The following is a 55,860-nucleotide window of genomic DNA, read 5'->3' as shown; positions in this document are numbered from 1 at the left end:
ATCACCGCACGACTGGCCCAGATCCGCGAGTCGGGTGTCACGGTCGCGGGCGCGCTCACGCCGTCGGGCACGGTCCAGCACTACAAGACGGTGCTCGCGGCCGGCGTCGACCTCTTCGTGATCCGTGGCACCACCGTCTCCGCAGAGCACGTCTCCAAGAACCAGGAGCCCCTGAACCTCAAGAAGTTCATCTATGAGCTCGATGTTCCGGTGATCGTGGGCGGCGCCGCCGGCTACACCCCCGCACTGCACCTCATGCGCACGGGCGCCGCGGGCGTGCTGGTCGGCTTCGGGGGCGGCGCGACGACGACCACCCGCCGCGCGCTCGGAATCCACTCTCCGCTCGCCTCGGCCATCAGCGACGTCGCCGCGGCCCGGCGCGACTACATGGACGAGTCGGGCGGCCGGTACGTGCACGTGATTGCCGACGGCGGCATGGGCACCTCGGGCGACATCGTCAAGGCGATCGCGATGGGCGCCGACGCCGTCATGCTCGGCTCGGCCCTGGCCCGCGCCGAGGAGGCTCCCGGCCACGGATGGCACTGGGGTGCGGAGGCCCACCATTCCGAGACGCCGCGCGGCGAGCGCGTCAACGTCGGGACCGTGGGCCCGATGGAGGAGGTCCTCTTCGGCCCCGGCCACCACGCCGACGGCACGAGCAACCTCCTGGGGATGCTCCGGCGCGCCATGGCCACCTCCGGCTACTCCGACCTGAAGGAATTCCAGCGCGTCGACGTGGTCGTCTCTCCCTACCAGCGCTGACCCGGCCGCGCCCGGCGCGGCTTGCCCGGCCCGCCTAGACTCTCGTGTAGGCGTGATTCTTCGTCAGGGCTTCATCGAGGCAGAGGGGCATCGGACCATGACAGCAAAGCTCAGCCCGGACTACCGCGAGGCCTCACTCGCGAGGCTCAGGGAGAGCACCCAGCCTGGCCGCGAACTCGACGTCCTGATCGTGGGCGGCGGGGTCGTGGGCGCCGGGTCCGCGCTCGACGCGGTGACCCGGGGGCTCGAGGTGGGGATCGTCGAGACCCGCGACTGGGCGTCGGGAACGTCGTCCCGCTCGTCCAAGCTGATCCATGGCGGCCTGCGCTACCTTGAGATGCTGGACTTCGGACTGGTCCAGGAGGCGCTCCAGGAGCGCGGACTCCTGCTCCAGAGGATCGCACCGCATCTCGTGCACCCGGTCCCTTTCCTGTACCCCCTCACGCGGCGGTTCTGGGAACGGCCGTACGTGGGCGCCGGCATGGTCCTGTACGACACGCTCGGCCTCACGAACGGCCACGGAACGGGTCTGCCGATCCACAAGCACCTGTTCCGGCGCGGCACACTCCGGGCAGCACCGAGCCTGCGCGAGGACGCCATGATCGGCTCGATCCGGTACTACGACGGGCAGGTCGACGACGCCCGCATGGTTGCAATGCTCGTCCGCACCGCGGCGCAGTACGGGGCGCACGCTGCGAACCGTGTTGCGGTGGTCGACTTCCTCCGCGAGGGCGAGCGCGTCGTGGGCGCGCGCGTGAAGAACCAGGAGGATGGCTCCGAATTCAACGTGCGCGCGAAGCAGGTTATCAACGCGACCGGCGTGTGGACCGACGAGACCCAGGGCATGGTCACGGACCGGGGCCAGCTCAAGGTCCGCGCGTCCAAGGGCGTCCACCTCGTCGTTCCTCGGGACCGGTTCCAGTCCACGGTCGGGCTCATCCTCCGCACGGAGAAGTCCGTCCTCTTCGTCATCCCGTGGGGCCGGCACTGGATCATCGGCACCACGGACACCGACTGGAGGCTCGAGAAGGCACACCCCGCGGCCTCGGGCACCGACATCGACTACATCCTCGGGCACGTCAACAAGATCCTCAAACGGCCGCTCACCCGTGAGGATGTCGAGGGCGTCTATGCGGGACTTCGGCCGCTCCTGGCCGGCGAGAGCGAATCCACGACCAAGCTCAGCCGGGAACACGTCGTCGCGCATCCCGTCCCGGGGCTCGTCCTGATCGCCGGCGGCAAGTTCACGACCTACCGCGTCATGGCGAAGGACGCAGTCGATGAGGCCACCCGCACCTTGGACGAGAAGGTCCCTGCCTCGTGCACGGACCGGATCCCGCTCGTGGGGGCAGACGGCTACCGGGCGGTCTGGAACCGCCGGCACCGCCTCGCGGAGCAGGCCGGTGTCCACGTGGCCCGGGTAGAGCACCTCCTGCACCGGTTCGGCTCGCTCACCGGCGAGGTGCTCGATCTGGTCAGTGAGCGTCCCGAACTCGGCGAGCCGCTCCCGGGAGCGGACGACTACCTGCAGGCCGAGGCGGTCTACGCGACGACCCACGAGGGTGCCCGGCACATCGAGGACGTGCTGACGCGGCGTACCCGCATCTCGATCGAGGCATGGGACCGTGGCGTGTCCGCCGCGCCGGTCGTCGCGGACCTCATGGCCCCGCTGCTGGGCTGGAGCCAAACCCAGCGCGACACCGAGGTGGCGCACTACCTCGCCCGCGTCGAGGCCGAGCGGCTGAGCCAGCAGCAGCCGGACGACGAGTCGGCCGAGGCCGCGCGCATGGGAGCCGACGACATTGTCCCGGTAAAGTAGCCTGCATGCCTCTGCCCGGATCGTTTGACCGCTACGACGCCCAGCTGGCGACCCCGGGCCTCGTCATCCTCGAGATGGTGGCCATCGACCGGGCCGACGCGACTCGGCAGCTCGCTGGACGAATGTATGCCGAGGGACGGATCGACGACCTCGATGCCTTCCTCGCCGACGTCGCAGCACGCGAGCACCAGCTCGCCACCGGTCTCCCGGGGGGAATCGGGCTCCCGCATGCGCGCAGCGAGCATGTGGCCAAGCCGTCGATCGCCGTGGGGGTCACGAAGTACGGCCACGCGCTCGATTTCGGCGCCATGGACGGGCCCGCCTATGTGATCTTGCTCATCGCGACGCCTGCCTCGTCGTTCTCCGAGCATCTCGAGGTCCTCGCCACGATGGCGCGTTCGCTCTCCAAGCAGGGCTTCCGGGACTCCCTGCGGCGGGCCAACGATCCCGACATCATCGCCGAACTCATCAACTCGTCGCTCGTCTTCGCCGACCCGTAGTCCCCGCGCGCCGGGCCTGCCGGCAGGGCGCCATTTACGTTTTCTACAGGTTGTCGGAGTACCGTTAACAGGTGCTCCGAACTGCCCTCAAGCCCCAGTGGATCGCGGCGCTCATCGGAGCGCTCGTCGTGTCATGGGTCTTTGTTGCCTTGAGCCAGTGGCAGTTCTCGCGCTCGGTCTCCGAGGCGCCGCCCGTCACCCGGACGATCGAACAGGTCAAGCCGCTCGGCGACGTCCTGCGCCCCGGTGAGGTCTTCACCGCTCCCGCAGCGGATCAGATGGTCACGGTCTCGGGCCGCTATGACGCGTCGAGGCAGGTCCTGGTCAGAGACCGCCTCCAGGACGGCCGCACGGGCTGGTGGGTCGTCACTGCCTTCACGGTCGACGGCGCGCCCGCCGTGGGCGGCGAGCGCGGCACCGTGATCCCCGTGGCCCGCGGATGGATCGCCTCGCCCGGACAGGCCAGCGCCCCGCCGTCCGGCGCCCTCACGCTCACGGGCCGGCTCTTGCCGTCCGAGGCACCCAAGGCAGAGCACGACCTCGCCCCTGGCCAGATCGCCTCCGTCTCGGTGGCGCAGCTCATCAACGTGTGGGACGTTCCCAGCTATGCGGGATTCGTCAGCGTCACCGCGCAGGCCTCGCCCGCTGGAACGCCGGTCCCCGCAGCCGCTGGCCTTGAGCCGCTCTCGATTGCGGCCCAGCCGCTCGAGCAGCCGGTCAACTGGCTCAACATCTTCTACGCGGTCGAGTGGGTCGTCTTCGCCGGCTTCTCCATCTTCCTGTGGTGGCGGCTCGTGCGCGACGACTACGAGCGGACCCAGGACGAGCTGGCCGACGCCGCGGCCCGCGAACAGACCACCCCGGATGCCAGCAAGGCATCGTCCGAAACCGGAGGAACACCGTGATCGATCCCAAGCCCGCAGCGGGCCGCACCACGGGTCAGCGCCGCTTCGGCGGCACTGTTGCCCAGATTCGCTCGGCCCTGAAGTTCTACCGCGTCGCGGCCTACGTCACGGGCACCATGCTCCTCCTGCTCTGCGCGGAGATGATCGCCCGCTACGCGTTCGGGCAGTTCCTCTACGCGGGCGGGTCGGACGCGTTCACCGGCAAGCCCTTCGGGTTCGGCTTCGCCGATGCTGAGCCGGCCGGCGTGGTAGGCGGCGCCAACGTATCGATCACGATCCTCATCGTGCACGGGTGGATGTACGTGATCTATCTGATCTCGAACTTCCGCGTCTGGTCGCTCATGCGCTGGCCGTTCACGAGGTTCATCCTCATGGCGCTCGGCGGAGTCGTGCCGTTCCTGAGCTTCTTCGTGGAGCGGCGCATGCACGCCGAGGCCGAGCGCGAGCTCGAGTCCCATCCCGAGGCCGGCCAGCGCTACTGAGACGGCCGCCACTGCCCGCGGGCCGGCGCGGGCCGGTCCGGTACCCTTGAGGGCGTGACTACAGCTTCCCAATCCTCGGCAGAACCGGCCCAGGCGCCCAACGCCCAGACGGTGCAAAGGCCGGTGCTGGTGGTGGACTACGGGGCCCAGTACGCGCAGCTCATTGCCCGCCGCGTGCGCGAGGCCAAGGTGTATTCGGAGATCGTCCCGCATACCCTGACCACTGAGCAGATCCTGGCCAAGAACCCCGCCGCCATCATCCTCTCCGGCGGACCTTCGAGCGTCTACGCCGAGGGTGCGCCAAGCGTCGGCCCGGACCTGTTCGAGGCGGGCGTTCCCGTCTTCGGCATCTGCTATGGCTTCCAGGCGATGGCCAACGCGCTCGGGGGGAGCGTGGCCCGCACGGGCCTGCGCGAGTATGGCGCAACGGTGGCCACCGCGGTTGGCGAGCCGCACTCCCTGCTCGCAGGCATCCCGGCCACCCAGAACACCTGGATGAGCCATGGCGATTCCGTCCAGGCGGCTCCGGAGGGCTTCGAGGTCCTCGCGACCACTGCGGGCGCACCGGTCGCGGCGTTCGTGAACGAGGCCAAGGCCCTCGGCGGGGTGCAGTGGCATCCCGAAGTCAAGCACTCGGACTTCGGCCAGAAGGTCCTCGAGAACTTCCTGTTCACTGTGGCCGGCCTCGAGCCGAACTGGACCACGGGCAACATCCTCGAGGAGCAGGTAGACCGGATCCGCGCCCAGATCGGGGACGCCCGGGTGATCTGCGGCCTCTCGGGAGGCGTCGACTCCGCCGTGGCTGCTGCCCTCGTGCAGCGCGCCGTCGGGGACCAGCTCACGTGCGTTTTCGTTGACCACGGCCTGCTCCGCGAGGGAGAGGCCGAGCAGGTCGAACGGGACTTCGTCGCCGCGACCGGGGTCAACCTGTACGTTGCGAACGAGCAGGAGCGTTTCCTCAGTGCGCTCGCCGGCGTCACCGACCCGGAGCAGAAGCGCAAGATCATCGGCCGCGAGTTCATCCGCGCGTTCGAGGAGGCCGAGCGGGCCATCGTCGAGCAGGCGCACGCCGCCGGCGAACAGATCAAGTTCCTCGTCCAGGGGACGCTGTATCCGGACGTCGTCGAGTCCGGCGGCGGCGAGGGCGCGGCGAACATCAAGAGCCACCACAACGTCGGCGGCCTCCCGGAGGATCTCCGCTTCGAGCTCGTCGAGCCCCTCCGCGCACTGTTCAAGGACGAGGTCCGTGCAGTCGGGCGTCAGCTCGGCCTCCCCGAGGAGATCGTCGCGCGTCAGCCGTTCCCGGGTCCAGGCCTGGGTATCCGCATCGTCGGCGAGGTGACGGCCGAGCGGCTCGACCTCCTCCGCAAGGCCGACGCCATCGGCCGAGCCGAACTGACTGCCGCGGGTCTCGACAACGACGTGTGGCAGATGCCGGTGGTGCTCCTCGCAGACGTCCGCAGCGTCGGCGTCCAGGGTGACGGCCGTACCTACGGGCACCCGATCGTGCTCCGTCCGGTGTCGAGCGAGGATGCGATGACCGCGGACTGGTCGCGCCTGCCGTTCGATCTGCTGGCCAGGATCTCCAATCGCATCACCAACGAGGTCGACGGCGTCAACCGCGTTGTCCTCGACGTCACGAGCAAGCCGCCGGGAACGATCGAGTGGGAGTAGCCCTCGAGGCTGCTCCGCGAGGCGAAGGCCGGCGTCCCTCTGGGACGCCGGCCTTCGCCGATTTGGCGGCCTGCAGCGTTGCACTCCACGGTCAACCCCGGAGGACGCGCTAACCTCGAAGGTATGCCGAGATGGTCCACAGGCAAACGAGCCAGCGCCCTTGCCGCTGCTGAGGAGATCCCAGACGTGCCCGAGACACCGTCCCCCGAGGAGGAAGCCCGTCTCGACGCGTGGCTCTCTGCCCTGCCCGGAGTCACCGGTCCCGACACAATGCTCGCCTATTTCCCGGGCCCGGACGGAAGCATCGACCTGACCCGGGCCCATGCCTCGGGCCTCGCCCAGCTCCTCGCGGGCCGGAGGACACGCCTCTCTACGCTCCTGCGGGACCGGCAGGATTACACGCGGGCCGCGCGGGCGGCCAGGAATCTCCGGTCCAAATCGCATGAGCTCGCCAACGAGCGCGGAGTCGACGCTGGCCATCTCGCCGCCGGGCTCGCCACCTGGACCTCGGCGGTGGGCGGGAAGCCACGCCGCATCAGTGCGCCCGTGCTCCTGACCGCCATCGCGCTCACCGTACGGCCCGAGCAGGACGACTTCGAGCTCAAGCTCACGGAACAGGCCAAGGTCAATCCCGCTCTCGTGCGGCACCTCCGTACCGTCCACCGCATCGACGTCGATGCACCCGCCATCGAGCGCCTGGCATACAGCACCGCGCGCCTCGATCCGCAGCCGGTGCTCGAGCGCATCCGCATGCTCGTCGCCCCGATCGCGGGAGCGGAGGTGGAGTCCAGGCTCCTCGTCTCGACCTTCGCCGACCTCGAGGAGAGTCTCGAGGATCCTTCGATCACCGCGGTCCATCCCATCCTTGCCGCACTCGCCTCCACGTCCGGATCGGTGCACGTGGCCCCTGAGCCCCTCGATGAGTCCCGTTTCCCGGAGCTCGACGCGCGGGACCCCGAGGACGAATTCCTGGTCCTCGACGCGGACGCGGACCAGCAGCTCGTCATCGACGCCGTCCGTGCCGGCGACTCGCTCGTGGTTGAGGCACCGCCCGGAACCGGGCAGACGCAGACCGCCGTCAATGCACTTGCGACCCTCGTGGACTCGGGCCGTTCCGTGCTCGTCATCGCCGAGCGAAGGGCGAGCCTCGCAGAGCTGCACCGGGAATGCGACGCGCTCGGCCTCGGCTCGCTCGTCCTGCAGCTCGGCGCGACGCTGAGCCCGGGCCAGCTCCGCCAGCAGGTGGTGCGCGCGATCGTCCGCAACGAGAAGTCCCACGAACCACACCTCGCCGGGATGTACCGAGTCCTTCGGGAGCGACGCCACCAGCTCATCGACCATGTCGAGTCCCTGCACAACGTACGCGAGCGCTGGGGTTGCTCGCCCTACGAGGCAATGCAGTCCCTCGCCGCTCTCACGTCGCTCCATCCTGCGCCGGCAACGACCGTCCGGCTCAAGCGGAGCGTCCTGGACAGCATCAGGGATCGGGCCGAACTGAGCGAGCGCCTCCGGCGGACGGCCGAACTCGGTAGCTTCAGCCGTGCGGCCTCGGAGAGCCCTTGGCACGGTGCCCGGCTCGTCACGCGCCGCGAGACCGACGATGCCCGCGAGCTCGCTGCCCGACTGGCAACCGAGGTCCCGGCGCTCGAGGAACGCATGAGGGCAGTGGCGGAGCACGCCGCGATCCGGCTCGAGCGAACCGTGGCCGGCTGGGGCCGCCAGCTCGAGCTTCTCGTCGCCGTGCGCGAGAGTCTGGACAACTTCACCCCGGACATCTTCGACCGGCCCGTCACCGATCTCATCGCGGCGACGGCCCCTGCCGCGTGGCGCCGGGAACGGGGGATCGAGGTCACGGCGATCCAGCGCTCGCGGCTCCGGCGGGTGGCCAAGGAGTACGTCCGCCCGGGCGTTCACCTTGCCGACCTGCACAGCGCGCTCGCCCTCGTCCAGTCCCAGCGCGAGGCGTGGGCTACGTGCGCCGTGTCCCAGCGCCACCCGTCCGTCCCCTCCGGGCTCGCGGAGCTCAGGGAAGCCTATCTCTCGGTCGAGCGGGGCCTCAGGCGGCTCGGCACGACCCTTGCACCCACGGCGTTCGGCGGCAGGCTTCTCGATTCCGACGTCAACGAGCTGACGTCCCGTCTCGATGCGCTCGCCGAGGACTCTCCGACCCTCCGGTCGCTGCCCGAGCGGACCCTCCTCGAGGACGAGCTCAGTGAGCGCGGACTCGGAGACCTGCTCAGCGACCTCACCGAGCGCGAGGCGCCTGCCGCGGTGGTGGCGTCCGAGCTTGAGCTGGCGTGGTGGCAGTCGGTGCTTGAGGCGATGATCAGCGGCGATGACTACCTCGCGATGTCCGATGGCGAGCAGCTGCGGCAGGCGGAGTCGGAGTTCGTGCGCGCCGACCGCGCCCATATCGCCAGTGGCGCCGTGCGCCTCCGGTGGCGCCTGGCGCGGGAATGGTCCGAGGCCATCGAGCGCCACGCGCGCGAGGCCGAGTCCCTCCGCGCGCTGCTCAAGGACGGCCGCATCAGCCTGAGCGCGCTTGAACGGCAGTGCCCGCGGCTCATCCGCCCGCTCGTCCCCGTGTGGACCTGCAGCCCGTACGCGCTTACGGCGGCCCTTCCGCACGATCGGAGGTTCGACGCCGTCCTCATCCTCGACGCCGATTCCATGCCTCTGCGCGCGGCCCTCCCCGCCATCGCCAGGGCCGACCAGATCATCGCCTTCGGCGATCCCCAGGTCGCCAACCCCAGACCGTTCTCCGTCTGCGTCGAGTCCCAGCCCGGCCAGTCGCCCGTGGCCGAGGTCGACAGCGCGCTCGTGTCGCTCTCGCGGGTCCTGCCGTCGGTGCGCCTGCGCACCATGTACCGCTCGGTGGACGAGGACCTCGATCTCCAGCTGAGCCGGCGGTTCTACGCAGGCAGCCTGCGGGGACTGCCCGACGGCGCGAGCGTCACCGGGCTCGACCGGCCATTCCTGCTCGAGTACCTCGCCGACGGCACGGGGCTTCCCAGCGGGGAGGACGGCGGTGTGGAGTCCGTGGCGGCGGAGGTCAACCGGGTAGTAGACCTCGTCTTCGACCACGCGCAGCACCGTCCCGAGGTCTCGCTCGCCGTGGTCACCGCGAGTGCACACCATGCAGCGCGGGTCGGCGAGGCCATCCGTCTCCAGATGGCCAACCATCCCGAGGTGGCGAGCTTCTTCAGCGGGGGCGAGGAGCCCTTCCGGGTGGTCCACATCGACCGCGCGGGTGGACTTGTCCGCGATCACGTCATCTTCTCGCTCGGCTTCGGCAGGACCCCGCATGGAAGGGCGATGCACAACTTCGGCCCGCTGAGCGAACCAGGTGGCCGGCGGCGTTTCGCGCTTGCGATGAGCCGTGCAAGGCAGAGCCTGCATGTTCTGAGCTGCTTTCAGCCCTCCGAGCTCGACGTCACACGCCTGAGCGAGGGCGCCTCGGACTTCTACGAGCTGCTCGACAGGGAGCTTTCGGGCAACAGCCATCTCGGTAGTCCGGCCACACGTGCGGCCGCGAGCGCCGAGGCGCTCGGCGCGGATCCGCTGGTCACGGACCTCGGGGAGCGGCTGGCGTCCCGGGGCGCACGGGTCTGGCATCACTACGACGGCGCGGTCGACATGGCCGCGGCCATCGACCCACTGCTCACGATCGGCCGGGACGACCACGAGCCGACCGCTCCCATTGCCGTCGAGTCCGATGGAACGGAGCGCTATCGGCGCCTGAGCGTGCGTGAGCGCACCCGTCAGCGCGCTGAGCGGCTCGAGCGCCGCGGCTGGAAGCACTTCACCCTGTGGACGATCGAGGTATTCACCGACCCGAGCAGCTGTGCCGAGATGATCGCGACTGAACTGGGGCTCGAGACCCACGCCGAGGACGGCGGCCCGGCCGGCTTCCTCACGGGTGCGCCGGCGTTCTGGCCGGTTGACGAGGGAAACCGGCCGGCCGACGACGCGGGCGCACGGCCCAGGAGCGACGCTGGCCCGCGGTCCGGGTCGGGTGAAGAGGACGCGCCAAGGAGCGAAGACGAAGCGATGAGGTCCACGTCGGATCATGCTGAGAACGCGCGCGACGGGCAAGGCCCTGCGCCAACCGCAAGCGTGCCAAGCGGAAGCGCCGCAGGGGGTGCTCAAGGTGGGGGTGCGGGACGCCCTGATGGCCCCGGGGCCCCCGCCCGAGCCGATTCCGCGGAGGCAGCCGCTGGCCAGAGTGCGGATGGTCCGGATGGAGCATCGGGGGTGACCTCCGAGGAAGGCGACGGCGAGATGCGTCGCCTGCGCGGCCCGCGTCGTGCCACAGTGCCCGGGACCGGACCCACCGCTGCCGACGAACCCGAGGCTCCGCAGGTGCACGGGGCTGCCGAGCCGACCAAGGAAGGCGGGCGCGGGGACGAACGCGACCGCTGGCTCAAGGAGCAGAGGCCCCCGCACTGGGGCTGACCGTATCCTCATCGGGGCCCCGCCTCCACGAGCATGAAGAAGACTTTGCCCCGCGTGGAGGCTCCGGCTATCCGGATGGCCTGCTCCGGGGATGCACCGACGACGAGCAGGCCCTCCGAGTCCTGCGCGGAGCCCAGCCAGGCTCCAGCTTGGCCGGAGCCTCCGGATTTCCCGGTCCAGAGCACAGGAACCCGTGAGGCAAGGGTTGTGCTCGCGCTGGCCGTGTTGGCAGCGCTGCCGGTTTCGGCACTCAGGACGAGATCCACGAGTTGGCCGGGGCTGAGCAGCTGGAGGGAAGCCGGATCTGCCATCCGCACGGGTACGGCGCTGGTGCCGGGACCGGTGCCGGCGAGGAGGCCGGGTCCGACGACGGCGGCGTCCGTGAGCACCTCTCCGCTGCGCAGCGGCCCGGCGAGCCTCTGCCCGACGATCTTCGACACCTCGGCCTCGGCACGCTGTGGAACGGCCTCGGCAGGGAGCCGCGCGATGCGGAGGTCTCCGGAGGAGACGGTTGTGCCGCCGGCAAGGTCGCGGGCGGCCACCGCAACGGGCACCAGAGCGGCCGACGGCGGCGTGAGCTGATAGACGGCCGCCCCCGCGCCGAGGCACAGGAGGGCGGCAGCGAGAGTGCGGCGACGGCGGTCGATGAAGCGGCGTAACGGGCTTCGCCGGGCGGGTTCCCACCCGCGGGGGGCCTGAGGGCGGCGTAACGGAGGCGACGCGGAGCGGCTCATGTCCGCCAAGCTAGGCCTCAGGCAAGCGCCTGACCGCGCCCGGTGGCGCTATGTGGACGACACGCCCAAGCGTGTATCTGTGGAGGAGGACTGGCTCGGCGAAGGTCGAGAATGCGGCCCGGAGCAGAACGTGGTGGCTGGTGTCAGCTCGAGACAGGCGCGGGAGCCGCTGCAGGAACCTTTGAGCCCGAGTCCTTGGAGCTTGAGTCCTTCGGGGCTGTCTCCTTGGCACCCGTCGACGCGGGAACGGTGCTGCCGCCGCTGCGGGAGTCGGTCCGGTAGAACCCACTGCCCTTGAAGACCACGCCGACGCTGTTGAACTTCTTGCGAAGCGTCCCGCCGCACTCAGGGCAGACCGTCAGGGACGCATCACTGAACGACTGCACGGCATCGAATGCGTGGTGGCAGTCCTTGCAGGCATAGGCATACGTGGGCACAGAAACTCCTCGCTGGACAGGGCAGGCTGCTCTCTGCCCGGTACCACGCCCAGCGTGGCGGCCTTCCCGCGGCGGCACCGTTGGCACCGTGCCGCGCTGGCAGTCACAACCCCCGACTGCTAATTCTAACAGGCGGACCCCAAGGACTATTCCGGCCGCTACTCGGGCGACCGGTGCGGAGCCGACACCATTGACCCCGACGACACCTTGCCGGGCCCTTACCGCGGGATTTCACCACTCCGGACATCGTCCGTCACGCTGCCTAGAGGCCGCAGCCCTCCCGGCGTGACGGCGGCACCCACGCGGCGATCCAGACGGTCGGCCGGGACCGCGCCGGCGGTGAGCACCTCGCCGTCGTACACCACAGCGGCAGTGGGGAGCCGGGCGCCCAAGGCGTCCACCCGGGCGAGGAAGCGGTCGTAGTAGCCGCCGCCCTGCCCGAGTCGGCGCCCGTCGGTATCGAGCGCCGTTGCGGGCAGCAGGACGGCGGCGACGCCTGGCCGCCCGTCGCATCCCCTGAGCGCGTCCTCGGAGGAGATGAGCGGGCCTACGGGTTCCTGGACGGGCGCATAGCGGCTGCGCGCGAAGTCGATCCCGGGGTGCCATTCGACCCATCCGAGCTGGCGTTCCGGCAGGCAGATCGGTAGAAGAACGCGGTACCCCGCGCCGTGGAGCGCTTCGATGAGGGCAAGCGTGGGCGGCTCCGAGCCGACGCCGAGATACGCCGTCACGAGCGCGCTCTGGGGGACATTGGCGTGTATCCACGCGAGCCCGTGGTCCGCGATGCCAGCGGCGGCCGAGGCTATGTCCGAGGCGGCGAGGGATCGGCGTGACTCCCATAGCTGGGCACGCAGCGCGGACTTGAGCTCGGCGAGGTCCATGCCGTCGACTCTAGTGCCGGGTGCGTCGCGGCGGGATAGCTCTCGTATAGAGTGAGCCTCGTGTCTACCTCTGCTGTCAGGAAAGCCGTCATTCCCGTTGCCGGTCTCGGCACCCGGTTCCTCCCGGTGACCAAGGCCATGCCTAAGGAAATGCTGCCCGTCGTCGACAAGCCCGCGATCCAGTATGTGGTCGAAGAGGCCGTGTCGGTGGGCATCGATGACATCCTGATGATCACCGGTCGCAACAAGCGGGCGCTCGAGGACCACTTCGACCGGGTGCCGTCGCTCGAGGCGACCCTTGAGGCCAAGGGCGACAGCAAGAAGCTCGCCGCCATCCAGGAATCGAACAACCTCGGCGACATCCACTACGTCCGCCAGGGCGACCCGAAGGGACTCGGCCACGCAGTCCTCTGCGCGGAGCGGCATGTCGGGAACGAACCTTTTGCCGTGCTCCTGGGCGACGACCTCATCGATGAGCGGGACGAACTCCTCAGTGACATGATCCGTGTACAGCAGGCCACCGGCGGTTCCGTCGTGGCGCTCATGGAGGTGCCCCGAGAGCAGATCTCGGCCTACGGCTGCGCGGATGTGACCGAGGTCGCCGGGGAGAGCTACGTCCAGGTCCACGGGCTCGTCGAGAAGCCTGAGCCTGCGGACGCCCCGAGCAACCTTGCGATCATCGGCCGCTATGTGCTCCACCCGGCGGTGTTCGAGGTGCTGCACCACACTGAGGCTGGCCGCGGCGGTGAGATCCAGCTCACCGATGCGCTCCAGACCCTCGCCCGGCGTGAGGGCGAGGGAGGCGGCGTGTACGGCGTCGTCTTCCGCGGGCGCCGCTACGACACGGGCGACAAGCTCTCGTACCTCAAGGCCGTCGTCACACTCGCCGTGCAGCGTGACGAGTTCGGCGCCGATCTGCGTTCGTGGTTGGCGGACTTCGTGGCCAACGGGGCGGAAGCCCCCTCCTCGCACGCCTGAGCCGAGGATGTGGGCATCGGGTCTTTGGCCCGTGACTCTGCGCTCCGGGGACCTCGCGCTGCGACCCCTGCGCATGCCGGACCGGGCGGAGTGGATGGCGGTGCGGGCCCGCAACCGCGATTGGCTCGAACCGTGGGAGGCCTCGAATCCGCAGCCCGGAGGGGCATTGCCGACGTTTCGCGACATGGTCCGCTCCCTCACGCGCCAGGCCCGGGAGGGCTCGGCCCTGCCCTTCGTGGTGACCCTCGACGACCCCCACCAGCGGTCGTCGCCCATCGTCGGCCAGCTCACGGTGTCCTCGATCGTGTGGGGCTCGGCGCTCATGGCAACGCTCGGATACTGGGTGGACCGGGAGCATGCAGGGCGGGGGATCGCCCCCACAGCCGTGGCGCTGACGACCGACCATTGCTTCCGTGAGATGGGTCTCCATCGCATGGAGATCAACATCCGACCGGAGAACGCGCCGAGCCTGCGGGTCGTCGAGAAGCTCGGTTTCCGCTACGAGGGACTCCGCCCGCGCTACCTGCACATCAACGGTGCCTGGGCGGATCACGAGTCCTTCGCGCTGACGGCCGAGGAAGTCCCTGCGGAAGGGCTGCTCGGCCGGTGGCTCGCCACGCGCTGACAGCTGCAGAGTCGATACGCACGACGCCGCGCGGTGCTTGGCATGGCGTTCGTCACCCGACTCGGCGGTTCTCGCGACACACCGACGCTAATCCGGGTCCCGTCCCGGGGATCCTCCTACGGTTTCAGGTATGGATGTTGCCCTCAGCAGTTCAACGGTGCTCGGCGCTGCCGTGCTCGTGTGGCTGCTGTGGGTTGCGCCGTACCTCATGCGCCGGCGTCGTTCGGCGCGTGCAGCGGGGGAGGCCTCCCTGCTGATGGACTCTGCCGACGTCGACCCGATTGATGACGGCGCGAGCGCCCCCGCGGGCCACTCGGCAGCGACCGGAGGCGGGAGCCCGGGCCGTCCCTCCGCCGAGGCAGGGCCGAAGTCTCAGGCAGCCAGCGCGGCGTCGTCCGATCAGTCCGATCCGAAGGTGCCGTCCGCGCCGATGCCGCCGCGGCTCCGGATCCGTTGGGGGCGTCTCGGTGTTGCCCTCGGAGGGCTCGCCGCGCTGCTCGCCACTGCCGTGACGCTCGCCCTCATGCTTCTCGGCGTTCCCGGCTGGATTCCCGCGGTGTGCGCGGCCGCAGCGGTGGGTTCAGTGGCGATCCTGCGGACGCTCGCGTTGCGCGACAGGAAGCGGCGTGTCGACGACGCCTTCCGCGAGGCCATGACGGCCAATGCCGTGGACCCGAGCCCTCCACCGTCACCGCGGGTTCCGGCGGAAGTCTTCGACGCCGGGCGCGAGCCAGAACCTGCCCCGCGGGCCATGAGCCGCGAGGAACTGCGCGCGATCGCGCTCGAGGTTGCCAAGGCATCCCAGGCCACTGCCGACGAGGCGGCCAAGGCCAGCGGCGAGGGCGAAGCCGCGTGGGATCCGGTCGAGGTGCCCAAGCCTTCGTACCTCGAGGCGGCAAAGGCCGAACGCCCAGAGCCAGCCCCGCTCGAGGTCCCGGCCGATCCGCAGCCCCAAGGACACCCAACCCTCAAGCCAAGGGCCGAGGGTCCGGAGCCTGGGACGGTTCCCGGGGTCCCCGCTCTTGCACCCCGCCCCGCGGGCCGTGCGGGTGCCCTCGGCAACCTCGACGAAGTGCTCCAGCGCCGCCGCGCCTAGTTCCCGCCGGATGCGCCGGAATGAGCTTCAAGACGCTTCGGCACGCCCGCACTGTGGCTTCTCTCCTCCGCACGAGAAGGCCGTTCGCACCGGTCCGAGGGGCTGCTGGGGGCGGTCTCCGATTTTGATTTTGGGCAGCGCCCCAGTAACGTTGTTCCCGCACCGAGGGGTCTTAGCTCAGTTGGTAGAGCGCTTCGTTCGCATCGAAGAGGTCAGGGGTTCGAATCCCCTAGGCTCCACGTCTGCCCTTGTCAGGGCAAAAGAAAACAGGGTTCCAGTCTTTGACTGGGACCCTGTTTTCGTTGGGCGCCGGTGACGGCTGCCCAGCCCTCCTCGGCCTAGGGCGTCGGCCCCGCGCCCGGCGGGGGCGGGGGTGGTGCGGTCGGCGGCTGCTGAGGGGGATAAGGCGGCTGCTGGTATGGAGGATACGGTGGCTGCTGGTATGGCGGATACCCCTGCTGCTGATAAGGGGCCGCGGGCTTGCCCGGATACCGATCGAAGCGCTGCCCCATCGGATTCTCGCGCTGGGCAAGCATCACGATCAGGGCAATCCAGCCGAGCACGGGGATGAGGGCGAGCAGCAGGAGCCACGCGCTGGCGTTCACGTCGTGGAGGCGGCGGGCCGCAACCGCCAGCGAGGGCACCACGCTGACGAGGAACCAGAGCCCACCGAGCACACTCGATCCCGTGGTCTGCCCGTTGACCACGGTCGGGCTGATGGCGTTCAGCACGGCGGACACTATGGCGGACGCGAGTGCCCACCACCAGTATTCGCTGCGGCTCGCGCGCCCGGTGAATACTGCGTACTTCTTCCAAACTCGTGTGAACGCCTCGACCGGCGGCGCGCCGTAGTACGGGAGCTCGAGCGGGTGGACCGGACTGCCGGCCGCATAGGGAGGCTGTTGGCTGGTCATCGAACCGTTCCTTTCGGCGGGGCCGTGCCCACGTTTCCCATGCTAGGAGCAGCGAATCCCCTGTGTCAGGGTCTGAAGGCCCATTGGCTCAGCCCAGAAGCCCGAGTACCCGCACGGCGTCCCTCTCGGCCTCGAGCTCTGCCACTGAAGCTTCGATGCGACGCCGCGAGAAGTCGGGTACGTCGAGGCCCTGCATGATCTCCCAGCGGCCGTCCACTGCCTGTACCGGGAACGAGCTCACGAGACCCTCGGGAACGCCGTAGGAACCGTCTGAGACCACGCCGGCGGACGTCCACCGGCCCGGCGTGCCGTGGACCCAGTCCCGCACGTGGTCGATGGCGGCGCTCGCGGCCGAGGCCGCGGAAGATGCTCCGCGGACGTCGATGATCTCTGCGCCACGCTTGGCCACCCGCGGGATGAACTCGGACTCGAGCCACGCCTCGTCCACGAGGGAGGACACCGGCTGCCCGCCCGCCGTCGCGTTGGTGACGTCCGGGTACTGGCTCGCGGAGTGGTTGCCCCAGATCGTCACGCCCTCGACGTCCGCGGTTCGGCAGCCCAGCTTCGCCGCGAGCTGGGCAACGGCCCGGTTGTGGTCGAGGCGCGTCATGGCAGTGAACCGGTCGCGCGGAACGTCGGGCGCATTCGACGCCGCGATGAGTGCGTTGGTGTTCGCCGGATTGCCGACGACGAGGACGCGCACGCCGTCCGCCGCATGGTCGTTGATGGCCCGCCCCTGGGGCCCGAAGATGCCGGCGTTGGCCTCGAGCAGGTCGCCGCGCTCCATGCCGGCGCTCCGCGGCCTCGCGCCGACGAGGAGAGCCACGTCCGCGCCGTCGAACGCGCTGGTCGCGCGGTCCGTCACGTCCACGGAGTCCAGGAGGGCGAAGGCGCAGTCCGCGAGCTCAAGCGCGGTCCCCTCTGCCGCGCGCACGGCCGCGGCGATCTCGAGCAGCCGGAGCCGGACCCGGGTGTCCGGTCCGAGCATGGCTCCGCTCGCGATGCGGAACAGGAGCGCGTAGCCGATCTGGCCGGCTGCTCCCGTGACGGTCACTGTCATTGACGACTGGGCGGTCATGGCGCCAGCCTAGCCGTCCTCGCCGAGCCGCGGCAGCCCGCCGTCGTGCGCCTTGGCCCGACGGCGCGGACAGTCTTTCGAGCCTGCCCCGAACCGGCTCCGCTCCGGCACGCGCTGGCTCCCGTCAGAGCCACTGCTTCCGTTTGAAGATGAGCCAGAGGATGAAGCCCGCGACGACCATGAGGGCGAGCCCGTAGGGGTACCCGTAGTCCCAGTCGAGCTCGGGCATGTTGTGGAAGTTCATGCCGTAGATCCCCGCAACAAGGCTCGGGGCGAAGAAGATCGCGGCCCACGAGGAGATCCGCTTGACCTGCTCGTTCTGGGCGAGACTGGTCTCGTTGTGCCGATTGGCGGTCAGGGTGCCGTCCAGGACGAGGGCATTCTGGAGGATGTCCCGGAAGGCATCGGCGCGCGAGACGGTCTGCTCGAGGTGGTCGTGGACGTCCCGGAGGCTGCGCTGGAGTTCGATGTCGACCCGATGCTTCAGGAACCCGCCCTCGATGCTCTCGATCATCCGCTTGAGAGGGTGGACCGCGCGCTGGAACTGCAGGACCTCGCGGGTGAGCTCGTAGATGCGCCGCGACACCGATGGGTCGTTGGCGAAGAGCTGGTCCTCGATCTCGTCGATGTCGTTCTCAAGGCCCCCGACGACGGGCTCGTAGTCGTCCACAACGCGGTCCAGGAGCGCGTACAGCACCGACTCGGGACCGCGCGCCAGCAACTCGGGATCCGCTTCGAGCCGCTTCCGGACGAGGCCCACGCCTGCTGTCTCGGCGTGGCGGATGGTCACCACGTAGTTCGCACCAGTGAAGATGTGGAGCTCGCCGAACTCCACTGTCTCCGACTCGTCGATGTAGCGGGCGGGGCGGAGCACCGTGAACATCATGTCGTCGTAGCGCTCCATCTTGGGGCGCTGGTGGGCCTTGATGGCGTCCTCGACGGCGAGGTCATGCAGGCCGAACTCGTGGGCCACCTCGGCCATCTCCTCGGTCGACGGGCGGTAGAGCCCGATCCACGCCATGCTCCCGCCCGTGGCATCGAGGGTCTCAAAGGTCTGCTCGAGGGACTCCGGGGCGGCGACGCGGCGGCCGTCGAGATATACGGCGTTGTCGATGATCACCGCCCCATTATCGGTGCGTCGGGGCCGACGGCGGTGCTGCCGCCACCTCCGCGGCGCGGCGTAGGAGTGCATCGGCGCGATACGCGACGTGCGCATGCAGGGCGAGGACCGTCTCGGAGCGGATGACCCCCTTGATGCGCAGCACCTGGCGCAGGGCAGCCTGGAGCTCGTGGGTGTCTGCCGCGACAAGGCGGCACCAGATGTCTCCGCGGCCCGAGATCTCATAGGCCTCGAGCACCGTGGGGATGCGGCGCAGCCCGGCCACGACGGCGTCGAGGTCCCGGTGCACCACCTCGAGGGTGATGAACGCGACGACGTCGTAGCCCAGCGCCTCGAGGTCCACATCCCGACCGCTCCCGCGCAGCACCTCGGCGCGTTCGAGGCGCTTCAGCCGGCTCTGCACCGTATTGCGGGCGACGCCGACGCGGGCCGCGAGTTCGGCGATCTGCGCGCGCGGGTCCTCGACGAGGGCACACAGGAGTCTCAGGTCCGTGGCGTCCAGCGTGGTGCTCATTGATCACTCCTAGGTCAGTTCTCAGGGCATCTCTGATCACCATGATCAATCAGCAGGGGTAGAGATGACTACTGGGGACGACGCCTCGCGAAAATGGCGGCATGACCGTCATCGCCGAGCTTCGCATGCACGCGCCGGCCGCAGCCCGCCCCGGATGGGACGCCTCGCGCACCGTGCGCCTCGTCCTCTCCGGCGCTGTGATGTTCCTGCTCCTGGTCGGTGCGAACCTCGCCACGCCGCTCTATGCGGGCCTGCAGGAGCGTCTCGGCTACGGAAGCCTCGGCACCACGATGGCCTTCGCGAGCTACGTCCTGGCGCTCGTGGGGGTGCTCGTGACGGCAGGCCATTGGTCCGACTACGTGGGGCGCCGTGCGGCCATGGTGCTCGCGGTCATTCTCGGACTGGCCGGGAGTGCAGTCTTCGCATCCGCCGGTTCGCTCCCGGCGCTCTGCGGGGGGAGGGTGCTTCAGGGCATGGCAGTCGGCCTGGCCACGGGGGCGTGCGCCGCGGCCCTGCGCGAACTGCTGCCGCAGCGGCCAGAGTGGGCCTCCCGGTTCACGCTGCTCGCCTCCTCGGGCGGCGTTGCCCTGGGCCCCGTCCTCGGTGGCGCCCTCGCTGTGCTTCCCGGCGGACCGGCGGTCCCGTTCGCCGTGCACGCCCTGCTGCTCGCAGTACTCCTGGTGCCGCTCGTCCTCGTCCGCGCGCGCCCGGCCGCACTCCTGCCCGCCGGACTTGTGCGCACCGGGGTGAGACCCGCGAGGCTGCTCGCCCCACGCAGCCTCCGCGGCGCGGTGCCGGCCGGACAGGCACGGCGGACGTTCTGGCTCGCCGCTGCAACGGGATTCCTCAGCTTCGCCCGGTTCGGCTACCAGCTTGCGCTTTCGCCTGCTGTCTTCGCCCGGGTTCTGGGCCTTGGCGCCCCGACGGCGCTCGGTGCGCTTGCGGGGCTGGCCCTCGCGACCTCTGCGGCGAGCCAGCTGCTCGTGCCGGGCGGGCGCCGTCGTGCGCGACGGGACTCAGTGCTGGGCCTGACCGCCCTCGCGGTCTCCGTGGGCGTGCTCGCGTGGGGCACGACGGCGGGGAGCGCGGCCGCGCTCATCCTCGCCAGCGCCGTGGCTGGCGCAGGCCAGGGAGTGGCGTTCCGTGCCGGGTTCGATGCCGTGGCCTCATCGGTGCCGGCCGAACGGCACGCGCAGACCGTCAGCCTCCTCTATGTCGTGACGTACCTCGGCAGCGCGGTGCCGGTGCTGGGGCTTGGCGCGCTCGCGGGCGCGGTGGGGCTCGGCGTAGCCGCTCCCATCTTCCTGTTGGCATGCTCGCTTGCATTCGGCGCTTTGGCCCTGCTCGCGCTGCGGGCCCTGCGGGCTCCGCGGGCGGCCGGGGCATAGGGTCGGGGCGGCTGCGCGCTCCCGACACCAGTTGGTGGCCCCACCGCACAGCGAACGCTGCAAAGAAGTCATTGCAAAGAATCTGTTGCAAATAGTCTATTGCAAAGAATTCTTTGCAAGCGTAGCTTCGGGGTATGGAATCCACACCGACCCCGGAGCCGCGGCGGACCGTTGACGTCGCGTCACTCAAGGCCCTCGCCCATCCGCTGAGGGTGCGGATCCTCGACATCATCTCCCAGCTCGGTCCGCAGACCTCCGGCACGCTCGCTGAGATCCTCGGCGAATCCACGGGTTCAACGAGCTATCACCTTCGTCAGCTCGCGAAGCACGACTTCCTGCGCGAGGTCGAGGGTCGCGGGTCCGCACGGGAGCGCTGGTGGGACCGTCCCCGGGGGAGTCTCCAGATCGTCACGCGTGAGCTCGCGGACAATCCCGCCACGTCCGAGGCCGCCCAGCTCGTGAGCCGCGAGTTCGAGCACCGTCGGGCTGCCGCGCTCGCCGACTTCATGGACCACGGTTGGCTCCAGGAGTCTCCAGAGTGGTCGGAGGCCGCGACCGTCAGCACCACCAACATCAGGCTCACCGCCGCGCAGCTCGCCGAGGTCTCGGAGCGCCTCGAGGCCTTTGCCATGGACCTCGTGAACGAGATCCGCAATCGGGGCGAACTCGCGGGAGCCCGTCCCGTGCAGATCCACCTCAACGCCTTCCCGCTTGCCGCCGGACGGACCACCGGCGCGGCCACTCAGCCCGAGGAGAAGCCATGAGCAGCACCGTCCTCACCCGTCCAAGCACGCCCTCGCACGCGCGCGGGCGCCTCGCCATCCTCGCCTACCGGATCGGCCTGACGCTGGTCGACTGGGCGGAGCGGCCCCGGGAGCGGCGGCCCAGAAGTCCGCGGATGGACCTCGCTCGTCTCGCCCGGGCCGAAGAGCGCCGCGCCGATGCGCGGTTCGCCGAGCCGCTCGGCCTGCACCACTGGATCCGGTGAATCCGCGCCGTACCGGGCCGTCGGGGGCCGCCGGGGCGGTCGGAGCGGGAGGATGCCGATCAGCACTCCGTCCGCCGGCTGCTGGGTGCCATTGGCCGGCCTCCTCAGGCCGGCAGCGGGCCCGGGCCGGGGATGCGCTCGAACACGAGCGTGGTCTCCGTGTGGCCAACCACCGGGTCGGTCGCGAGGTTGTCCAGGACCCAGTCGCGCAGTTCCTCGGTACTGCCCACCGCGATGTGCAGGAGATAGTCCACCGCGCCGGACGTGTGGAACGTCGCGAGCACCCCGGGCAGCTGGGGGACGCGCGCCGTGAACGAGTCGATCTGGTCGCGGTCGTGGGCGCGCAGGCGCACCGAGATGAGCGCCTGGACGTTGCGGCCCACCGCCGCGAGGTCCACCTTCGCCTCGAAGCCCGTGATGATGCCGCGCTCGGAGAGTGCGCGCGTGCGCATGAGCGCCGTCGACGGGGCGATCCCGACGATCTCGGAGAGCTGCTTGTTGGTGATGCGCGCGTCCTCCACGAGCGCCGCCAGGATCCGGCGGTCCACCTCGTCGAGCGGTTCCCCTCCCGGAGGGTGGGCGCCGGCGGCGGCCTGCGGTCGGCCGGTGCTCGGGATCGTCACGGATTCCTCCTTGGTGGGCGACCCCCATGATATGCGAGCCGCGCGGCTCTCGTCCGGCCCTCGGCGTGCGTGACGTGCGACGTCGCGTGGTCGCCGAGGCGTTCGGTTCGCCTGGAGCACCCACCGCGGTCCTGCTGCGGTGGCCCCTCGAGGAGAACCTCAGCGCGCGGGGCGGTGCGCGGCCCAGGAGGCGGCCGCCGTCGTGAGCGCGATGGAGGCCACGCCCAGGACGAGCGCCGACCAGCCCCACGTGTGGAAGACGAGGCCGCCCGCCCAGCCGAGCAGGCTCGATCCGCCGTAGTAGCCAAGGTTGTACAGCGACGCGGCCTGGGCGCGGCCCGAAGCGGCGATCGCGCCCGTCCAGCCCGAGGCGATGCCGTGTGCGGCGAAGAACCCTGCCGTGAACACGAGCAGCCCGATCAGCACAGCGGCCAGCGAATCCGCGACCATGACCACGGCGCCCGCTGCCATCGCGACGGTGCTCGCCACGACGACGGTCCTGCGCCCGTAGCGGCTGCTGAGACTCGCGGCGAAGCCCGAGCTGAAGGTCCCCGAGAGGTACGCGATGAACACGAGGCTCGCGAGGCTCGCCGGCAGCCAGAACGGCGCGGCCTCGAGCCGGAAGGCGAGGTAGTTGTATACCGCGACGAACGAGCCCATGAGGAGGAAGGCCTGGGCGTAGAGCATGAGGAGGCGGCCGTTGCGCAGCTGGGCCGCGAGCCTGCGGGCCACCGTGCCCGCCGCGCCCCGGACCCCGCCGGGCGTTCGCGCCGCCGGGGAGAATCCCCGCGCCTTGGGAGCGAGCGCGATGAACGCGGCGGCCGCGGCCGCGCCGAGGACCGAGACGGCAAGGACCGCGAGCCGCCAGCCCACGATGGCGGCGAGCGGACCGGAGACGAGCCGGCCGGCGAGCCCGCCCACCGTTGTGCCCGCGATGTACGTCCCCGCGGCGATCGCGGCGTGGGTGTGGGTGACCTCCTCGCTGAGGTATGCGATCGCGATCGCCGGCACGGCACCGAGCGCGACTCCTTCGAAGAACCTCAGCGCCAGGAGCGCCTCGAAAGTGGGGGCGAACGGACCGGCGAGGCCCAGAGCGGTCGCGGCGACGATTCCCGCGCGCATCGCACCGACACGCCCGATCCTGTCAGCGACGAAGGACCAGGGGAGCACCGCGACGGCCAGGCCGATCGTGGCCAGCGAGACCGTGAGGGCCGCCCTCGCCGGATCGATGCCGAGCTCGGAGGAGAGCCGCGGAAGGAGAGCCTGGGGGGAGTACAGCTGGGCGAACGTCGCGACGCCTGCGAAGGCGAGCGCCGCGAGGAGTCGTCTGTAGCCTCGGCTGCCCCGTGCATGGCCCTCCCAGCGGACGCTGGCGGTTGCGGTCTCGGGGGCGATGCTCATGCCCTCCAGCCTAGGAAAGTCTCAATGCATGCGTCCAATGCACTCTTTATGAGAACATATAACGGAATTGTATGGGTTGCGAAGGGAAGTGATATGGCCGTGCCGTCAGCCATACCGGCCCCGCTCCACGGGGAGCTGGCCAGACTTCTGCCGCTGCTGCCAGTGCTGGACGCCGTCGGTCAGACGCGCCACGTCACCGCGGCCGCGGAGCTCCTGGGGGTTCCCCAGCCCACGGTGAGCCGAGCGCTCGCCCGCGCGGCCGTCGTCGTAGGCGCTGAACTCGTGCGGAAGGAGGGGCGGGGGATCCGGCTCACACCGGCGGCCGAGCAGCTCCTGCCCGCGGTCCGCACGGCCCTCGAGGAGCTCCAGCATGGCCTTGATGCGCTCCATGAGCGCGAGCACCAGGCTCGCGGTGTCGTGCGACTGAGCTTCCAGATGACCTTCGGAGAATCAGCTGTGCCCGTCTTCGTGAGCGGCTTCCGTGCCGAGTATCCAGAGGTGCGCTTCGAGCTCATCCAAGGGTCGCGCCAGAGCTGCCTCGATGCGCTTGCCGAAGGGCGTGTGGACCTGTCCATCGTCTCGCCGCGCCCCGTGCCGACGCGGGACGTCGACAGTGCAACCCTGCACGTGCAGCCCGTGCGGCTCGCCGTCCCGGCTGGGCACCGGCTCGCGCACCGCGGGGCCGTGCGGCTCGCGGAGGTTTCCGGGGAGCCGTTCGTGGCGCTCGAGCGGGGGTTCGGGATGCGGAGCATCCTGGACAGGCTCGGCCGCGATGCCGGATTCACGCCGGACATCGCGTTCTCCGGGCAGGATTCGCGCACGCTTCTCGGGCTCGTGTCCGCGGGGCTCGGCGTGGCCCTCGTTCCGCCCTCGAGCGCCGGGCACGGCGCAGTCTACGGATCGACGCTGCAGAGCACGGGGCTCGGGTGGGCAGAGCTTGCGCTCGAGGACGACGGCGCGTTCCGGGAGATCGGGCTGGTGTGGCCCAAGATCGTCGGGGAGCCGCCGCAGGTGCGCATGTTCCGCGAGCACATCCTGGCGCTCGACGCCGGCCTGCTCGCCGACGCGTTCGGCCGCTAGCCGGCCCCCGGTTGTGGGGTCTCTGGCACGGTGTTGTGGGGTCTCTGGCGGCGGGGTGTGGGGTCACGGTCGCGTCATGGGGAGAGGTCAGTCGGTCCCTGGTCCTAGGCTGGCCCCATGGCAACTGCACCGTTGATCAAGCTCGCGTCGGGCCACTCCATCCCCCAGATCGGCCTCGGCACGTGGCCGCTCGATGACGCTGCGGCGGCCGACGTCGTCGCAACCGCCGTCGAACTCGGCTACCGCCACGTCGACACGGCCGAGAACTACGGCAACGAGGCGGGCGTCGGCGAGGGCCTGCGCCGCTCGGGGGTACCGCGTGAGGACCTCTTCATCACCACCAAGTTCAACCGCGAATGGCACAGCCCCGAAGGGGTGCACACTGCCTGGGAGAACGCCGTCCGCAAGCTCGGCGTCGACTACCTCGACCTGTTCCTCATCCACTGGCCCAACCCGGACCAGGACACGTACGTCCAGGCCTGGGAAGGCCTCATCCGGCTGCGCGCCGAGGGGAAGGTCCGTTCGATCGGGGTCTCCAACTTCTACCCTACGCATGCTGCACGGCTCATCGATGCGACCGGGGTGGCACCCGATGTGGACCAGCTCCAGGTGAGCCCCTACTGGGTCAAGCCCGAGGCCCGCGCGTTCAACGCGGGACACGCCACTGTGACCGAGGCCTACACCCCGATTGGGCGCGGTCAGGACCTCCTGTCCGAGGCCGTCGTGGTGGCCGCGGCCGAGGCGCACGGGGTGACCCCCGCCCAGGCGGTGCTGCGCTGGCACACGCAGCAGGGAATCGTCGCGATCCCGAAGTCCTCGCACCCTGGCCGGCTCGCCGAGAACCTCGACGTCTTCGGCTTCGACCTCACGGCAGCCGAGATCGCGGCGTTCGATGGCCTCGACGGCAAGGGGCCGGACGCGGCCGATCCGGAGAAGTTCGGCCACTGACGCCAACGCCACGTTCGGCCACCAACACCGCGTCCGGCCACTGACACGGAGACCCGGCACGATCCTCACACCAGCAGCCGATCGCGAGCGATGCATCAGCCGGCGAAGCGGCCCACGACGTCCGCCGCCGGTTCTTCGCGGGCTGCGCCCCACGCGGTCCCCGCCCAGAGGCTCGTGCGGTCGGGGCTGCCTGCCCTGACCGACGCGGCGCGCAGGGGCGCCGTGAGGTGGTGGATCACCGGATAGCCTGCGGGAGCGTCGGCCAGACGGCGCATGAACCCGTTCTCCAGGCCCCGTGCCCAGCGCCCGGAGAAGGCCCTGGTCTGCGCCGTCCGGGTGAAGTCCGGAGAGGCGAGGGCCGCCCGGTGCACAGGATTGGTCCCGGCCTCCGGCGTGCGCAGGAAGGCCGTGCCCACCTGGACGGCCGCCGCACCCGCCGCGCGGGCGGCAGCGGCGTCGTCCGGCGATCCGATCCCGCCTGCCGCGATCAGTGGGAGGTCGACGACGCCGCGGACCGCGCTGACGAGCTGGGCCAGTGTGCCGGCGAAGGCGGGCAGCCCGAGGAAGGCCCCGGAATGCCCGCCGGCGGCGGGGTGCTGGACGACGAGGGCATCGACGCCCAGGGCCGCGGCGACGGTGGCCTCTTCGGGCCCCGTGACCGTCTGGACGACGAACGACCCCGCCCGGCGCAGCGCTGCAACCGTGTCCCAGCGCGGTGTGCCGAAGGTGAAGGAGACGACGGCGGGCGGGCGCGTGAGGAGGAGATCAAGCTTCGCCGGGAACGCGTCGTCGTCCGCCCATCTCGGCTCCGGAACGGCGGCGCCGACGGACGAGGCCTCCGGCTGAAGGCGGTCCCGGTAGGCCAGGACGGCGTTGCGATCGATGTCGTCGGTGTTGGGCACGAAGAGGTTGACGCCGAAGGGGCGTAACCCAACGCTCCGGTCAACGCTTGCACCGTCGAGCGTCGCGAGCTCCGCCTCAAGGGCCTCCGGCGCCTTGAGGCCGCCCGCGAGGAAGCCGAGCCCACCTGCCCGGCCCACGGCAGCGGCGAGCTCGGGGCTGCTCGGGCCCCCCGCCATCGGCGCCGCGATCACGCCGTTTCCGAACAGTTCCGCAGGGAGAGTGGTGTCCATGCCATCACCCTAGCCAGTCGCGCGGCGCCGCAGTCATTAGGCTGGGCCCGTGAACATGCAGAGCGCCCCTGACAGGACGACCGGCGGGCTGATGATCGGCCTCGACATCGGCGGAACGAAGACCCGCGGGATCAAGGTGGTGGGCGGCGAGGTCCAGGCCGATCTCGAGGTGGGCAGCGCGAACGTCCAGAACGTGAGCCGGGAGACCGCTGCGGCGAACCTCGCGGAGCTGTTCGCCGCGCTCGACGCCGGCGACGCCGCCCGGGTCTTCGCCGGGTCTGGTGGCGTTGACACCGAGGCGGACGCAGACGCGCTCGCCGCCCTCATCCACCCGCACGCGCCCCGGGCTCGGGTCACAGTGGTCCACGATTCGCGGCTCCTGCTCGCCGCGGGCCGCGCGCGCACGGGGGTTGCCGTCATCGCCGGCACCGGGTCCGCCGCATGGGGGACGAACGACGCCGGCGAGGAGGCGCGTGCGGGCGGCTGGGGCTACCTGCTCGGGGACGAGGGCAGCGGGTACTGGCTGGGCCGAGAGGCCGTCCGGTACAGCCTGCACCGCATGAACCTCGGCCTCGAGCCGGATGATCTGACGCAGGCCCTTCTGGCGAGCACGGACCTGGCCCACCCCAACGAGCTCATCGCCCTGTTCCACGCCCCCGGGACTGGCAGACGCTATTGGGCGCAGCGTTCTCGAGTCGTCACGGAGGCCGCCGACGCCGGGCACGTGGGTGCGCGCTTCATGGTCGACCAGGCCGCCCACGATCTCGCGCGCATGGCCGCCCAGGTGGCGCGCCAGCTCGATCTCGAGGGCCCGGTGATCCTCGGCAGCGGACTCGGGATGAACGTGGGCCGGATCCAGGACGGCTTCCGCGCCGGCCTCGCCGAGCAAGGGATCACCGACGTGCGGATCCTGGACCGGGACCCGATCTTCGGGACCATTGAACTCGCGGCCGATGGCGGCGGGGGAGAGCGGGTTCCGTAGCCGGCCGTTCCGCGGTTCCCCTGTCGGACCGCGCTGGTAGGCTCGCACCAGCACGCGAGATGCAGTTGGCCGCCCGCGACCATTGAGGTGTACGTGTCCGATCCGATGATCGAGTTCCACGAGGTGAGCAAGGTCTACGGTGGCCTCACCGCCGTGGACCACCTGAGCCTGTCAGCGCCGCGCGGCGAGATCACGGTCTTCGTCGGGCCCTCCGGCTGCGGGAAGACCACCTCGCTGCGGATGGTCAACCGGATGGTCGAGCCGACGTCCGGGACCATCACGGTGGACGGACGCGATGCGTCGGATCAGCCTGCGCCGCTCCTGCGCCGGTCGATGGGCTACGTCATGCAGGCCGCTGGACTCATGCCGCACCGCACGGTCGTGGACAACATCGCCACCGTTCCACGCCTCAACGGGGCCTCCCGGGCGGCGGCCCGCGCACGCGCGCAGGAGCTGCTCGACGTCGTCGGCCTCCCGCAGAACCTCGGCGGGCGGTACCCGGCACAGCTCTCCGGCGGGCAGCAGCAGCGCGTCGGCGTGGCCCGGGCGCTCGCAGCCGATCCACCTGTGCTCCTCATGGACGAGCCGTTCAGCGCCGTGGATCCGGTGGTGCGGCATGAGCTGCAGCAGGAGCTACTGCGCCTGCAGCGGGACCTCGGCAAAACGATCATCTTCGTCACGCATGACATCGACGAGGCGGTGCTGCTCGGCGACCGCATCGCCGTCTTCGCGGTGGGCGGGCGGTTGGCGCAGCTCGCCGGGCCGGAGGAGCTCCTTCGCGCTCCCGTGGACGACTTCGTCTCCGGATTCGTCGGCCGCGACCGTGGATTCCGGCATCTCGGATTCTTCGATGATGAGGGGCTCTCGGTCGACGCTGCGCAGACCGTCCGCGCCGCGGAGGTCGCAGTGGACGTGCCTGTCGACTGGGCGGTGGTCCTCGACGCGGACGGGCGTCCGGTCGGTTGGACCGGCCAGGCTTTCCCCGGGACCCTCGTGAGTGGCGGGTCGCTCCACCGCGCGGGAAGTACCCTGCGCTCCGCCCTCGATGCGGCGCTGTCCTCGCCGTCGGGACGCGGGGTCGTCGTGGACGATGCCGGCCGCCTCCTGGGCACGGTCAGTGCCACAGAGGTCATTGCCCACGCGGACCGCCGGCGCACCCAGGCGCAGCGGGAGCGTGCCGCGGCGGCAGGCTCGCGTGCCGGGGTGGAGGGCGCCTGATGGAGTGGGCGATCGCGAATGCCGGGCGGATCCTCTCGCTCACGGGCCAGCACCTCCTTCTCGCGGTGGTCCCGCTCGCGCTCGGCTTGGTCATCAGCCTTCCCCTCGCCCAGGCGGTACGGCATCGGCGCGTGTGGCGCACTGCGCTCCTGACGCTCAGCTCCATCCTGTTCACCGTGCCCTCGCTTGCGCTGTTCATCATCCTGCCCGTGCTGCTCGGCACGCGGATCCTCGACCCCGTGAACGTCATCGTGGCACTCACGGTTTACGCGGTGGCGCTCCTCGTGAGGGCGTCGCTGGATGCCCTCGACTCGGTCGACGGCGAGCTGAGCCTCGCTGCGCAGGCGCTGGGGCACACTGCCGCCACGCGCTACTTCCTCGTTGACCTGCCGCTCTCGCTGCCCGTGCTCATAGCGGGCCTGAGGGCCGTGTCCGTCAGCAACATCTCGCTCGTGAGCGTCGCGGCGCTCGTGGGCATGCCCAACCTCGGGATCCTGTTCACCGAGGGGCTCCAGCGTGGATTCATCACGGAGATCGTCGTAGGGCTCGTCGCTATTCTCGTCCTCGCCCTTCTCATGGACCTGCTGCTCGTGCTCGCTGGGCGCGTGCTCTCGCCGTGGGCGAGGCTCGACGCCCGCCGCGCCGGCGCACCCACGCAGCGGAAGGCGGCCCGCGCATGAGCCTGCTCGCACAGACGTGGGACTGGCTCACCGATCCCGCCAACTGGAGCGGATACTCGGGCATCCCTGCCCGCCTCGGCGAGCATGCCTTCTACGCCGCGCTCACGGTGGTCATCGCGGCAGCGATCGCGATCCCGATCGGGGCCTACGTGGGCCACACCGGACGCGGCCGCGTGGTGGTTGTCGCGATTGCCGGCGCACTTCGGGCCGTCCCGACGCTCGGGCTCCTCGTGCTGTTCGTGCTCCTGGCGGGCATCGGCCTCATGCCGCCGATCTGGGCGCTCGTCATCCTGAGCGTCCCCCCGCTCCTTGCCGGGACGTACTCGGGCATCGCTGCCGTGGACCCGGTCGTGGTCGACGCGGCCCGCGCCCAGGGGATGCGGGAGTTCCAAGTCCTGCTCGGGGTCGAGTTCCCCAACGCGTTTGCGGTGATCTTCGGCGGGCTGCGCGCCGCGGTCCTCCAGGTCATCGCGACGGCGACCGTCGTCGCCTACACGAACCTCGGTGGCCTGGGCAGGTACATCTTCGACGGCCTTGCCCTATCCGACTATCCCCAGATGCTCGGGGGCTCGGTCCTCGTGGCCGGGATCGCCGTCGTCACCGACCTCGTCCTGGGCGCATTCCAGCGCGCTCTGGGTCCACGCTCGTCCTCCGCGCGGAAGCCACTGGCCTCCGTCGCGGCCGTTCAGGAAGGAATCTCATGATCCAGCAGTTCCCCGTCACACGCCGCAGGGCCATGGCCGCCGTGGCGGTGGGGCTCGGGCTGACCCTCGCGTTGACCGCGTGCGGCGGTTCGTCGAATCCACTCAGCACCGGCAGCGCCGGGGCCTCCGGCGGATCCGGCGGCGCCGGCAAGGAACTCGTGATCGGTTCCGCCGACTTCACGGAGAGTCAGATCATCGCAGAGATCTACGCCGGTGCTCTCAACGCCGCGGGAGTGAAGGCCTCGACCAAGCCGAACATCGGAGCGCGCGAGGTGTACTACAAGGCGGTCCAGGACGGCTCAGTCGACGTCGTCCCCGACTACACGGGCAACCTCCTGCTGTACGTGGACACGAAGGCCACCCAGGTCTCGGCCTCGGACATCGCGGGCGCGCTCCCGGACAAACTCCCCAAGGGCCTCGCGATCCTGAGCCCGGCCAAGGCCGAGGACAAGGATGCGATGGTCGTCACGAAGGCCACTGCGGCGAAGTACAGCCTCAAGAGCCTCGACGACATGGGCAAGGTCTGCGGCGAGCTGGTGATCGGCGCACCGGCGACTTTCGAGAAGCGCGCCTACGGTCTGCCGGGTCTCAAGGACAAGTACGGCTGCAGCCCCAAGCAGTTCCAGGCCATGAGCGACGGCGGCGGCCCCGTGACCCTCAAGGCACTGCTCTCGAATGACATCCAGGTGGCGGACATCTTCACGACGACGCCGTCCATTGCGGACAATGACCTCGTGGTCCTGGACGATCCGAAGAACAACTTCATCGCCCAGCAGGTCGTGCCGCTCGTCCGCACCGACACGGTCTCGGACCAGGCGAAGGCAGCGCTCAACGCCGTGTCCAAGCAGCTCACGACGGACGATCTGGTGAACCTCAACCGGGCCGTGAACGGGACCCAGAAGCAGTCGCCCGCGGACGCAGCGAAGGCCTGGCTCAAGGAGAAGGGCCTCGCCTCCTGACCCTCCCGCGCTGATCCAGCGTCATGCCACGGGGTGTGAGCAGCATCGCACAGTTGCCGCTCACGCCCTGTGGCATTCTTGGACAATGGCCGAATTCAAGCAGTCCTCCAAGCTCCACAATGTGCTGTACGACATCAGGGGCCCGATCCTGGAGGCTGCGCAGAAGATGGAGGCCGAGGGCCATCGGATCCTCAAGCTGAACATCGGCAACCCGGCACCGTTCGGCTTCGAGGCGCCGGATGCGATCCTCGTCGACATGATCCGCCACCTGCCCCACGCACAGGGCTACAGCGACTCCCGTGGCATCTTCTCGGCCCGCACGGCGGTCTCGCAGTACTACCAGACGCGCGGCATCCAGAACATCCACGTCGATGACATCTATCTCGGCAACGGCGTGTCCGAGCTCATCACGATGTCCCTCATGGCGCTCCTCGAGCAGGGCGATGAGATCCTCGTGCCGATGCCCGACTATCCCTTGTGGACCGCATCCGTGTCGCTTGCGGGCGGACGCGCCGTGCACTACCTGTGCGACGAGGAACAGGACTGGGAGCCGGACCTCGAGGACATGGAGGCCAGGATCACCTCCCGCACCAAGGGCATCGTGGTGATCAACCCCAACAACCCGACGGGGGCGCTCTACTCCGATGCGACGCTGCGCCGGATCGTCGAGCTCGCCGAGCGGCATGGCCTCATCATCTTCGCCGACGAGATCTACGAGAAGATCCTCTACGACGGCGCCACCCACACGAACCTCGCCGCGTTCACGGGCGACGACGTGCTCTGCCTGACGTTCTCGGGGCTGTCCAAGGCGTACCGGGTCTGCGGGTACCGGGCAGGCTGGATGGCGATCTCGGGCCCGAAGCAGGCCGCGGCGGACTATCTCGAGGGCATCAACCTGCTGGCCAACATGCGACTGTGCGCCAATGTGCCGGCGCAGCACGCGATCCAGACTGCCCTGGGCGGCTACCAGAGCATCAACGACCTCATCCTGCCCGGAGGGCGCCTTCTCGAGCAGCGCAACAAGGCGTACGAGATGCTCAACGCGATCCCGGGCGTCTCCACCACCCAGGCCAAAGGTGCCCTCTACCTCTTCCCGAGGCTCGACCCCGAGGTGTACCCGATCCGCGATGACGAGCAGTTCGTCCTCGACCTCCTGCGCGAGCAGAAGATCCTCCTCTCCCACGGCCGCGCCTTCAACTGGCACGCCCCGGACCACTTCCGGATGGTGACACTCCCGGCCGTGGCGGACATCGAGGAGGCCATCAACCGTATGGGAGACTTCCTCAGCAGGTACAAGGGCAACTGACCGGGGTGCTCGCCCCGGAGGCGCGCAGCGAAGGGGCCGCATGGGCAAGCGCAAGGCAGGGCACGGTTTCAGCGAGGCGCCGGAGGACTTCCTCGTGGTCCGACCCGGTTTCAGGCTCGCGGACCTCGACACGGCCGCCACGGCGGGCTTCGCGGCCGGCAAGTCTGAAGGTGAGGCGATGCTCACCCAGCGCGACCCCCACCTCGCGGACCTCCAGGAGAGGCTCTTCGCCGAGGGCAAGGGCGGGGGCTCCCGCTCGATCCTCCTGATCCTCCAGGCGATGGACACCGCGGGCAAGGGCGGCATGATCAGCCATGTGGTCGGTGCCGTGGACGTCCAGGGCGTCCAGCTCGCCGCGTTCAAGAGCCCGACCGACGAGGAGAAGAAGCACGACTTCCTCTGGCGCGTCGAGAAGCAGCTTCCAGGGCCCGGCATGCTGGGCTGCTTTGACCGCTCGCACTATGAGGATGTCCTGATCCACCGTGTGCACGGCTGGGCGGATGCCGACGAGCTCGAGCGCCGCTATTCGGCGATCCAGGACTTCGAGGCACACCTCCACGCGTCGGGCACCGAGATCATCAAGGTGATGCTGCACATCAGCAAGGAGGAGCAGGGGCGGCGCCTCACTGCCCGCCTCGACGACCCCACCAAGTACTGGAAGTACAACCCTGGCGATCTCTCTGAGCGCAGACTCTGGGACTCCTACATGGAGGCATATCAGATCGCGATCGAGCGTACGAGCGCCCCCTACGCGCCGTGGTACGTGGTGCCCGCCGACAACAAGTGGTACGCGCGGCTCGTGGTCCAGGAACTCCTCGTCGCGGCGCTCGAGCGGATGGACCCCCAATGGCCCGCTCCCGCGTTCGACATCGAGGAGCAGAGGAAGCTCCTCGCCGCGAGCTGACGGCGGGGCGCGCCCTCAGTCTCCGGGGGTACCTGCCCCCGACCCCGTGGAGGCGCCGTTCCCGCGGGCGGCGTCGAGGCGCCGTCGTGCGCCCTCGAGCCACTCCTCGCACCGGGAGGCGAGTGCCTCGCCCCGTTCCCACAGCGCGAGCGACTCCTCGAGGCTCACCCCGCCGGCCTCGAGCCGCGAGACGACGCCGACCAGCTGTTCGCGGGCCTCCTCGTAGCTGAGGTTCTCGAACGTTTCCTGCGTCTTCTCAGGCATGTGCTGATCCTTCGTGGGAGAGGGTGGTCGTGTCGTCACGGTGCGTGATGTCGGGGAGCTGGCCCTCGGAGCGCGCCGCGATGGTCCCGCGGGCCAGGCGGACGCGGAGGGCGGTACCGGAGGGTGCGTCCTGGGGGGAACGGATGACGGCCGCGCCCGGGCCGTCGAGGAGCTGCACCACCGAGTAGCCGCGGTCGAGCGTCTGCTGCGGCGAGAGGGCGCGGATCTGGGCGCGCAGGTGCGCCACGGCGTCGGCCGCACGCACGACGGCGCCGCTCACCGCGGCGTGCGACCTGACCCGCAGCCGCTCGAGTTCCTCGTGCCGGACCTCGACGAATGTCTGCGGCGACGCGAGCACCGGGCGAGTCCGGATGGAGGCGAGGCGCTCCGACTCCCGCTCGACGAACAGCCGCACCTGCCGGTCGATGCGGTCCCGGCACTGCCTGACCCTCAGGAGCTCCTCGGCCACGTCAGGCACGATCCGCTTGGCGGCGTCCGTGGGCGTCGAGGCGCGCAGGTCCGCGACGTCGTCGAGGATCGGCCGGTCCGCCTCGTGGCCGATCGCGCTGACCACGGGGGTGCTGGCCTCCGAGACGGCACGGATGAGCGCTTCGTTGCTGAACGGCAGCAGGTCTTCCATCGATCCACCGCCGCGGGCAATCACGATGACATCCACCTCGGGGTGGGCATCGAGCTCCCGCAGGGCTGCCAGGACCTCGGAGACGGCACTGCTGCCCTGCACGGCCACCTCGCGAACCTCGAAGGCCACGGCCGGCCAGCGCAGGGCGGCATTCCGGAGGACGTCCTTCTCGGCGTCCGAGTCCCGACCGGTGATGAGGCCGATCCGGTGCGGGAGCAGCGGCAGGGCCTTCTTGCGCTCGTCGGCGAAGAGGCCCTCGGCGCCCAGGGCCTGCCGGAGGTTCTCGATGCGCGCCAGCAGGTCGCCGAGGCCCACCGGCCGCATGTCACGCACGGCCATGCTCAGCCTGCCGGTCTTGAGCCACATCTCGGGCTTGACGAGGGCCACCACGCGGGAGCCGCGCTGGATAGGCTCCCGCAGCCGTGCCATGACGGTGCCCCACGCAGACGCTGGCAGCGAGATCTCGGCGTCGACGTCCCGCAGCGTCAGGTAGGCGGTCTGGCCCCGCCGGTTCATCTCGATAACCTGGCCCTCGATCCACACCTGCGGGGAACGCTCGATGTGTTCCTTGAGCTTGCGGGAGAGCACATGCAGGGGCCACGGATTCTCGGGCGTCGTGTCCGAGGCTCGCTCGGGAAGCGTTGACGCGCCCCGCGGGTCCGCACCCGCGCCGCTATCGGGCACGTCTGTGCCGGACGGGTCTGTGCCAGACACGTCCTGGCCCACAGGGCCCGGGTCCCCATCTGTGGTCTCATCCATCGCAGCCACCATAGTCAAGGCTTACCACGCCCCTCCGACATCCCGGCCATTGTCCAGCCGCGCTCAAGCGCCCACGGCTACGATGGTCAGGTTGCCGACCCCGGGAAGTCCATGAGAACCGTCCTCTCCGCGCTGTCCATCCTGCTCGCCGTGCTGCTTACGGGGGCTGCCGTCCCGTCGCTCTGGATCGACCGCAACGTGGTCGACGAGGGTGGCTTCGTTCACCTGCTCGAGCCTCTGCGCAATGACGCGGAGTTCCAGACCGCACTGGGCACCTCGCTCGCCTCGACTGTCGTGTCAGCGTCCAACGTCCCTGCCGCGCTCCAGCCGGCCGCGACGGGGCTGGCCAAGGGAATTGTGACCTCACTCACCACAGACCCCGGGTATCCTGCCGCGTGGGATGAGGCCGTGCGGGAGAGCCATCGGCTTAACTTCTCCGCGGTCACTGCCACGACCGGATTCACGCTCGAACTGCGGCCGCTGGCCGGTGTGATGCTCGCCCGGATGGGCTCGTCGCTGGGAGTGAGCCTCGGTGAGGCCCCGAGCATCGAGGTCCCGGTAGGCACGGCGCAGCAGCGCTCTTGGCTTACCGTGATGCAGGATGCGGGGCGCCTCGCGGTTCCCCTGAGCCTTGGCGCAGTGTTCGCATTCGTGCTCGGCCTGCTCTTCGCACGACGCCGTGGGGTAGCCCTCGGCTGGGCCGGCCTGGGACTGCTTCTGGTCGCCGCGCTCCTTGCGGCCGGAACGTTCCTCGCATCGATGTTCGCCGGGGGCCAAGGCGGCGCGGGAACCGTGGCCTCGGTCTTCGCCCGCCGCCTTGGGCCACTCTTCTCCGATTCCTTCATGCCGTGGACCGGGGCTGTCGCCATTGCCGGCGTTGTGTGCCTGGTGCTTTCCTTCGTGGCCGGGGTCCGGAGAAGGCGCGCCGCCGCACGCCGGTAGCATGGGACCATGACCGCCACCCCCGTTTCCCTGTCTATGCCCACGGTTCCGCGGCGCCGCCGCACACCTGAGCACGTGGCGGCGGCCGCTCCGGTGGCCGGTGCGAAGAAGGTCCTCCTCGCTGCGCCGCGTGGCTACTGCGCCGGCGTCGACCGGGCCGTCATCGCGGTCGAGAAGGCGCTTGAGCACTACGGCGCGCCCATCTACGTGCGCAAGCAGATCGTCCACAACCGCCACGTCGTCGAGACCCTCGAGGAGCGCGGCGCGATCTTCGTGGACGAGACGGATGAGGTTCCTGAGGGCGCCCTCGTGGTGTTCTCGGCGCACGGGGTGAGTCCCGCCGTCGTGCGCTCCGCTGAGGACCGTGGGCTGCGCACCATCGACGCGACGTGCCCGCTCGTGACCAAGGTGCACCGCGAGGCCGTGCGCTTCGCGAAGGACGACTACGAGATCCTCCTCATCGGTCACGAGGGCCATGAGGAAGTCGAAGGCACGTACGGCGAGGCCCCCGAGAACACCCAGATCGTGAACTCGCCCGAAGAGGCAGACACGATCCGGGTCAAGGACCCTGACAAGCTCATCTGGCTCTCCCAGACCACCCTCTCGGTTGACGAGACCATGGAGACCGTGCGCCGGCTGCGCGAGCGCTTCCCGAATCTGCAGGACCCACCCAGCGACGACATCTGCTACGCCACGTCCAACCGCCAGGCGGCCATCAAGAAGATTGCCCCTCAGGCAGATCTCGTCATCGTCGTCGGCTCGGCGAACTCCTCGAACTCCGTGCGCCTCATGGAGGTCGCCCTCGAGTACGGTGCCAAGGCTTCGCACCGGGTCGACTTCGCCAACGAGGTCGACGAGTCCTGGTTCGAGGGAGTCTCGACGATCGGCCTGACCTCAGGGGCTTCGGTGCCTGAGGTCCTTGTCCAGGACGTCCTGCGCCTCGCTGCGGAGTACGGGTACGGAACCGTGGAAGAGGTCGTCACTGCCGACGAGGACATCCTGTTCTCGCTCCCCAAGGAGCTGCGCGCGACACTCAAGGAAGCGGGCGATTCGAGCCGCGGCCTCGGCGGCCGCGGCCAGCGACCCCAGAGCTGACCCGTCCCTCGTTTCCCTCCGCCGAGGTCATCCGGCCTGGGCGCGAGGTCACCCCGTGTGTCGCTGAGGTCGCCCGGTGTGCGTGCGAGGTCACCCCGTGTGCCGCTGAGGTCGCCGGGTGTGGGTGCGAGGTCACCCCGTGTGTCGCTGAGGTCGCCGGGTGTGGGTGCGAGGTCACCCCGTGTGTCGCTGAGGTCGCCGGGTGTGGGCGCGAGGTCACCCCGTGTGTCGCTGAGGTCGCCGGGTGTGGGCGCGAGGTCATCCGGTTTGGGCGCGAGGTCATGCGGTGTGGGCGCGAGGTCGCCGCGTGTGCCGCCGAGGTCGCCCGGTGTGCGTGCGAGGTCGCCGCGTGTGCCGCCGAGATCCGGGCCCGTGCGCCCCGATCGTCCCCCGTTCGCGACTATTCCCCTCCAGCGTCCCCAATGCCGCCAAGCACGTACCGCAGTGCGACGGTAGCGGACAAGCGCCACTCAAGCGCACTTTCCCGCTACGGCCGCACTGCGCTTTGGCTGTCGGTGCGCCCCCACTTCGGGGGTCACCCGGCGTGTCGCCAAGGTCGGGTCTCGATATGCCGCGATCGGGGCCTGTGTGCCCCGATCGTCGTTGCTTGTCCGCCGTTCGCGACTATTCCCCTCCAGCGTCCCCAATGCCGCCAAGCACGTATCGCAGTGCGGCGGTAGCGGACAAGCGCCACTCAAGCGCACTTCCCGGCTACGGCCGCACTGCGCTTTGGCCGTCGGGGTGCCCCACATCGGGTTGTCGCCAACCGGAAGCGCCCTTCTCCGCGTGAAGTGTCCCAAATGAGCGCCACCGGACCAAAACGGCCTCGTTCCAACGCCGGGCCAGGGAGATTCTCCCCGCGGAGAAGGGCCCCGATCTCGAGAGCCGCTCGCACCTCGATCTCGGCGTCACAAGGCCCGATCTTGGCGTGGCTCGATGGTGGGCCGGTTCAGGCCGAGTGGCGCCGGGGCCCGTCGGAATGGCCCGCCGAGTCGCGAGACTCGGCGATACCGCTTGCGGAGGTCCCGCCCAGCGTGCCGGGCAGGGTACTGATTCCGTTGTCCTTCCACATCTGCTCGTCGAGGAGCTCGCTTGCGGAGAGGACTCTCGGTGTCGTCTCGACAGGCGGCAGCTCCGGCAGGGTTTCGGGAGCGCCGAGATCAAGCGAGCTGATACGGCGTGCCGTCGGCAGTACGCGCGACTCGAGGGCGCCGATAAACGCGTTGTATCGCTCCACGGATCCCTTGAGCGAGGCCCCGAGCCGGGCCACATGGCCACCCATCGTGCTCAGGCGCCCGTAGAGCTGCTGGGAGAGGTCGAAGAGCTCGCGGGCGTTCTCGGTGAGCAGCTCCTGACGCCACCCGAACGCCACACCCTTCAGGAGCGCCATCAGTGTCGCGGGGGAGGCGAGGGCCACGTTCCGCGAGAACGCGTAGTCCAGGAGGCCTGCGTCGGCCCGGAGTGCCTCCGCGAGGAACGACTCGGCCGGCAGGAAGCACACCACGAGCTCCGGGCTTGCGCCCACTGCCTCCCAGTACTTCTTCGACGCGAGGGCGTCCACGTGGGCGCGCACGGCCTTGGCATGCTCCGCGAGGTGCCGGTCCCGCTGCTCGACTCCGGATGAGCTCTGGTCCTGCGCATGCTCCTGTGCCTTGAGGTAGGCCCCCAGGGGGACCTTGGAATCCACCACGATCTGCTTCCCGCCGGGAAGCAGCACTACGAGGTCCGGCCGCACCGCACCAGTGTCCCCGGACGTTGAGACCTGCTCCGCGAAGTCCACCCGATCGAGCATGCCTGCGGCCTCGACCACGCGGCGCAGCTGGACCTCGCCCCACGTACCACGCGAGGAGTTGTTGGCCAGCGCGGCGGTGATCGTGTGGGCGGACTGGAGCACGGCGGCATCGGAGGCGCGCGCCTCCCGGAGCTGCTGGGACAGCTGCCCGAACTGCTCGACTCGGTCCCTTTCGAGCACGGCGACGGCGTGCTGCACCGCGTTCAGCTTCTCTGCCACAGGGGCCAGGGCATGCAGGACGGTGTTCTCCTGCTCGTCCATTGACGTCAGGGCGGCGTTCTGCCGCACGAGAAGGTCACGCTCCGCCGTCGCCGCGGCAAGCGCCGCCTCCGCCGACGCGAGGCGCGACTGCAGCGCAGGGAGGCCCGCGCCGTCGTGCGTCTCCCGCCGCCGCGCCCAGCCAGCGCCTGCCAACCACCCCACCACGAGCGCGAGCAGCGCTACCAGCACCATCACGAGAATCTGTGTACCGTCCATGTGCTCACACTCGCACGCGGCTCTGACATTTCTGGGAGATGCCCGCCGGTATGATGGATGACCGTGGCTCTCACTATCGGAATCGTCGGTCTCCCCAACGTCGGCAAGTCGACGCTCTTCAACGCACTGACCCGCAACCAGGTCCTCGCGGCGAACTATCCGTTCGCGACGATCGAGCCGAACGTCGGTGTGGTGAGCCTCCCGGACCCGCGCCTGGACAAGCTCGCGGAGATCTTCGGCAGCGCGAGGATCCTCCCCGCGACCGTCTCCTTCGTCGACATCGCAGGCATCGTCAAGGGCGCCTCCGAGGGCGAGGGCCTGGGCAACCAGTTCCTCGCCAACATCCGCGAGGCCCAGGCCATCGCGCAGGTCATCCGAGTCTTCGACGATCCGGACGTGGTGCACGTGGACGGCAAGGTCGACCCACGCTCCGACATGGAGACCATCAACACCGAACTCATCCTCGCCGACCTCCAGACGATCGAGAAGGCCCTTCCGCGCGTCGAGAAGGAAGTCAAGATCAAGAAGCGCGACGCCGCCGAGCTCGCCGCGATCGAGGCCGCCCAGAAGGTCCTCGAGCGTGGCGACACGATCTTCTCGTCCATCGCTTCGGACAAGCTCGACATGGAGCACCTCAAGGAGCTCAACCTCCTCACCGCGAAGCCGTTCATCTACGTCTTCAACGCGGACGAGGGCATCCTCACGAGCCCCGAGAAGCAGGAGGAGCTCCGCGCTCTCGTGGCGCCCGCGGACGCGATCTTCCTTGACGCGAAGCTCGAGTCCGACCTCGTGGAGCTGTCCGAGGAGGAGGCCCGCGAGATGCTCGAGATGAACGGCCAGGACGAGTCGGGCCTCGACCAGCTCGCGCGCGTCGGCTTCCATACTCTCGGGCTCCAGACCTACCTCACCGCCGGCCCCAAGGAGACCCGCGCGTGGACCATCCACCGAGGTGACACGGCGCCGATGGCGGCCGGGGTGATCCACACGGACTTCCAGCGCGGCTTCATCAAGGCCGAGGTGGTCCATTTCGAGGACCTCGTCGACGCCGGCTCGATGGCCGAGGCCAAGTCCCGTGGCAAGGTCCGGATCGAGGGCAAGGACTACGTCATGGCCGACGGCGACGTGGTCGAGTTCCGTCACAATACAACGTCTCCTCAGAAGAAGTAGCCCCTGAGCCCTTGCTGGCAAGCGTTACGCCGGTTAGAGGATCTCTGGGTGGAGGGCGGGCGTCGCTCGGCCGACTGATGCGGACGTGTTGAGGCCTAGTCTATTATGTCGATCACCTGAGCCTCCTGACGGGGAGCGATCAGAGCAAGCTCGTGGGGGGTTTACAATTGACTAAAGTTCAGCGCACAGTAGTCGCATCAGGTGCGTGCTTCACCTTGGAGTGTGCGGTACGTGCAGACCTCTCGTCTCCGGTCACCACGTTTCTGGAGGACCTGAGCGAGGGGAAGTGGCCGATGGAGGCAAAGGAGGAACTGGCTCCCGATGAGCAGGTCAGCTGCTACCACTGGTTCCTTCGGGCAGCGCAGAAGCTGGCGAGGACCGGGAAGCCGATTCACAAGGACTCCTACAACCAGTTGCGAGACGGTATTTGGGAGCTGAAACATGCGAACTTGCGCATCTCGTTCTACGACACAGACGGCTCAGGTCACTATGATCCTCTGATTGATCGGGAGTCCTACGGTCCGTGGACGACGCGTCCTTGGCCTGACGACTTCTTAGAGTTTCTTCGACTCACTACCGCGTTTGAGAAGCTCCATCAGCCGGAACACATCACTTTAGCGAAGCAAGTAAGGAAGGAGGATCTGGCACATGACCAGGAGCAAGAAGAACGGGACACTGTCTCTGGCGGAGCGGCTTGAGCTCGAGAGTCCTCTGCACGCCGCTGCGGCCGATGCTGCCATCGAAGCTGTTTCGCTGATTAACGAAGCTATGGAAGCCTCGGGGACTCGTCAGAACAAGCTGGCAGAGCTGTTAGACATAACTGACGGTCGCGTTTCCCAAGTCGTAAATGGCGATGGGAACGTTCGCGTGTCGACGTTGGCCCGGTTCTTGCGAGCGGCAGGCTACCGGCTGCAGCTTGCCGCTTATCCGGTGGACGAAACCGTCCCGCCGATGTCGGATGACGAGGCTATTTCCCCCGAGCCTCCCGCCAAGGGTCGTCCGACCTATATGGGTTACAAGAGCATCAGCTCCTTCACTGCTGAAGGAGTGATGACTAGTGGCGCCATTGAGTTCTGTGACGTCAATCCAGCCCATCGCCTGTCCGAGCGCTGGAACTGGGTCGTTGACCTCACACTTGGGAAGACCGTTCCGGTCCCCCCAGTCGCGCCCGAGGAGCCTAGCATGTCGGCCATGCGGGGAGCGTGGGTTCATGTCTGATTCCTCGTTCGGTCTAGACCATATCGAGGACGTCCAGGTATGGGGATTAGACGGAAGCCTCAAACACGGTTGGAAGCCGCGGCAAATCCGTCTTGAACTTCAGTCGGAAGTGGGCGTTGACGCCGCGGAAAACGTCGCCATGATCGAGGTCGATGTCGTGGTTTACGGCCGGAGGGACGAGAGCCTTGACGAAGACGCCGAGGGCACGCTCCTTTACACAGGATCGGTAACCGCCCTCGTGAAGCCAGCGGACGGGGTCGTAGTTGCAGACGATCCCGACGTGATAGGTCAACTTGTCGCTGCCGCCTGGCCTTACCTTCGTTCTCCGCTCCTCGAACACGCACAGCGTCTCGGCCTGCCTAGACTCCCCATTCCCTTGTCCGCGCCCATCAGTGAAGTAGAACCAATCCAGGCCGCCTAGGGAGGCGAAGTCACACTCCCTGCGCGGGGTTACAGGGGCCCCCGGAGCTGCGGCTCCGGGGGCCCTCACTGTGCGGCGCTGGCGGGGTCACAGGGTCGGAGGAAGAGCCTCACCTCGCCCGTCATCGATCCCGAGCCCGGCCCAAGGAATTCAACGAGAAAGAGGAAGGCTGGACGGGTGACGTTGACGCCGCACGCTTTGGCCTACGTTGCGGAGTTCTGGAAGAACTTGATCGCCGACAAGTCGATCAGGCCGCCGTCCGCGCGGAGCAGCGCCCGGAACGTGACCTGGTCCGTGTCGAACGCGAAGTCGTCTGAGCGCTCGAACCGGATCCCGTTCTGGAACCGGACGAAATACCGGGACCAGTCGCCGTAGAGGACCGACTTGGCGTTCGCGGCAAACGCCGGGACATTCGGGTCAACGTAGAACGGGCTCGGGGACGTGGCGACGTACTGCGGGCCGACGAGGTCCCCCGCCGTCGTCTTCAGGTTCCGGACAATCGTCAGGGACGCGTTGCGGAGCAGGAACGCCGAGGCCCGCGAGGTCGCGTACGGCTCCAGGACCGACCCCATGAGCGAGTTCAGCAGGTCGGTGCCCTGCCCGGCGGTGCCCTGCGCTCCGAGGGTAGTGGCGGTGCCAGTGGGGCCCGTGACGGCGAGCGTGGCGTCGGCGAGGACTCCCCTGGGCTGGCCCGTGCCGGTGCCGTTGATCAGGTGCGCGCCGAGGGCGATCCCGAGCGCGGTGCCGGTCTCGCGGCCGAGGTACCCGGCGAGGTCCACGGTGGTGTCGTCGACCAGCTCGCGGCTGACCTTCACGAGGACGCCGTACTTGTAGCTGCCGAGGGTGACGGATCCGAGCGCCGGGTCCGAGAGCCCGATGGCCGAGCCCTCGGTGACGATTGCGGCGGTGGAGAACCCGGTCGAGCGCGGCACCACGAGGGGCCCGCCGTCGTCGGTCGTGAGGAGGGTCGCCCCGGCCTTCAGGACCGCGCTGGACTCGGTCAGGCACTCGACGATGCTCGCGTACATGTTCGTGGGCCGGAGGGTGGCCGTGGACGTCGACAGGGCGCGCAGCTCAAGTCCCGGCTGGGACATCGCCCGCCGGGACGTGTCGAACACGTCGACCGGCTCGCGGCTGTTGGTGCGGATGACCTCGCGGAACTTGTCGCTGATCTCGTCGTTCCCGGGCCCGGAACGGTGCCCGAGCTGCCTGTAGAAGTCCCCGGCGGCGTCGGCCTGCCGGTTGAACCCGGCGAACTTCTCGGCCTGGCTCCTGTAGGTGTCGGCGTCGGCGAGCAGCTGCGCGAACCTCTCGTCCTCCGAGGTCGTGAGGCTGCGGTGCTCCCGCTCGGCGGCGTCAACGATGGCGCGGGCGTCCGCGATGCAGGCCTCCCGCTTCTGAACGAATTCTTCGATGAGTGCGGACATGGTGGCAGATCTCCTGGGGGGGGGGAGCGGGCGGTCCGACAAGGCGCGAGCCCCCATGGATGGATGGGTTGGCTGCGGGCCTGCGGGCCGTGCCTTGGCGCCCTCCCCGACGGCTCGCGAGGCCATCGGTGGCGCTGCGGCCCGGTGCGTCACGCGCTGCCGGACCATCGGCGGTTCTCCCGCTCCGCTCAGCCGGGAAGGGATGCCATCGGGTGCGTTGCGCGCTGCCCTCACGGCCCCCTCGGCGGCTGCCGAAGATGTTGTTCTCCCAGGCTACAACCGACCGCCCTCTAACGTCACCTTGGCGCCCGCCGTCGTCGCCGAGCACGGAACTGGTACGCTTGACCGTCCGCCCCGGCCAACCGACCCCCCAACGGTCGACCGGGGCGGATCCATTTTTCGCCCGGGGAGAGAAAATCCGGTCTACCGAAGAGGTCTTTGGGAAGCCTGACCCCAAAAAAACTGCCCCCGGCCCCCTCCGCTTCTGCCGCCACAGTGGGTAGCGTGTGGGCCATGAGATTCCGCAAAACTGCACTGCAAACGATGGTGCTCCGCGTTCACGAACTCGGTTTGAGCACATGCCCGATCTGCAAGTCGAACGAGCTTCAAGTCGCCAGGCATCCGGTGCTTCTGCACACGGGCGGAATGAGGCATGACTCCAATCAGCCGAAGGACCCAGATGAGAACGTCATCTTCATGGTCCGCATAGAGTGCCCAGACTGCGGGTACTCACTGCTCTTCAACGCTGAGCGCTTCGTGAAGTCGAGCGAGAAGATCTTCATCAATGGCTTGACTGAAGAAGAAGAGGCCGAGCAGGAGCGCAGCGGAGCGCTCTAGTTCACGGCTGGTGGCCCTCCTCGAAGTGCGCGAGGAAGGCGCGCCAGATGCGCTGGGCCTCGGCGTTGTCCAGCCCCGCGCGGCCCTCCATCACCCCGCACGCGATCTCGGCGAGCGCGTCGAGGTGCATGAGCGCGGACCGCTCGGGCGGGATCCCGTGGGCGCGGGCCGTGTCGTCGACCATCTCCGCCAGAACGCGGAAGTACTCGCCCGCCTCGGCACGGGTGAGTTTGGCGGTGACGATGGCGAACGCGTTCCGGGCCACGTCGAGGACGATGCCTCCGCCGCTGGGGTGCTCGTTCATGATGCTTCTCCTTCTGTGCTTTCGATGAGGTCGACGAGGTCGTCCGCCAGCCGGACCGCCTGTGACGGGGTGAGGACGAGCCGGAGCCCGCCGAACCCTTCGGTGAAGACGGCGACGCCGGGCAGGTCGGGTGACCCCGGGGACTGGAGGACTGCCGGGGTCACGTAGGGTTCGCCACGGCACGGGTCGTCGGGCAGGCCGAACGAGTAGGCGGCGTCGTACCGGACGGCAGTCACCTCCGTCGCCTCGACAGCATGGCCGGGGCCACGTCGCGCTCCAGCACCTCGGCGCGGGCCTGCACGCGCTCCAATGCGCCGGACCCGAGCGCGTCGCGGTAGCAGCAGGCGAGGGCGTCGGCGATGAACAGGGCGGCCTCGTGGGGGTCGCCGGTCTCGGCGGTCATCTCCCTGAACATCGCCAGCCTGTCATCGATGGGGACGCCGGTGATCGCGGCGGTGAGGAGCGCGAGGGCATCCCGGTAGGCCGCGACCACGAACTCCCTGCTGTCCATCGGGGTTCCTCCTAATCGAAAGTTCACTATCATTTTCCCTGCTCCGGGCATCCCAGACGATAAGTGAGAGTCGACTATGTGCCCTTTTACGGGGCACGTCATATGGCGGGAGCGCGCCCACCGTGCCCCACCGTGCCCCTTGGCGTGCCCCGGGTGTGCCCAACCGTGCAGGGGCACGCAGCGTGCCCACGTGCCCAAAGGGTTCGGAGAACCCTTGGGCACGGTACGGGCACGCGGTGCGGCTGGCCCCCGCTCATCGGGTGCCCGGGCCCTCGTACTTGTCCGAGAGGGGGTCCTCGGACTGCCGGTAGGGCTTGGTGGAGGCGTACCCGGCGCCGTCGCTGCGGGCGTACCCCTCGGAGAGCAGGGCCCGCAGAGCGTCGTCCGTCCTGCCGTGGTTGCCGCTGACGCCGTCGCGGATGCCGCGCTTCGACGTGGTTCCGCCCTCCAGCACGAGGCTCACCCGCTCCATGTACCACGTCGGCCGGAAGGGTGCGGCGCTCGCGTCCGTGCCCGCCCCGGCGGGCTCCGGCGCGTGGACGCTGAAGCCCTGCTCGGCGCCCATCTCGAACGTGCCGACGAACTGCTCCCTGCCCCGGCTTGCGGGCGGGCACTGCTCGCGCAGGCCGCCGTGGCGGTCCTTGGTCAGGGCCAGCGAGCAGGAGCCGCCGCTGCCGGGGACGAACTGCCGCTTCTGCGTGACCCGCAGCATGGACCCGTCGAGGGCGCGCTTCTTGGCCTTGGTGCCGGTGGGGCCCATGGCCCGGGACTCGGCGCTCTGGGCGAGGTGGTCGATGCCGACCACGCAGGCCCCCGCCTTCGCCAGCGGCCCGAGCACGTCGGCGCAGCCCCTGGTGAAGTCGTCCGGGCTGTTGGAGCTGAGCCCGAGCATCGGGAGCATCTCCCCGACGCTGTCGAGGACGACGATTCCCGGGCGCCATGCCCGCAGGTCGGCGACGTACAGGAGGAGGCCCTCGGCGTCCTCGGGTTCGGCGTAGCGGAACCGGCCGGGGTCCGCCAGCGCGCCGGGGTCGGCGCCGAGGTGGACCAGCCGGGCGACGACGGCCTGCATCGTGTTGTGGTCGAGGTCGAGGAACGCGGCGCTACCGCCCCTGCCGAGCACATCGACGGCGGCGGCGAGGGCGACGAACGTCTTGCCCGTCTCCGGGTCCCCGTACAGGTAGTTGACCTTCCCCGTGTAGAAGATCGCCGCGCCGTCGGTGCGGGTCAGGACCTCCGGCTCCGGCGGCGCCGGGAGGCCCCCGTCGAGGAGCGCCGCCACGTCGCCGTACCTAGCCCGCGTCCCGAGCCGACCGGGCCCGGCGGCGTCCCGGATCGCGTCGGCGGCGCGCTCCGCGAGGATGGCCGGGTGGATCCCCGAGTCGGCGCCCTGCACGATCTCCAGCCCGGCGGCCCTGAACCTGCGCAAGGCCGCATCGTGCGCGACCATGTCCGCATACAGGTCGGCGGCCTCGGCGGAAGGGGTTGCCTGCACCATGGCGTGGAGGTCGGCGGCGGCGATCCGCCGAACCACGGGGTCCTGGGACCTGCGCAGCGCGTCGGCGACGGTAACCACGTCCACCGCCTCGCCGCGCGCGCGCATCGCGATGACGAGGCTGTAGAGGGCTTCGTGCCCGGGGTCGTGGAAGTCTCGGGGGTCGAGCCGGATCCGGTCGAGCACGCTGCTGTCGAGCATCACCGCGCCAAGCAGCGACCGCTCGGTGATGTCCCCAGCGCTCACGGCTCGGCATCCCGGTCGAGGAGGTCGAAGATCGTCGTCTGGCCCTCCAGCGGCTGGCGGTCCAGGCATGCCCGGTGCCTGAAGTCGGGCTCCCAGCGGTCCGCCTGCGCCTGCGCGTCGAGCAGGGCCTCGGTGTAGCCCATGCCCGGGCGGCTGGGCCTGAACGTCTTCGTCACCCGCCTCGGCTTGGAGCAGAGGGGGCACTCTCCGCGCCGGTACGCGTGGGCGATAGGGCCGTAGGAGTAGTCACTCATCGCCATTACTCCTCAGAAGGCGGCGGAGCGAACGCTCCGGCGGCGATGGCTGCGCCGAGGGTGCCGTATCGGCTCACGATGGCCGCGACGCGCTCGATCTTCTCTCTCGTCAGCGGCGGAATCGGCTCGCCCTCTTCGTCATCGTCGTAGAAGAGGTCATTGTCGTCGTCGTAGAAGGTGCTCACTTCGACCCCTCCGCGACGGCGCTCAGGAGCGCGCTGATCATCCGGCGCTGGTCGTCGGTCAGGGGCGGCCAAGCGGCGGCGATGGCAGCTGCGTGGGCCTCGATGGTGGCCCCGGGGAAGGCCTTGGCGACCTCTGCTGGGTCGTACCGGGTGCACCGGGGCCGGACGGCGATGGGGTGCAGCTCGCCCCGCTTGACCTTCCGCCACACGGTCGAGAGGCTGCACCCGGCCACTGCGGCGACCTGGGCGATGGAGAGGAGTTGTTCGGCCAACCCTGCTGCCCTCCCTAAAGGAAATGAATTGCTGATAACAATCCAAGTTTCCGCCCGGGAACGTGCCTGAAAAGGGGGCACTACGGCGTCGCGGGCAGGCCGAAATCACTCGGGAGTGCGTTGAATCCAACAGGCCATAAAGGAACCCAAAGTGTCCGAATCAGAGCTAAAGCGCGTCTTTACGGAATCTTTACGGACCAAATCACTCGTACGGCGTGTCGTGTTTACGGCGCGGCGTGGCCGCGCACCGGCTCGACCTGCACGCTGTCCGGGTCGAACGCCCGCCTGCCCCTCGGCGCCGGGTGCACGTGCACCGTGCATAGGGCGCCGATGATGGCGCGGCGGACCATGAGCGGGGATGCGTCGAACACCGCGACCGGGTCATGGGCGAGCAGCACGGACGCCGTCGGATTCGCGGCCCGCTGCATCGCCGCCTCGGCGGCCCGTAGCTCGTCCTTCGCGCGCTCCGTGGCGACCTTGAATCGGTGGCCGTCGATGAGGTCCGCGTCGTAATCTGCGGCGACCCGTGCGATCCGCTGGCGCAGTTCGCGGACCCTGCCCCCGGCCTCCCGGTCGGCGGCGGACGGGACGGGGACGAGGTCCGCGAGGTCCGGGCGGGCAAGGATCATCCGCACTACCTTGGAAACGTAGTCGTCGATTCCCGCCATCGCCCTCGTCAGGTGCCCGTCCTGGCACCGGTACCTGTTGCCGGTCCACGAGACGAGGGCCCGCCCGCACACGCCGCACACGTAGAGCCCGGAGCCGAGGTGCCTGCGGTCGGTGCCGTGCTGGGTCTTGCGGCCCGGGTCGGAGAGCTTGACCTGCACGATGGCGAACAGGTCATCTTCCACCACCGGCTCCCAGCCGCCCAGCCTGCCCGTCTCGCTGCCCTGGTAGACCGCACGCCCGGCGAACCTCGGGTTGGTCAGCAGCGTCCTGATGCTCGAGGGGTTCCACGGCCTGCCGTGCCGGGTGGGGACGCCCTGCTCGTTCGCCCACGCCGTGATGGACCGCAGCGAGTCACCGGCGGCGAAGCGCTCGAAGGCCGCCCGCACGAACTCCGCCTCGGCGGGCACGATGTCGCCCTTGACGGTGTAGCCGGTCAGGCGCACCCCGAGCGGGGGGCGGCCCATCTCTGAGCGCTGGAGGTTCGCGCGCCTCTGCCGGACGCTCTTGCGCTTGACCTCGCCCTTGGCGACGGCGAGCTTGATCCGCGCGAAGGTCTGGCCGTTGTCCGTCTGGAGGTCCGCCTCGCCGTTGGCCGTCACGAGCAGGAGCCCGCGCTTCTCGGCGGCGTCGATCCAGTCCTCCAGCTGCCTCGGCTGCCGGGTGAGCCGGTCGAGGTCCCAGCAGACGATGGCGTCGAAGTGCCCGGCCTCGTAGTCCTCAACGAGCCGGTTGTAGGCGGGGCGCCTCTTGCGCTCGTCCGAGGCGCTGATGGAGTTGTCGACGTACTCCTGGACGATCTCCCAGCCGCGCGCCTCGGCGATGCGACGGCAGTCCTCCCGCTGCCGCTGGACTGCGAGTTCCTCGCCCGTTGCGTCGAGGCTCTGGCGGAGGTACACCGCTGTCCTGGTGTTCTTCGTGCTCATAGTTCAATTGTTGCACGGTAACGTATTCCGGTGGAGTTCCGCTTCAACGTGTGATGCGGCGGGTTTGGGAGACGGGTCGCCGATCTCCCTTGCGGGCCGGCTAGCTCGGGGAGTCTGCTCTGGGGTCCCATGACGCGTACACGGTGCCCGATGTGGCGCCGCGGAGCTCTGCACCGTCGAGGGTCAGGTCGGGGTGCGTGAGCAGATGGCGTCTCACGCGGCCGGCGGCAATCGTGCGGCCTTCCTCGACGTCCTTGGCGCGAAGGATTTGATCCAAAGGGGCGAAGTCATCGCCCGGTTTCCGAATCATCACGACGAACAGCATCTGTTGGGAATCTTGATCCATGGCCAGAGCCTATGCACTCCAGCAGTGGCCTGCCAGTGCGCCAGCGCCCCACGCGTGAAGGCCGCCCCAGGGTTTGGCGAATATTCATCACACGACCCAAGAATTCGAACACCGTCCCGGTTAGGCTGACTCCGAACCGGCCGCAAGGCTGCGGCCGTCGAGCGGAAGGCGCGCCAGTGACGGACACCGCAAGCAAGACGCACCTGACCCGTGGACAGGTCGAGGACCTCCACCGCTGGTGGCGGGCCGCGAACTACCTCTCGGTCGGCCAGATCTACCTGCGCGATAACCCGCTCCTGAAGGAGCCCCTCGCGAAGGAACACGTCAAGAAGCGCCTACTGGGCCACTGGGGCACCACTACTGGCCTGAACTTCATCTACGCCCACCTCAATCGGGCCATCGTCGATCGCGATCAGGCCATGCTCTTCGTCACGGGCCCGGGCCACGGCGGTCCCGCGAACGTCGCCAATGCCTACCTCGAGGGCACCTACTCGGAGATCTACACCCGTTTCGGTGACGACGAGGCGTCCCTCCGCGAGCTCTTCAGGCAGTTCTCCTACCCCGGAGGGATTCCGAGCCACGCGGCCCCTGAGACGCCTGGATCGATCAGCGAAGGGGGCGAGCTCGGCTACTCGCTCGCGCACGCCTTCGGTGCGGCCTTCGACAACCCGGACCTCGTCGTGGCGTGCGTCGTGGGGGACGGGGAGGCCGAGACGGGGCCGCTCGCCACGAGCTGGCAGTCGACGGCGTTCCTCGAGGCGGCGCGTGACGGCGCCGTCCTGCCGATCCTGCACCTCAACGGCTACAAGATCGCCAATCCCACCGTCTTGGCCAGGCGCCCGGAGGAACAGGTCCGGAAGTACTTTGAGGGCCTCGGGTGGGCCCCTCGCTTCGTCACGGTCACGGATCCTTCTGCCCAGCCCCAGGCGCACCGCGACTTCGCCGAGGCTCTGGACGACTGCCTCGATGCGATCGCCGCCATCCAGACGCGGGCCCGGGAAGCGGAGAGCGCGGGGGAGCGGCCTCGCGACTCGGTGCCCGAGCCGTGGCCGATGATCGTCTTCCGGTCCCCGAAGGGGTGGACCGGCCCTGCGGTGGTGGACGGGAAGCCGGTCGAGGGGACCTGGCGCGCGCATCAGGTACCGCTCAACGAGATCCACGAGAACCCGGAGCACCTCGCCGAGCTCGAGGCGTGGATGCGCTCCTACCGCCCGGAGGAGCTCTTCACGCACGACGGCGCCCGCTCGCCCGAGCTGGCCAGCCTCGCCCCGAGCGGAAACCGACGCATGAGCGCAACGCCCTACGCCAACGGCGGCCGGATCCTGCGGGACCTGAAGCTCCCTGCCACCGAAGCGCACATGATCCCGGTGGAGGCGCCCGGCGTCGTGCGTGCGGGGGCGATGACCAAACTCGGAGGCTGGATGCGCGAGGTGATCCGCGCGAATCCGGACAACTTCCGGCTCTTCGGCCCCGACGAAACTGCTTCCAACCGCCTCCAGGACGTCTACGAGGTCACGGACAAGGTGTGGCAGGAGCGCATCGAGGACGTCGACGAGCACCTCGCGCGCGCTGGCAGGGTCATGGAGGTGCTGAGCGAGCACCTGTGCCAGGGCTGGCTCGAGGGCTACCTCCTGACGGGCCGCCACGGGGTCTTCACGTCCTACGAGGCATTTGTGCACATCGTCGACTCGATGTTCAACCAGCACGCGAAATGGCTCAAGGTCCACCGCGAGCTGCCGTGGCGCATGCCTGTCGCCTCACTGACCTACCTGCTCTCGAGCCACGTATGGCAGCAGGACCATAACGGGTTCTCCCATCAGGACCCTGGCTTCATCGACCATGTGGTGAACAAGAAGGCCGAGGTCGTGCGCGTCTACCTCCCCGTGGATGCGAACACGCTCGTGTCCACGATGGACCACTGTCTCCGCAGCCGCGACTACGTGAACGTGGTGGTTGCCGGGAAGGCGCTCTCGCTCCAGTGGTTCAGCCCTGCCGAGGCCGAGCTGCACTGCGCCCGCGGGATCGGAATCCTCGAGTTCGCGGGCAACGAGGCGCCGGGCGAGGAGCCCGACGTCGTGCTCGGCTGCGCTGGCGACGTGCCCACGGGGGAGGCGATCGCAGCCGCTCAGATACTGCGCCGCGACCTGCCCGATCTGAAGGTCCGCGTGGTCAACGCTGTGGACCTCATGAGGCTCCAGGACGAGCGCGAGCACCCGCACGGCCTGCCTGACCGCGAATTCGACGCGCTGTTCACGAAGGACAAGCCGATCGTGTTCGCATACCACGGATACCCCTGGCTCATCCACCGCCTCACGTACCGTCGCACCAACCACGGCAATCTCCACGTGCGGGGCTACGTCGAAGAGGGCACCACGACGACGCCGTTCGACATGGCCATGCTGAACAGGATCGACAGGTTCCATCTGGCCATCGACGTGCTCGACCGCGTGCCGGGTCTTGCACTGCGCCATGCCGGCCTTCGCCAGCGCTACATGGATGAGCTCGCCGAGGCGCGGTCCGCCACCCGGGAGTTCGGCGAAGATTCGGCTGAAATCCGTGACTGGACGCTTGGGCCGCGCTGACACTCCACTGATTGAAACCTGTGCGTTACTCCGCAGTAACGCACGGGAATCAAGGCGCGAGTGATTGGGAAAGTTCAATCAGATACGTCGAATCGAGACCCTCACCTCCAGAACCTGAAAGATATGTTGCATCTCTATAACGACGATGATCTGAAACGGAACTTTCGTAGCCAGTGGCCCGACGGGCGGGCTAGTGTGTCGAGCATGTGAGACGCGCCACGTCTACCGCCAGGGGGGACGGGCCGTCGGCTCCGGGGTCTTCCCGGGCACTTCAACAGATGCACCAGAGGAGGCGGAATGCGTTTCGGGCGTATTTCCAAGGCGATGAGCGTGGCTGCAGTCGCAGCAATCGCGCTCAGTGCCTGCGCGACCCAAGGCGGCGGTTCGAACACGAACACCTCGTCGGCAAGCGCCAAGCAGGGTGGCAGCGCCACCGTCGTCGAGGTGAACGCGTTCAACACGTTCAACCCGGAAACTGCCGATGGCAACACGGACATCAACTCGAAGATCAGCTTGGCGACCCACATGGGCTTCTACTATGTGGACAACAAGCTGAACGTGATTCACAACGAGAAGTTCGGCCACTACGAGAAGACTTCGGACAACCCGCTCACGGTGAAGTACACGATCGCCGACGGCGTCAAGTGGTCCGACGGCACCCCGGTGACGGCGTACGACGTCGCCCTCAACTGGGCGGCTGGCTCGAGCTACTTCGACGACGCGAGCCCCGATGGCAAGAAGGGCACCGCCTACTTCTCGACGGCGGGGGACCCCACGGGCCTCAATGCCACGAATTTCCCGGATGTGTCCTCGGACGGCAAGACGTTCACCCTGACGTACACGAAGCCGTACGCCGACTGGGAGCTCGCGATCGGCGCCAGCAACAACACGATCGACATCCCGGCGCACGTCGTGGCGAAGAAGGCGGGCCTCGCCGATGCCAAGGCGCTCTTCGACCTGATGAAGGGCATGAAGAAGGGCGACCCGGCCAGCCCGCAGCCCGCGAATGACACGCTGAAGAAGGCCGCTGACTTCTACAACACGGGCTTCGACACGAAGACACTGCCGGGGGACACGAGCCTCTTCCTCTCCAATGGCGCGTACGTGGTCAAGGACATGGTCCCGGACCAGTCCATGACGCTCGTGCGGAACAAGGACTACAACTGGGGTCCGACTCCGAACCTGGACCAGATCACGATCCGCTACATCGGCTCGGCCCCTGCCCAGATTCAGGCCCTCAAGAACGGCGAGGCGGACATCATTGCCCCGCAGGCATCGTCTGACACGATCCAGCAGCTCAAGGGCATCCCGGGCGTGACGGTCGATCAGGGCAACCAGCTCTCGTACGATCACATCGACCTGAACTACACGGGCCCGTTTGCCGACAAGGACGTGCGCACGGCCTTCATGCTCACGGTCCCGCGCCAGGACATCCTTGACAAGATCATCAAGCAGATGGACCCGAACGCGAAGCCGCTCGACTCGCAGATCTTCGTCCCCCAGCAGGCGGCCTACGCCGACTCGGTGAAGAACAACGGCTCCTCGGCCTACGACGCGGTCAACATCGACAAGGCCAAGCAGCTCCTTGCCGGCAAGACGCCGGAAGTGAAGATCATGTACAACAAGGACAACCCGAACCGCGTCGACGCCTACACGCTCATCGCGGCGAGCGCGGCCAAGGCCGGCTTCAAGATCGTCGACGGCGGACTCGGCAAGTCGGACTGGGGCAAGGCGCTCGGCAAGGGCGGCTACGACGCGACGATCTTCGGCTGGATCAACCCGGGCGTGGGAGTCTCTGGCGTTCCGCAGATCTTCAAGAGCGGCAACGGCTCGAACTTCAACAAGTTCTCCGACCCGGATGCTGACAAGCTCATGGAGCAGCTCGTTCAGACGACCGATCAGAGCAAGCAGACCGACCTGGAAAAGCAGATCGACCAGAAGATCTGGGCTTCCTCGTACGGTGTCCCGCTCTTCCAGGCGGTCGGCGTGGACGCGTACAGCGACAAGGTCACCGGTGTGAAGTACATGCCGAACAGCAGCGGTGTCTGGTGGAACTTCTGGGAGTGGGCTACGAAGTAGCCTCCAGAGTTCTGATGCGCTAGCTGAAGCGCCGGGACCGAGCTCGTGGGTCCCGGCGCTTCGCAGCGCCCTCCCGGCGGATCCAGCCACCCGCCGTCGCGCCCCACGCCGACCGCGTGGCAAGCCCCCGGCACCCGTCCGCGCCGCCCCGCACCCTTTCGGGGCGGCCCACATTAGAGGTACAACGAAACATGGTGACTTACGTCGTCCGGCGCCTCATCACCGCAGCATTGATCCTTCTCGGCGCGTCGTTCCTGGTGTACAACCTCACGGCGCTCTCGGGGGACCCGCTTGAGGAATTCCGCGCCAGCAATCTCCCGAATGCCGCCCAACTCATGCAGGCGCGCTCCCAACTCCTGGATCTGGACACCCCAGCTCCCATCCGCTACTTCAAATGGCTCGGGGGAGCCGCCGGATGCCTCGTCGGCAACTGCGACCTCGGAAAGAACCTGGTCGGCCAGCCGGTCACTCAGGCGCTTGGCCAGGCACTTGTGCAGACTCTGACCCTCGTCACGGGTGCCACCATCCTCGCGATCCTCATTGGCGTGGCCCTCGGCATCGTGACGGCCCTGCGCCAGTACAGCGCGCTCGACTACGGCGTCACGTTCCTCGCGTTCCTGTTCTTCTCGCTCCCGATATTCTGGATCGCCGTCCTCCTCAAGGAGTACGGGGCCATCGGGTTCAACAACTTCCTGGCCCATCCGGACATCCCGCTCCCGGTCGCCCTCGGGATCGGCCTCGTCATCGGGATCTTTGCGGCCGTCGTCACCGGTGGTGCGGTCCGCCGCAAGGCCACCGTGGGGGCCATCGCCTTCGCGTTCGTGACGCTCGTCCTCATCGTGGCGAGCCTCACGCAGTGGTTCCGCTTCCCTGGCCTCGGGCTGGGAGTCGTCGTCATCGCGGGGGTCGGAATCGCCTTCGCCGTCACGGTCCTCACCGCAGGCCTGCAGAACCGTCGCGCGCTGTATGCCGCGCTTACCGCCGTCCTGGTTGGGGCTGTGGTCTACTTCCCCGTCCAGCCGCTGCTGAACCTCGCGACGCCGCTCATGATCCTGATCCTCGCGGTCGTCGCCGTCGGGGTGGGCATCGCGGCGGGCTACTTCTGGGGCGGCTACGACCGCAGCCAGAGCATGCGCGCCGGCGCCATTACGGCATTCGTGGTTGCGTTCATGGTGCTCCTTGACCGATTCATGCAGTCGTGGCCCGCGTATTTCGACAACAGAAGCATCAGGGGCCGGCCGATCGCCACCATCGGTGCCGGAACCCCCAACCTGCAGGGAGACTTCTGGATCTCAGGCATCGACTCCTTCACCCACCTCATCCTGCCGACGGCCGCCCTCATCCTCATCTCGCTCGCGAGCTACACGCGCTACACGCGCTCGTCGATGCTCGAGGTCATGAACATGGACTACATCCGCACGGCGCGTGCCAAGGGCGTGAGCGAGCGGAGCGTCGTCATGCGCCACGCCTTCCGCAACGCTCTCATCCCGATCGCGACCGTCGTCGCCCTCGACATCGGCCAGCTGATCGGCGGCGCGGTGATCACCGAGACTGTGTTCTCCGTCCGCGGGATGGGTTTCATGTTCCTCGACGGCATCTCGCACGTGGATCCGAACCCGGTCATGGGCGTGTTCGTATGCGTCGCGATCACGGCCCTCGCGTTCAAC

The 55,860-nt window shown here is 68.9% G+C and carries 55 protein-coding genes and 1 tRNA gene (2 of these 56 only partly in view); 33 read left to right on the top strand and 23 right to left on the bottom strand.

Going from position 1 to position 55,860, the window contains the following annotated elements; translation table 11 throughout:
* The 7 genes from RBS60_RS13280 to RBS60_RS13250 form a co-directional block, all read left to right on the top strand.
* Positions 1-762 carry the 3' portion of a GuaB3 family IMP dehydrogenase-related protein gene (locus RBS60_RS13280; RefSeq protein WP_307958037.1) on the top strand. Its footprint begins 372 nt before the window's first position, so 762 of the gene's 1,134 nt are visible here — the last part of the coding sequence; its start codon lies off the left edge, out of view; it ends in the stop codon at positions 760-762.
* Between the two features lie 97 nt (positions 763-859).
* Complete coding sequence (locus RBS60_RS13275) at positions 860-2,581, top strand: glycerol-3-phosphate dehydrogenase/oxidase (protein WP_307958036.1); 1,722 nt, start codon at positions 860-862, stop codon at positions 2,579-2,581.
* Between the two features lie 5 nt (positions 2,582-2,586).
* Positions 2,587-3,081: a PTS sugar transporter subunit IIA gene (locus RBS60_RS13270; protein WP_307958035.1), complete on the top strand. Its 495-nt coding sequence runs from the start codon at positions 2,587-2,589 to the stop codon at positions 3,079-3,081.
* A 71-nt stretch (positions 3,082-3,152) separates the two neighbouring features.
* Positions 3,153-3,986, top strand: a complete 834-nt coding sequence (locus RBS60_RS13265; protein ID WP_307958034.1) for an SURF1 family protein — start codon at positions 3,153-3,155, stop codon at positions 3,984-3,986.
* Positions 3,983-4,468: a DUF3817 domain-containing protein gene (locus tag RBS60_RS13260; protein WP_307958033.1), complete on the top strand. Its 486-nt coding sequence runs from the start codon at positions 3,983-3,985 to the stop codon at positions 4,466-4,468. The genes RBS60_RS13265 and RBS60_RS13260 overlap by 4 nt, the downstream gene beginning before the upstream one ends.
* Positions 4,469-4,591: 123 nt before the next feature.
* Positions 4,592-6,142, top strand: a complete 1,551-nt coding sequence (guaA, locus tag RBS60_RS13255; protein ID WP_307958051.1) for a glutamine-hydrolyzing GMP synthase — start codon at positions 4,592-4,594, stop codon at positions 6,140-6,142.
* 123 nt (positions 6,143-6,265) lie between these two features.
* Positions 6,266-10,597, top strand: coding sequence for a DUF4011 domain-containing protein (locus RBS60_RS13250; protein ID WP_307958032.1), 4,332 nt, complete (start codon positions 6,266-6,268; stop codon positions 10,595-10,597).
* 8 nt (positions 10,598-10,605) lie between these two features.
* Here RBS60_RS13250 and RBS60_RS13245 read toward each other — a convergent pair whose 3' ends face one another.
* The 3 genes from RBS60_RS13245 to RBS60_RS13235 all read right to left on the bottom strand — a co-directional run bounded on the left by RBS60_RS13245 (position 10,606) and on the right by RBS60_RS13235 (position 12,649).
* Entirely contained in the window at positions 10,606-11,331 is a 726-nt protein-coding gene (locus tag RBS60_RS13245; RefSeq protein ID WP_307958031.1) for an RcpC/CpaB family pilus assembly protein, read from the bottom strand.
* A 143-nt stretch (positions 11,332-11,474) separates the two neighbouring features.
* Entirely contained in the window at positions 11,475-11,768 is a 294-nt protein-coding gene (locus tag RBS60_RS13240; RefSeq protein WP_307958030.1) for an FmdB family zinc ribbon protein, read from the bottom strand.
* A 218-nt stretch (positions 11,769-11,986) separates the two neighbouring features.
* Positions 11,987-12,649: a 5-formyltetrahydrofolate cyclo-ligase gene (locus RBS60_RS13235; protein ID WP_307958029.1), complete on the bottom strand. Its 663-nt coding sequence runs from the start codon at positions 12,647-12,649 to the stop codon at positions 11,987-11,989.
* Between the two features lie 60 nt (positions 12,650-12,709).
* Between RBS60_RS13235 and galU the strand changes: the two genes are divergently transcribed.
* From galU to RBS60_RS13215, 4 genes are all read left to right on the top strand, one after another.
* A complete protein-coding gene (gene galU / locus RBS60_RS13230) occupies positions 12,710-13,627 on the top strand; it encodes a UTP--glucose-1-phosphate uridylyltransferase GalU (protein WP_307958028.1) in 918 nt (305 codons plus the stop codon).
* Positions 13,628-13,634: 7 nt separating this feature from the next.
* The gene (locus RBS60_RS13225) at positions 13,635-14,252 is read left to right on the top strand and encodes a GNAT family protein (RefSeq protein ID WP_307958027.1); all 618 of its coding nucleotides are present in this window, start codon (positions 13,635-13,637) and stop codon (positions 14,250-14,252) included.
* A 130-nt stretch (positions 14,253-14,382) separates the two neighbouring features.
* A complete protein-coding gene (locus RBS60_RS13220; RefSeq protein WP_307958026.1) occupies positions 14,383-15,348 on the top strand; it encodes a hypothetical protein in 966 nt (321 codons plus the stop codon).
* Between the two features lie 166 nt (positions 15,349-15,514).
* A tRNA-Ala gene (locus tag RBS60_RS13215) sits at positions 15,515-15,587 on the top strand.
* Positions 15,588-15,686: 99 nt separating this feature from the next.
* On the opposite strand, the gene RBS60_RS13210 is transcribed toward RBS60_RS13215, so the two are convergent.
* From RBS60_RS13210 to RBS60_RS13195, 4 genes are all read right to left on the bottom strand, one after another.
* Positions 15,687-16,262: a DUF805 domain-containing protein gene (locus RBS60_RS13210; protein WP_307958025.1), complete on the bottom strand. Its 576-nt coding sequence runs from the start codon at positions 16,260-16,262 to the stop codon at positions 15,687-15,689.
* Between the two features lie 88 nt (positions 16,263-16,350).
* The gene (locus RBS60_RS13205) at positions 16,351-17,340 is read right to left on the bottom strand and encodes a malate dehydrogenase (RefSeq protein ID WP_307958024.1); all 990 of its coding nucleotides are present in this window, start codon (positions 17,338-17,340) and stop codon (positions 16,351-16,353) included.
* Positions 17,341-17,464: 124 nt separating this feature from the next.
* Positions 17,465-18,460 (bottom strand): magnesium/cobalt transporter CorA, encoded by a 996-nt coding sequence (gene corA, locus RBS60_RS13200; RefSeq protein ID WP_307958023.1) that lies wholly within the window; start codon positions 18,458-18,460, stop codon positions 17,465-17,467.
* Positions 18,461-18,467: 7 nt separating this feature from the next.
* Complete coding sequence (locus tag RBS60_RS13195) at positions 18,468-18,974, bottom strand: Lrp/AsnC family transcriptional regulator (RefSeq protein ID WP_307958022.1); 507 nt, start codon at positions 18,972-18,974, stop codon at positions 18,468-18,470.
* Between the two features lie 101 nt (positions 18,975-19,075).
* Between RBS60_RS13195 and RBS60_RS13190 the strand changes: the two genes are divergently transcribed.
* From RBS60_RS13190 to RBS60_RS13180, 3 genes are all read left to right on the top strand, one after another.
* Positions 19,076-20,362, top strand: a complete 1,287-nt coding sequence (locus RBS60_RS13190; protein ID WP_307958021.1) for an MFS transporter — start codon at positions 19,076-19,078, stop codon at positions 20,360-20,362.
* A gap of 134 nt (positions 20,363-20,496) precedes the next feature.
* Positions 20,497-21,126 (top strand): helix-turn-helix domain-containing protein, encoded by a 630-nt coding sequence (locus RBS60_RS13185; RefSeq protein ID WP_307958020.1) that lies wholly within the window; start codon positions 20,497-20,499, stop codon positions 21,124-21,126.
* A complete protein-coding gene (locus RBS60_RS13180; RefSeq protein WP_307958019.1) occupies positions 21,123-21,350 on the top strand; it encodes a hypothetical protein in 228 nt (75 codons plus the stop codon). Before RBS60_RS13185 ends, RBS60_RS13180 begins: the two co-directional genes overlap by 4 nt.
* A 104-nt stretch (positions 21,351-21,454) precedes the next feature.
* Here the strand turns inward: RBS60_RS13180 and RBS60_RS13175 are convergent, their stop codons facing one another.
* Together RBS60_RS13175 and RBS60_RS13170 are read right to left on the bottom strand one after the other, a co-directional pair.
* A complete protein-coding gene (locus tag RBS60_RS13175) occupies positions 21,455-21,973 on the bottom strand; it encodes an Lrp/AsnC family transcriptional regulator (RefSeq protein WP_374049278.1) in 519 nt (172 codons plus the stop codon).
* Between the two features lie 159 nt (positions 21,974-22,132).
* Positions 22,133-23,374: an MFS transporter gene (locus tag RBS60_RS13170; RefSeq protein ID WP_307958018.1), complete on the bottom strand. Its 1,242-nt coding sequence runs from the start codon at positions 23,372-23,374 to the stop codon at positions 22,133-22,135.
* Positions 23,375-23,467: 93 nt separating this feature from the next.
* Between RBS60_RS13170 and RBS60_RS13165 the strand changes: the two genes are divergently transcribed.
* On the top strand, positions 23,468-24,454 hold the full coding sequence (locus tag RBS60_RS13165) for a LysR substrate-binding domain-containing protein (RefSeq protein WP_307958017.1): 987 nt from the start codon (positions 23,468-23,470) through the stop codon (positions 24,452-24,454).
* A 117-nt stretch (positions 24,455-24,571) separates the two neighbouring features.
* Complete coding sequence (locus RBS60_RS13160) at positions 24,572-25,402, top strand: aldo/keto reductase (protein ID WP_307958016.1); 831 nt, start codon at positions 24,572-24,574, stop codon at positions 25,400-25,402.
* Positions 25,403-25,497: 95 nt separating this feature from the next.
* Here the strand turns inward: RBS60_RS13160 and RBS60_RS13155 are convergent, their stop codons facing one another.
* Entirely contained in the window at positions 25,498-26,535 is a 1,038-nt protein-coding gene (locus RBS60_RS13155) for a nitronate monooxygenase (protein ID WP_307958015.1), read from the bottom strand.
* A 55-nt stretch (positions 26,536-26,590) separates the two neighbouring features.
* On the opposite strand from RBS60_RS13155, the gene RBS60_RS13150 reads away from it, so the two are divergent.
* The 7 genes from RBS60_RS13150 (at position 26,591) to RBS60_RS13120 (ending at position 33,288) form a co-directional block, all read left to right on the top strand.
* Positions 26,591-27,517, top strand: a complete 927-nt coding sequence (locus RBS60_RS13150; RefSeq protein ID WP_307958049.1) for a BadF/BadG/BcrA/BcrD ATPase family protein — start codon at positions 26,591-26,593, stop codon at positions 27,515-27,517.
* Positions 27,518-27,622: 105 nt separating this feature from the next.
* Positions 27,623-28,735 carry an ABC transporter ATP-binding protein gene (locus RBS60_RS13145; protein WP_374049280.1) on the top strand — a complete coding sequence of 371 codons (1,113 nt, stop codon included), beginning with the start codon at positions 27,623-27,625 and terminating at the stop codon, positions 28,733-28,735.
* A complete protein-coding gene (locus RBS60_RS13140) occupies positions 28,735-29,415 on the top strand; it encodes an ABC transporter permease subunit (protein WP_307958013.1) in 681 nt (226 codons plus the stop codon). Before RBS60_RS13145 ends, RBS60_RS13140 begins: the two co-directional genes overlap by 1 nt.
* Positions 29,412-30,119 (top strand): ABC transporter permease, encoded by a 708-nt coding sequence (locus tag RBS60_RS13135; protein ID WP_307958012.1) that lies wholly within the window; start codon positions 29,412-29,414, stop codon positions 30,117-30,119. Before RBS60_RS13140 ends, RBS60_RS13135 begins: the two co-directional genes overlap by 4 nt.
* A complete protein-coding gene (locus RBS60_RS13130) occupies positions 30,116-31,078 on the top strand; it encodes an ABC transporter substrate-binding protein (RefSeq protein WP_307958011.1) in 963 nt (320 codons plus the stop codon). Before RBS60_RS13135 ends, RBS60_RS13130 begins: the two co-directional genes overlap by 4 nt.
* A gap of 85 nt (positions 31,079-31,163) precedes the next feature.
* A complete protein-coding gene (locus RBS60_RS13125) occupies positions 31,164-32,384 on the top strand; it encodes a pyridoxal phosphate-dependent aminotransferase (RefSeq protein ID WP_307958010.1) in 1,221 nt (406 codons plus the stop codon).
* A 40-nt stretch (positions 32,385-32,424) separates the two neighbouring features.
* Positions 32,425-33,288: a PPK2 family polyphosphate kinase gene (locus RBS60_RS13120; RefSeq protein WP_307958009.1), complete on the top strand. Its 864-nt coding sequence runs from the start codon at positions 32,425-32,427 to the stop codon at positions 33,286-33,288.
* Between the two features lie 15 nt (positions 33,289-33,303).
* Here RBS60_RS13120 and RBS60_RS13115 read toward each other — a convergent pair whose 3' ends face one another.
* Positions 33,304-33,552 carry an exodeoxyribonuclease VII small subunit gene (locus tag RBS60_RS13115; protein ID WP_307958008.1) on the bottom strand — a complete coding sequence of 83 codons (249 nt, stop codon included), beginning with the start codon at positions 33,550-33,552 and terminating at the stop codon, positions 33,304-33,306.
* The gene (xseA, locus tag RBS60_RS13110; protein WP_307958007.1) at positions 33,545-34,951 is read right to left on the bottom strand and encodes an exodeoxyribonuclease VII large subunit; all 1,407 of its coding nucleotides are present in this window, start codon (positions 34,949-34,951) and stop codon (positions 33,545-33,547) included. Before xseA ends, RBS60_RS13115 begins: the two co-directional genes overlap by 8 nt.
* A 111-nt stretch (positions 34,952-35,062) precedes the next feature.
* Between xseA and RBS60_RS13105 the strand changes: the two genes are divergently transcribed.
* Both RBS60_RS13105 and RBS60_RS13100 read left to right on the top strand, forming a co-directional pair.
* On the top strand, positions 35,063-35,893 hold the full coding sequence (locus RBS60_RS13105) for a hypothetical protein (protein WP_307958006.1): 831 nt from the start codon (positions 35,063-35,065) through the stop codon (positions 35,891-35,893).
* A 9-nt stretch (positions 35,894-35,902) separates the two neighbouring features.
* The gene (locus tag RBS60_RS13100; RefSeq protein WP_307958005.1) at positions 35,903-36,988 is read left to right on the top strand and encodes a 4-hydroxy-3-methylbut-2-enyl diphosphate reductase; all 1,086 of its coding nucleotides are present in this window, start codon (positions 35,903-35,905) and stop codon (positions 36,986-36,988) included.
* Positions 36,989-37,937: 949 nt separating this feature from the next.
* On the opposite strand, the gene RBS60_RS13095 is transcribed toward RBS60_RS13100, so the two are convergent.
* On the bottom strand, positions 37,938-39,257 hold the full coding sequence (locus RBS60_RS13095; protein ID WP_307958004.1) for a DNA recombination protein RmuC: 1,320 nt from the start codon (positions 39,255-39,257) through the stop codon (positions 37,938-37,940).
* 63 nt (positions 39,258-39,320) lie between these two features.
* Between RBS60_RS13095 and ychF the strand changes: the two genes are divergently transcribed.
* The 4 genes from ychF (at position 39,321) to RBS60_RS13075 (ending at position 42,063) form a co-directional block, all read left to right on the top strand.
* Positions 39,321-40,424, top strand: a complete 1,104-nt coding sequence (ychF, locus tag RBS60_RS13090) for a redox-regulated ATPase YchF (protein ID WP_307958003.1) — start codon at positions 39,321-39,323, stop codon at positions 40,422-40,424.
* A 293-nt stretch (positions 40,425-40,717) separates the two neighbouring features.
* Positions 40,718-41,122, top strand: a complete 405-nt coding sequence (locus RBS60_RS13085) for a hypothetical protein (RefSeq protein WP_307958002.1) — start codon at positions 40,718-40,720, stop codon at positions 41,120-41,122.
* The gene (locus RBS60_RS13080; protein ID WP_307958001.1) at positions 41,073-41,642 is read left to right on the top strand and encodes a helix-turn-helix domain-containing protein; all 570 of its coding nucleotides are present in this window, start codon (positions 41,073-41,075) and stop codon (positions 41,640-41,642) included. Before RBS60_RS13085 ends, RBS60_RS13080 begins: the two co-directional genes overlap by 50 nt.
* Entirely contained in the window at positions 41,635-42,063 is a 429-nt protein-coding gene (locus RBS60_RS13075) for a hypothetical protein (RefSeq protein WP_307958000.1), read from the top strand. Before RBS60_RS13080 ends, RBS60_RS13075 begins: the two co-directional genes overlap by 8 nt.
* Positions 42,064-42,266: 203 nt before the next feature.
* On the opposite strand, the gene RBS60_RS13070 is transcribed toward RBS60_RS13075, so the two are convergent.
* On the bottom strand, positions 42,267-43,490 hold the full coding sequence (locus RBS60_RS13070) for a phage major capsid protein (RefSeq protein WP_307957999.1): 1,224 nt from the start codon (positions 43,488-43,490) through the stop codon (positions 42,267-42,269).
* A gap of 513 nt (positions 43,491-44,003) precedes the next feature.
* On the opposite strand from RBS60_RS13070, the gene RBS60_RS13065 reads away from it, so the two are divergent.
* Complete coding sequence (locus RBS60_RS13065) at positions 44,004-44,327, top strand: hypothetical protein (RefSeq protein WP_307957998.1); 324 nt, start codon at positions 44,004-44,006, stop codon at positions 44,325-44,327.
* A gap of 1 nt (position 44,328) precedes the next feature.
* Here RBS60_RS13065 and RBS60_RS13060 read toward each other — a convergent pair whose 3' ends face one another.
* The 9 genes from RBS60_RS13060 to RBS60_RS13020 all read right to left on the bottom strand — a co-directional run bounded on the left by RBS60_RS13060 (position 44,329) and on the right by RBS60_RS13020 (position 49,532).
* Positions 44,329-44,631: a hypothetical protein gene (locus RBS60_RS13060; protein ID WP_307957997.1), complete on the bottom strand. Its 303-nt coding sequence runs from the start codon at positions 44,629-44,631 to the stop codon at positions 44,329-44,331.
* The gene (locus RBS60_RS13055; RefSeq protein ID WP_307957996.1) at positions 44,628-44,867 is read right to left on the bottom strand and encodes a hypothetical protein; all 240 of its coding nucleotides are present in this window, start codon (positions 44,865-44,867) and stop codon (positions 44,628-44,630) included. Before RBS60_RS13055 ends, RBS60_RS13060 begins: the two co-directional genes overlap by 4 nt.
* A complete protein-coding gene (locus tag RBS60_RS13050; RefSeq protein WP_307957995.1) occupies positions 44,864-45,142 on the bottom strand; it encodes a hypothetical protein in 279 nt (92 codons plus the stop codon). Before RBS60_RS13050 ends, RBS60_RS13055 begins: the two co-directional genes overlap by 4 nt.
* A gap of 253 nt (positions 45,143-45,395) precedes the next feature.
* Positions 45,396-46,883 carry a DnaB-like helicase N-terminal domain-containing protein gene (locus tag RBS60_RS13045; RefSeq protein WP_307957994.1) on the bottom strand — a complete coding sequence of 496 codons (1,488 nt, stop codon included), beginning with the start codon at positions 46,881-46,883 and terminating at the stop codon, positions 45,396-45,398.
* On the bottom strand, positions 46,880-47,137 hold the full coding sequence (locus RBS60_RS13040; RefSeq protein ID WP_307957993.1) for a hypothetical protein: 258 nt from the start codon (positions 47,135-47,137) through the stop codon (positions 46,880-46,882). The genes RBS60_RS13045 and RBS60_RS13040 overlap by 4 nt, the downstream gene beginning before the upstream one ends.
* A 5-nt stretch (positions 47,138-47,142) precedes the next feature.
* Complete coding sequence (locus tag RBS60_RS13035; protein WP_307957992.1) at positions 47,143-47,322, bottom strand: hypothetical protein; 180 nt, start codon at positions 47,320-47,322, stop codon at positions 47,143-47,145.
* Entirely contained in the window at positions 47,319-47,594 is a 276-nt protein-coding gene (locus RBS60_RS13030) for a helix-turn-helix domain-containing protein (protein ID WP_307957991.1), read from the bottom strand. The genes RBS60_RS13035 and RBS60_RS13030 overlap by 4 nt, the downstream gene beginning before the upstream one ends.
* Positions 47,595-47,818: 224 nt before the next feature.
* Positions 47,819-49,186 carry a recombinase family protein gene (locus tag RBS60_RS13025; RefSeq protein WP_307957990.1) on the bottom strand — a complete coding sequence of 456 codons (1,368 nt, stop codon included), beginning with the start codon at positions 49,184-49,186 and terminating at the stop codon, positions 47,819-47,821.
* A gap of 100 nt (positions 49,187-49,286) precedes the next feature.
* A complete protein-coding gene (locus RBS60_RS13020; protein ID WP_307957989.1) occupies positions 49,287-49,532 on the bottom strand; it encodes a hypothetical protein in 246 nt (81 codons plus the stop codon).
* 176 nt (positions 49,533-49,708) lie between these two features.
* Here RBS60_RS13020 and RBS60_RS13015 point away from each other — a divergent pair, with 176 nt between their 5' ends.
* From RBS60_RS13015 to RBS60_RS13005, 3 genes are all read left to right on the top strand, one after another.
* Positions 49,709-52,114, top strand: a complete 2,406-nt coding sequence (locus RBS60_RS13015) for a phosphoketolase family protein (protein ID WP_307957988.1) — start codon at positions 49,709-49,711, stop codon at positions 52,112-52,114.
* Between the two features lie 297 nt (positions 52,115-52,411).
* Positions 52,412-54,193, top strand: a complete 1,782-nt coding sequence (locus RBS60_RS13010; RefSeq protein ID WP_369044955.1) for an ABC transporter family substrate-binding protein — start codon at positions 52,412-52,414, stop codon at positions 54,191-54,193.
* A gap of 191 nt (positions 54,194-54,384) precedes the next feature.
* A protein-coding gene (locus tag RBS60_RS13005; protein ID WP_307957987.1) for an ABC transporter permease crosses the window boundary here: on the top strand, positions 54,385-55,860 show its 5' portion. The gene runs 54 nt beyond the window's last position; only the first 1,476 of its 1,530 coding nucleotides appear in the window; the start codon lies at positions 54,385-54,387; its stop codon lies beyond the right edge, outside the window.

This window comes from Sinomonas sp. ASV486 (assembly GCF_030908215.1).
In the GTDB taxonomy this organism is placed as follows: domain Bacteria; phylum Actinomycetota; class Actinomycetes; order Actinomycetales; family Micrococcaceae; genus Sinomonas; species Sinomonas puerhi.
Note: the sequence above shows the minus strand (reverse complement) of the source record. Positions and strands in the feature narration are given on the sequence as shown.

Excerpts from the sequence above, each read along its gene's own strand:
- RBS60_RS13190 (WP_307958021.1), top strand. The coding sequence starts at position 19,076 with ATGACCGTCATCGCCGAGCTTCGCATGCACGCGCCGGCCGCAGCCCGC.
- RBS60_RS13040 (WP_307957993.1), bottom strand. The coding sequence starts at position 47,137 with ATGAGTGACTACTCCTACGGCCCTATCGCCCACGCGTACCGGCGCGGA.
- RBS60_RS13140 (WP_307958013.1), top strand. The coding sequence starts at position 28,735 with ATGGAGTGGGCGATCGCGAATGCCGGGCGGATCCTCTCGCTCACGGGC.
- RBS60_RS13050 (WP_307957995.1), bottom strand. The coding sequence starts at position 45,142 with ATGGACAGCAGGGAGTTCGTGGTCGCGGCCTACCGGGATGCCCTCGCG.
- RBS60_RS13070 (WP_307957999.1), bottom strand. The coding sequence starts at position 43,490 with ATGTCCGCACTCATCGAAGAATTCGTTCAGAAGCGGGAGGCCTGCATC.
- RBS60_RS13245 (WP_307958031.1), bottom strand. The coding sequence starts at position 11,331 with ATGAGCCGCTCCGCGTCGCCTCCGTTACGCCGCCCTCAGGCCCCCCGC.
- RBS60_RS13170 (WP_307958018.1), bottom strand. The coding sequence starts at position 23,374 with ATGAGCATCGCCCCCGAGACCGCAACCGCCAGCGTCCGCTGGGAGGGC.
- RBS60_RS13085 (WP_307958002.1), top strand. The coding sequence starts at position 40,718 with ATGGAGGCAAAGGAGGAACTGGCTCCCGATGAGCAGGTCAGCTGCTAC.
- RBS60_RS13120 (WP_307958009.1), top strand. The coding sequence starts at position 32,425 with ATGGGCAAGCGCAAGGCAGGGCACGGTTTCAGCGAGGCGCCGGAGGAC.
- RBS60_RS13155 (WP_307958015.1), bottom strand. The coding sequence starts at position 26,535 with ATGGACACCACTCTCCCTGCGGAACTGTTCGGAAACGGCGTGATCGCG.
- RBS60_RS13195 (WP_307958022.1), bottom strand. The coding sequence starts at position 18,974 with ATGAGCACCACGCTGGACGCCACGGACCTGAGACTCCTGTGTGCCCTC.
- RBS60_RS13180 (WP_307958019.1), top strand. The coding sequence starts at position 21,123 with ATGAGCAGCACCGTCCTCACCCGTCCAAGCACGCCCTCGCACGCGCGC.
- RBS60_RS13270 (WP_307958035.1), top strand. The coding sequence starts at position 2,587 with ATGCCTCTGCCCGGATCGTTTGACCGCTACGACGCCCAGCTGGCGACC.
- RBS60_RS13250 (WP_307958032.1), top strand. The coding sequence starts at position 6,266 with ATGCCGAGATGGTCCACAGGCAAACGAGCCAGCGCCCTTGCCGCTGCT.
- RBS60_RS13210 (WP_307958025.1), bottom strand. The coding sequence starts at position 16,262 with ATGACCAGCCAACAGCCTCCCTATGCGGCCGGCAGTCCGGTCCACCCG.
- RBS60_RS13225 (WP_307958027.1), top strand. The coding sequence starts at position 13,635 with ATGTGGGCATCGGGTCTTTGGCCCGTGACTCTGCGCTCCGGGGACCTC.
- RBS60_RS13115 (WP_307958008.1), bottom strand. The coding sequence starts at position 33,552 with ATGCCTGAGAAGACGCAGGAAACGTTCGAGAACCTCAGCTACGAGGAG.
- RBS60_RS13020 (WP_307957989.1), bottom strand. The coding sequence starts at position 49,532 with ATGGATCAAGATTCCCAACAGATGCTGTTCGTCGTGATGATTCGGAAA.
- RBS60_RS13275 (WP_307958036.1), top strand. The coding sequence starts at position 860 with ATGACAGCAAAGCTCAGCCCGGACTACCGCGAGGCCTCACTCGCGAGG.
- RBS60_RS13080 (WP_307958001.1), top strand. The coding sequence starts at position 41,073 with ATGACCAGGAGCAAGAAGAACGGGACACTGTCTCTGGCGGAGCGGCTT.
- xseA (WP_307958007.1), bottom strand. The coding sequence starts at position 34,951 with ATGGATGAGACCACAGATGGGGACCCGGGCCCTGTGGGCCAGGACGTG.
- RBS60_RS13075 (WP_307958000.1), top strand. The coding sequence starts at position 41,635 with ATGTCTGATTCCTCGTTCGGTCTAGACCATATCGAGGACGTCCAGGTA.
- RBS60_RS13160 (WP_307958016.1), top strand. The coding sequence starts at position 24,572 with ATGGCAACTGCACCGTTGATCAAGCTCGCGTCGGGCCACTCCATCCCC.
- RBS60_RS13145 (WP_374049280.1), top strand. The coding sequence starts at position 27,623 with ATGATCGAGTTCCACGAGGTGAGCAAGGTCTACGGTGGCCTCACCGCC.
- RBS60_RS13165 (WP_307958017.1), top strand. The coding sequence starts at position 23,468 with ATGGCCGTGCCGTCAGCCATACCGGCCCCGCTCCACGGGGAGCTGGCC.
- RBS60_RS13220 (WP_307958026.1), top strand. The coding sequence starts at position 14,383 with ATGGATGTTGCCCTCAGCAGTTCAACGGTGCTCGGCGCTGCCGTGCTC.
- RBS60_RS13100 (WP_307958005.1), top strand. The coding sequence starts at position 35,903 with ATGACCGCCACCCCCGTTTCCCTGTCTATGCCCACGGTTCCGCGGCGC.
- RBS60_RS13010 (WP_369044955.1), top strand. The coding sequence starts at position 52,412 with ATGCGTTTCGGGCGTATTTCCAAGGCGATGAGCGTGGCTGCAGTCGCA.
- RBS60_RS13095 (WP_307958004.1), bottom strand. The coding sequence starts at position 39,257 with ATGGACGGTACACAGATTCTCGTGATGGTGCTGGTAGCGCTGCTCGCG.
- RBS60_RS13185 (WP_307958020.1), top strand. The coding sequence starts at position 20,497 with ATGGAATCCACACCGACCCCGGAGCCGCGGCGGACCGTTGACGTCGCG.
- RBS60_RS13065 (WP_307957998.1), top strand. The coding sequence starts at position 44,004 with ATGAGATTCCGCAAAACTGCACTGCAAACGATGGTGCTCCGCGTTCAC.
- RBS60_RS13150 (WP_307958049.1), top strand. The coding sequence starts at position 26,591 with ATGCAGAGCGCCCCTGACAGGACGACCGGCGGGCTGATGATCGGCCTC.
- RBS60_RS13125 (WP_307958010.1), top strand. The coding sequence starts at position 31,164 with ATGGCCGAATTCAAGCAGTCCTCCAAGCTCCACAATGTGCTGTACGAC.
- RBS60_RS13130 (WP_307958011.1), top strand. The coding sequence starts at position 30,116 with ATGATCCAGCAGTTCCCCGTCACACGCCGCAGGGCCATGGCCGCCGTG.
- RBS60_RS13060 (WP_307957997.1), bottom strand. The coding sequence starts at position 44,631 with ATGAACGAGCACCCCAGCGGCGGAGGCATCGTCCTCGACGTGGCCCGG.
- RBS60_RS13105 (WP_307958006.1), top strand. The coding sequence starts at position 35,063 with ATGAGAACCGTCCTCTCCGCGCTGTCCATCCTGCTCGCCGTGCTGCTT.
- RBS60_RS13135 (WP_307958012.1), top strand. The coding sequence starts at position 29,412 with ATGAGCCTGCTCGCACAGACGTGGGACTGGCTCACCGATCCCGCCAAC.
- RBS60_RS13205 (WP_307958024.1), bottom strand. The coding sequence starts at position 17,340 with ATGACCGCCCAGTCGTCAATGACAGTGACCGTCACGGGAGCAGCCGGC.
- RBS60_RS13235 (WP_307958029.1), bottom strand. The coding sequence starts at position 12,649 with ATGGACCTCGCCGAGCTCAAGTCCGCGCTGCGTGCCCAGCTATGGGAG.
- RBS60_RS13025 (WP_307957990.1), bottom strand. The coding sequence starts at position 49,186 with ATGAGCACGAAGAACACCAGGACAGCGGTGTACCTCCGCCAGAGCCTC.